The sequence below is a fragment of the Amycolatopsis sp. NPDC051371 genome (genome assembly GCF_040682155.1).
In the GTDB taxonomy this organism is placed as follows: domain Bacteria; phylum Actinomycetota; class Actinomycetes; order Mycobacteriales; family Pseudonocardiaceae; genus Amycolatopsis.
Map to the genome: position 1 here is coordinate 1 of NZ_JBFBAG010000004.1, position 56,174 is coordinate 56,174.

Genomic DNA, 56,174 nt, shown 5'->3' on the forward strand with positions numbered 1-56,174 from the left:
TGTTGGTTCTCGCGTGGGGCGCCCCCGCCCCCCCCCGCCCCCCCCGCCACATTGGGGCGCTTGGGTCAGGCCGCCCTGGCGACTAGCTCCGGGCGGGGCGACCGCACGTCCGGCGGTCGCCGCGGGTGGGTGAGCGACGGGTTCCGAACCCACGCCCCCATCGCCGCCGGCAGGCCGTCTTGAATGAGTCATTCAGGACCTCACACGCCCTGAATGACTCATTCAAGACACGCGAAGTCCGCTCAGGCCGCCGCGACCAGGGCCGGTTCCACCGCGCGGACCCGGGTCCGGCGGTCCCGCTGCCAGGCGATCACCCGGCAGACCACATAGATCAAGAATGAAATCGCCGTCACGAACGCGCTCACCGGCAGCCCCGGCGCCAGCGAAAGCACGATCCCGCCGATCGCCGACACCTCGGCGAAGACCACCGAAAGCACCGTCGCCTTCCACGGCGACGCCGTCACCCGAGCAGCGGCGGCCGCGGGCGTCACCATCAACGCCACCACCAGCAGCGACCCGACCACCTTCACGCTCAACGCGGTCGAAACACCCACCAGCAGCGCGAACACCACCGTCAGAGTCTTGACCGGTACCCCGCGCGCCACTGCCACGTTCCGGTCCACCGAAGCGAACAACAGCGGCCGATAGACCACCGCCAGCACCGCCAGCACCACCACCGACGACACGACGAACAACGTCAGGTTCGTCGAATCGATCGTGATGATCTGGCCGGTGAGAATGCCGAACTTGTTCCCGGACCGTCCTTTGTAGAACGACAGGAACAGCACGCCCATACCCAGCCCGAACGACAGGATCACGCCGATCACCGAGTCGCGGTCAGCGTCGCGCGCGCCGAGGATCCCCAGCAGCAGCGCCGCCACCACCGCGCCGATCAGCGCGCCGTACTCGACGCCGATGCCGAGCAGCAGGGCCGCCGCGCCGCCGGTGAACGCCAGCTCGGACGTCCCGTGCACCGCGAACGACATCCGGCGCATCACGATCAGCGGGCCCAGCACCCCCGCCACCAGGCCGAGGATCGCCGCCGCGAGCAAGGCCGTCCGGACGCCGTCCAGCTCGGTGATCAGCTCCCACGTCTTGCCGAAGTCGAACAGATCCAAGGTTCAGCCCACTTGCTCTTCGACGTCGTGTTCGTGGTGGTGCGGCTCCTCCTCGCACAACGCGCTCTGCGCGCCCGCGATGTGGATCTGCCCGCCCACCTTCAACACCTCGACACGGGTGCCGTACAGCTCGGTCAGCGTCTCGGTGGTCATGACCTCGTCCGGCTTGCCGATCCGGAACGAGCCGTTGACCAGGTACAGCACCCGGTCGACGAACGGCAGTACCGGGTTGATCTCGTGCGTCACGAACAGCACCGCGGTGCCCGACGCACGCCGCCGGGAGTCGATCAGCTCGCTGATCGCGCGCTGGTGCGCCAGGTCCAGGGACAGCAGCGGCTCGTCGCAGAGCAGCACCTCGGGGTCGCCGACCAGGGCCTGCGCCACCCGCAGCCGCTGCTGCTCGCCGCCGGACAGACGCCCGACGGGCTGCTTCGCGTACCGGGTCGCGCCCACCGCTTCGATCGCTTCGGCAACACGCCGACGTCGGGCCGCCATGCCGAACAGGCCCGGTCCCCAGCGGTGGCCGTCGAGGCCCAGCCCGACCAGGTCGACGCCGCGCAGCGTCAACGACTCGTCGATCGCACGTTGCTGGGGGATGTAGCCGACCTTGCGGTTCGCGCCGCCCGGGCGGCCGCCGGCGATCTCGACCGCGCCCGCCGACAGGCCCTGCATGCCGAGCAGCGCCTTGAGCAGGCTGCTCTTGCCGGAGCCGTTGGGGCCGAGCACGGCGAGGAACTCACCCGGCTCGACGACGAGGTCCAGCCCCGACCACAGGGTCCGGGGACCGAACGCGAGCCCCGCCCCGCGGACCCGGACCGCGGGGCGTACGTCGTCGGAGACGGAGACAGGAGGCATAGCTACTTCAACGCTCCTGCCAGCGCTTCGACTTCCCCGGTCATCCAGCCAATGTAGTCCGTCACACCCTGCGGCAGCGTCTCGGTCACGTCGACGACGCCGATCCCGGCGGCCTTCGCCTGGCCGACGACGTCCTGGGTGAGCGGCGTGACCGTCTGGGCGTTGTTGATCAGCGCCTTGACCTGCTTGGTGGCGATGAGCTGCTTGTACTCGTTGACGGCGCCGGCCGGGACGTCGGTGTCGTTCTCCACGGCGTCCGAGAAGGCCTTCGGCGTCGCGTCCGTCAGCTTCGCGCTCTCGAGCAGGTAGTGCGCCACCGGCTCGGTGACGACGACCTTCGTGCCCGGGTGGCTCGCGCCCAGCTCGCCGAGGCGCTTCTCCAGCGCGTCGACCTTCGCCTTGAACGCCGTCGCGTTGTCGGTGAACGCCTGCTTCGACGCGGGCTGCAGCTCGCTGAGCTGCGCCGCGACCTGGTCGGCGACCTTGTCGACGCCCGGCAGGTCGTACCAGACGTGCTCGTTCTCGTCGCCGGTCGCGGCGATGTCGTAGGCGACGAGCTTCTTGGCGTCGCCGGCCTGCGCGGTGAGCTTGTCGAAGAACTCGTCGTAGCCGCCGCCGTTGGACAGCAGCAGCTTCGCGTCCTTCGCCGCCAGCGCATCATCAGCCGTCGTCTCGTAGGAGTGCGGGTCGGCCGACGGGTCGTGGATGATCGACTTGACCTCGACCTTGTCGCCGCCGACGGCGCTCACGACGCTGCCCCAGACGTCCGTCGAGGCCACGACCTCGATCTTGTCGGACCCGCCGGACTGCCCGCCGCCGTCGGAGCCGGAGGTTCCGCCGGAGCACGCGGCCAGGGCGAGCACGGACAGGGCCGAAGCGGCGGCGAGCACGCTCCTGGTGCGGCGGGAACTCATCGAGAACTCTCCTGGGTCGAACGCTGAACGCTAATGGAAACCGTTGTCAGATTCACCTTACCCCATCCGGATGACTTCCTGGCCATCCGATCGAGTTTTGGTGTATGCGTCTTCGTGCATGCGGATCGAGACATCGACCACCCGGGGTGTCTCTTCATGAATTCGATCTGAACCGTTACGGTTTGCTGATGGGACGTCCTATTCGCACCCGGAGGCAGGCGACGCTGGCGTCGCTCGCGGCGGAGCTCGGTGTGTCCAGGACCACGGTGTCCAACGCCTACAACCGGCCGGACCAGCTGTCCCCCGAACTGCGCCGCCGCGTCCTCGAGACCGCGCGTCGCCTCGGCTACCCCGGCCCCGACCCGGTCGCCCGCTCCCTGCGCACCCGCAAGGCCGGCGCCGTCGGGCTGCTGCTCACCGAGAACCTCTCCTACGCCTTCCGCGACCCCGCCGCCGTCGGCGTCCTCGAAGGACTGGCCCTGGCCTGCGAAGACGCCAGCGTCGGCCTGCACCTGGTGCCGGCCAGCCCGGGCAGTGAAGACGTCGCCGCGGTGCACCGCGCGGGCGTCGACGGCTTCGTCGTCTACTCCGTGCCCGATGACGACCCGCACCTGGCCGCCGTGCTGGAACGCCCGGTGCCGACGGTGATCATCGACCAGCCGAGCATCGAGGGCATCGACCGCGTCGGCCCGGACGACGCGGCGGCGGTCGGCAAGATCGCCGAGCACCTCGTCTCGCTGGGCCACCGGCAGGTCGGTGTCATCTGCATGCGGCTGGCCCGGGAGCGCAACGACGACTTCGTGTCCCCGGCGCGCCAGAGCGGCGCGCACTTCCACGTCCAGCGCACCCGGCTCGAAGCCCTCGCCGTGGCGTTCTCGGCGGCCGGCGTCGACTGGGCCGGCGTCCCGGTGGTCGAGCGCTTCGACCACACGGTGGACGACGGCGCGTCCGCGGCCCGGCAACTGCTGGACGCGTACCCGCAGATCACGGCCGTGATCTGCACTTCGGACATCCTGGCGCTCGGCGCCATGGCCGAGGCCGAACGGCGGGGGCTGCGCGTGCCGCAGGACCTGACCGTCACCGGCTTCGACGGCATCGCCGAGGCCGAGCGGATCGGGCTCACCACGGTCCACCAGCCGGTGCTCGAAAAGGGCAAGGTCGCCGGCCGGCTGCTGCTCGGCTCGGCCGAGCGGAGCGCGCCGAAGGTGATCACGCTGCCGACCGAGCTGCGCGTCGGGCGCACGTCGGCGCCGCCGCGGACGGTCGAGGAGCCCTGGTTCGGCGGCTGATTCCAGGGGCCCGTGACATAGCTCGTAGTGCATTGCCCGAACGGGTACTCACCAGGTCAAATGGAGTGGTAAGCCCGCGCCGCGGGGCCACTGGCCGGAAGGTGACCGATGACCTCGATCGACGTTCTGCTCAAGCGCAACCAAGAACTCGGCGAAGTGACGCCGGGCGACCGCTCGTCGGCCAAGCCGTCGCTGCAGGTGGCCATCCTGACCTGCATGGACGCCCGGATCCGGGTGTTCGAGCTTTTCGGCCTGCTGCAGGGTGAGTCGCACGTCCTGCGCAACGCGGGCGGGGTGGTGACCGACGACATGATCCGCTCGCTGGCCCTTTCGCAGCGCAAGCTGGGCACCCGCGAGGTGCTGATCGTCCAGCACACCGAGTGCGGCCTCTCGACGGTCACCGAGGACGACTTCAAGGACGAGCTCGAAGAAGCCACCGGCCTGCGCCCGACCTGGGCGGTCGAGGCGTTCCGCAACGTCGAGAACAGCGTCCGGACGTCGGTGGAGCGGGTGCGGCGCAGCGCGTACCTGCCGCACACGGAGAACGTCCGCGGCTTCGTCTACGACGTGAAGACCGGGAAGCTCACCGAGGTCAAGTAGACCTTGCGCGTCCTTTTCGCCGGGCTCGCGTCGGCCGGCCACACGTACCCGATGGTCCCGCTCGCGATCGCGGCGCGGGACGCCGGACACGAGGTGCACTTCGCCGCCGGTGAGCACGTCAACGCGTCGCTGGACCGGCTCGGGCTCAACCCGTTCCGGCCCGCCGACTCGTTCTACGAGATCTACGCGGAGGACCTCGAGCCGGAGCTGGCTCGGCTTCGGCCCGACCTGGTCGTGCACGGGTGGGGCGTCCCGGAGGCCGCCGTCGCCGCGCGGCGCGCCGGGATCCCCGCCCTGTGGCACGGGGTCGGCCGGATGTTCCCCGACGGGATCGGGTTCGAACGCCCCACCGGCGGCGTGCACGTCGACATCTGCCCGCCATCGCTGCAGGACGAGGCCTTCCTGGCGACCGCGGAACGCATCGCCCTGCGTCCCGTGCCCTTCGCCGAGCCGGGGCCGCCCGCGCGGTTCGAGCGGCCTCTGGTCTACCTGACGCTCGGCACGGCGTTCGGCACCCCGGAGGTCCTCGGCACGGCGATCGAGGGGCTGGCCGCGCTCGGCTCGCACGTCGTCGTGGCCACTGGTCGCGTGGCCCCGGCGGACCTCGGCACGCTGCCGGGCAACGTCACCGCCGCGGCCTGGGTGCCGCAGGCCGCGGTGCTCCCGATCGCGGCCCTGGTCGTGCACCACGGCGGCAGCGGCACCACCCTCGGCGCGCTCGCCGCCGGTGTCCCGCAGCTGGTCCTGCCCCAAGGCGCCGACCAGTTCGCCAACGCAGACGCGCTGTGCGCCGCGGGTGCCGCGCTGCGCCTCCTGCCCGGCGAGCTGAGTGCGGACGCCGTCACCGAACAGGCCCGGAAAGCGCCCTCCCTCCGCGACGCGGCCCGCGTAGTCGCCGAGGAGATCGCCGCGATGCCGTCGCCGGCCGAGGTCGCCCGCGAGCTGCCGAAGTACGCGAAGTAGCCTCCCGGCGTGGCTGTGGACGCTGACGTACTGCTCGACTGGTTCTCCGCGCACGGCCGGGACCTGCCCTGGCGCGAGCCGGACTGCTCGGCCTGGGGCGTGCTGGTCAGCGAGATCATGCTGCAGCAGACGCCGGTCGCGCGGGTGCAGCCCATCTGGCACGAGTGGATGGCGCGCTGGCCGGTCCCGTCGGCGCTGGCCGCGTCGACGCAGGGCGAGGTCGTGCGGGCCTGGGGCAAGCTCGGCTACCCGCGGCGCGCGCTGCGCCTCCACGAAGCCGCCGGCGTGATCGCGCGGGAGCACGGTGACGTCGTTCCGTCCGATGTGGACACCCTGCTCGCACTGCCCGGGATCGGTGCGTACACCGCTCGCGCCGTCGCCGCGTTCGCCTACGGGCAGCGGGCACCCGTCGTCGACACGAACGTGCGGCGGGTCGTCGCGCGGGCCGTGCACGGGGCCGGGGACGCCGGTCCCGCGTCGAACACCCGGGATATGGCCGACGTCGAGGCACTGCTGCCGGCCGAGGAAGCGCCCGCCGCCCGGTTCTCCGCCGCGATCATGGAGCTCGGCGCCCTGATCTGCACGGCGCGTTCGCCGAGGTGCGCTGACTGCCCGGTTTACGACGAATGCGCGTGGCAACTGGCCGGACGCCCGGAGTACGCGGGCCCGGCCAAGCCCGTGCAGAAGTTCGCCGGCACCGACCGGCAGGTCCGCGGACTGCTGCTGGACGTCCTGCGCGGTTCCGAGGGCCCGGTGGAGAAGGCCCGCCTCGACCTGGTGTGGCACGACGGCGGCCAGCGCGACCGCTGCCTGGACTCCCTGCTCGCCGACGGCCTGCTCGAACAGACCCGTGACGGGCTCTTCGCACTGCCGGGCGAACACTAACGCGCTACAACAAAAGTTGGTCAATAGTTGTCATCGGCGCGATGCGGAGTTACCTTTCCCGCATGGTCACTGTTGACCGCCGGACCCTGCTCAAGGCGGGGGCGACCGCGACCGCGGCCGGCGCACTGGGGATGACGACCACGGGTACGGCCGCCGCGGGCGTACCGACGCCGACGATCCACTCCACCTCCGAGTGGGGCGCGCGGGCCGCGACGGGCCCGATCGTCGTCGAGAACCACAAGCCGACCTACATCGTCGTGCACCATGCCGTCGATCCGCCGATGAACAACGACTTCTCGCTGGCGCGCGCGTTCTACGTCGCGAAGTTCATCCAGAACCTGCACATGGACAAGAACGGCTGGATCGACAGCGGCCAGCAGTTCACGAACAGCCGCGGCGGGTTCGTCACCGAAGGCAGGCACCGCAGCCTGGAGATCCTGCGCGGCGGCACGCAGCACGTGCAGGGCGCGAACGTCGGCAACCACAACAGCGAGGTCATCGGCATCGAGAACGAGGGCCTGTACAGCACGGTCGACGTGCCGCAGGCGCTGTGGGACTCGCTGGTGGGCCTGGTCGCCTACATCGCGCACCAGTACGGCATCGCGCCCGAGTTCATCAAGGGCCACCGCGACTTCAACACCACCGAGTGCCCTGGCCAGGTGCTGTACAACCGGCTGCCGGAGCTGCGGACGGCCGTGGGCCGCGTCCTCGGCGTCTCGGTGGCGCGGTCCGAGGCCGAATGGCCGCTGCTGAAGCCGGGCGACACGGGTCGTCAGGTGCAGCTGGCGCAGCAGTTCTTGCGCAAGTCGGGGTTCGGCGTGCCGACCGACGGCGTGTTCGGTAAGTCCACAAAGGACGCCGTGGCCGCTTTGTCCGTTCAGGCCGGCCTGCCGCGCGACACGTGCACCGCGGCGAAGGCGACGGACGAGACCGGCTTCCTCGGCTCGGACGTCTGGCCGCTGATCGTCCCGGCCGACCGCTCGACGGCGGCCTGGCGAGCCGACCTGACCCGCGCTTGAACCGGCGGAGCTTTCACGTAAAAGCTCCGCTTCAGCGGGCCAGCACGGCGGAGAGAAACGCTTCCACCGCGCCTCGGTACGTCTCCGGGGCTTCATCGTGGGGCAGGTGGGCCGAACCTGGCACCACCAGGTGTTTCGCGCCCGGAACCCGTTCGGCGACGAGTGCCTGCTGACCGGCCGGCATCGCCGTGTGCTCGCCCTCGACCAGCAGCAGCGGGCAGCGGATCGCGGCCACGACGTCCCAGTAGTCGCGACGGCCCCACTCGGCGGCGATGACGTACAGGTCTTCAAGGTCGGCCACGAGGTGAAATCCATCGGAACGCTCCTCGACGCAGTCGGCGAAGTACTCGCCCGCGTCGCCGAAGAACTCGCGGACGTGGTCCCGCGACCTGAACGGCACCGGCCAGCTCTCGAAGTACCCGCGCCACGTCTCGACGGTCCGCCCGCGCTGGTCCGGCGCGAAGTCTTCGGAGACGACCGCGCGCACGAGCTCCGGGTACTTCGCGGCGGTCGTCCAGGCGTGCAGGCCGCCCATCGAATGCCCGATGAGCACGGCCGGACCGGCGTCGAGCGTCCGCAGCGCGTCGGCGACGTCGTCGGTGAACCGCTCGGTCGTCCAGGGTCCGACGCGCGGGGCGCTGCCGTGGCCGCGCGCGTCCAAGCCGTACACCGCGCCGTAGGGCCGAAGCCACTCCGCGACGCGCCACCACGTCCTCGCGCGGCCCATCAGTCCGTGGAGCAGAACGATCGGCACGCCGGTGCCGCCGAAACAGAGCACGCGGCCACCTAACCACAAAACCGCAGGTGCGGAACGTGATCAAGTGATCGCAATCCATCACCTATGGTGGTTCCCATGCGCCGCCGACTGACCGCCCTCGCCGTCTGCGCCGCGGTGATCGTCGCCGCGGCCTGCAGCGGTGACGCCGTCACGGCGGCGCCCCCGCCCGCGCCGATGCACCCAGCGCCGGGGACTTCCGGAGCCGGTGATCCGTATTACCCGGACGACGGCAACGGCGGTTACGACGCGCTGAACTACCACGTCGACGCGACCTACGACCCGCCGAGCGGCCACCTCGACGGCGACACGACGGTCACCGCGAAGGCCACCCAAGACCTCAGCCGGTTCGACCTCGACCTGCGCGGGCTCGACGTCCGCGGCGTCGAGGTCGACGGCCAGCCGGCCCGCTTCAGCCGCGAGAAGGCGTTCGAGCTGGTCATCACGCCGGCGGCGCCGATCCGCGCGGGGACGACGTTCCGCACCCGCGTCCGCTACGGAGGCGACCCGGCGAAGACCCCGCACGACGGCGGCAGCGAGAACGGCTGGCAGCACTCGGCCGACGGCGGCGCGTACATGGTCGGCGAGCCGCATTCGGCGGCGTTTTGGTACCCCGTGAACGAAACTCCGCGCGACAAGGCGTCCTTCACGCTCACCGCGCACGTCCCGGCCGGCTGGACAGTCATCTCGAACGGCCGGGAGGGCCCGCCGGGGACGTGGACCGAGCCGAACCCGGTGGCGAGCTACCTGACGACGATCGCGATCGGCAAGTTCAGCGTCGACAGGTCGACACTGAAGGACGGCACCCCGGTCGTCACCGCGTACGCGCCCGGCACGGAAGACCGCCGCGCGATCGGCGACCGCCTGCCGGAGGTGCTCGGCTTCCTGAGCGGCAAGTTCGGGCCGTACCCGCAGTCGGCGGCCGGCGGGATCTTCCTGAACGAGGACGTCCACTTCTCGCTGGAGACGCAGACCCGGCCGACGTACGCGAAGTGGGCCGACCTGCCAACGCTGGTGCACGAGAACGCCCACGAGTGGTTCGGCGACTCGGTGTCGTTGACCGACTGGTCCGACATCTGCCTGAACGAGTGCTTCGCGTCGTACGCGCAGTGGCTGTGGGCCGAGCGCGAGGGCCAGAGCCTCGACGACCGCTACCGCGCGGCGATCGAGATCACCCGCGGCAGCACGGACTTCTGGGCGCAGAAGCTGGTCGGTATGGGGCAGGGCCACGAGTTCGAGGGCGTCTACAACAAGGGCATCCTGGCGCTGCACGCGTTGCGCCGCCGGATCGGCGACCCGGCGTTCGACCGGCTCCTGCACGACTGGCCGTCCCGCTACCGCCACAGCAACGCGACCTGGGCCGATTTCGAGAAGATGGCCTCGCAGGTCAGCGGGCAGAACTTGCGGTCGTTCTTCGACGAGTGGTTCCGCGGCACGAAGCTCCCCGCGGATGCCGACCTCTTCCCCGGCTCACTGCGCAGCTGAGCTGCCCAGCAGCGACCGCGTCAGCGCACTCCGCGCGTCCTGCATCTCCCGCAGCGCCGTCGTCAGCTCCTCCTCGCCGACGACGACGTCCTCGTCCGGGCGCGTGCTCAGTGCCAGCAGCGACGCCCGCCGCAGCAGCTCCTTCGCGAACGACGCCGTCATCCCCTTCGTCGCCTCGACGATCGGGCCGAGGTCCGCCGTCAGGGTCAAACCCCGCGCGTACAGGCGTAGGAGTGCTTCGCGCCCGGCAGCGTCCGGGAGCGGGATCTCGACGGCGAGGTCGACGCGGCCCGGCCGGTCCGCGAGGGCCTTCTCCAGCTCGCCGGCCCGGTTGGTGGTGAGCAGGAACGTGACGTCGGCGTCGCCGCCCACGCCGTCCATCGCGTCGAGCAGGGTGAACAGCAGCGGCTGGACCATCGGCCCGTAGCTGCGGTCCTGCGCGATCAGGTCGACGTCCTCCAGCACGACCACGCTCGGCTGCAGCCGCCGCGCCAGCTCCGCGGCCTTGCCGATGAACTTCATCGCCGCCCCGGTCAGAATGATCACCGTGGTGTCCGGCAGACGGCCCATCAGGTAGCGGACCGTGTGCGTCTTGCCGGTGCCGGGCGGGCCGTGCAGCAGCAGCCCGCGCTTGAGGTGCTGCCCCGCGGCCAGCAACCGCTCGCCGTGTTCCGCGATGCCGATCGTGTGCCGCTCGATCGCGTCGAGCACGCCCTTCGGCAGCACGACCTCCTCGCCGGTCAACGCCGGCCGCGGAAGGAACGTGAGCAGTTCGTTGGCGCGGTGCTCACTGGTGCCGAAGGCCAGCACCTGTCCCCGCAGGAGATCGTGTTCGGTCATCAGCCGCTCGACGTGGTTGCGTACTTCGGTGGCGGTCGCCCGGGACGTCGCGAGGACCTCCAGCCGGCACTGCTCGAGCCCCCACTGCGGGTTCGCGCCGCGGATGGCGAGCAGCACCGGCTCACCGTCCGGTGCGCTCGTGCCGACCAGCCCCAGCTGGACGGCTTCGGTCGCGTCGTGCGGGCCGGTCGCCGTGGTGGTGTAGTCCACCGAGCCGAGCTCGTACATCCCCTTGCTGCGCGCGGTGGCGAGCATCCCGATGAGGTCCTCGTGCGTGCGCTGACCGCCCGCGATGCCGAACCAGCCCACGGCTGTGCCGTGCTCGGCGAGGTAGGCGTCGACGCCGCGCTGGATGTTGGCGTGCTCCCACATCGGCCAGTTGCGGGTCACGACCACCACTTCCGGCAGCGGTGCCCCCAGATGGCCGGTCACGCGCTCGATCAGCTCGCTGCCCCCGCCGCCCGCGACCTCGTCGGCGGTGGCGCGGACGATCCGGGCGATATCGGTGGCGAGGTCGCGCTCGGTACTCCCCATGGCCTCAACAGTGGCACGGGTCACACCGCGGAGCCAACTAGGGTGGGAGCCATGAGTGTCGTCAAGATCAACGCGATCGAGGTTCCCGAAGGCGCCGGCCCCGAGCTGGAGAAGCGGTTCGCGGCGCGGATGCACGCCGTCGACCAGCAGCCCGGGTTCCTCGGGTTCGAGCTGCTGCGCCCGGTTTCCGGCGAGACGCGCTACTTCGTCTACACGAAGTGGGAGACCGAGGAGGCGTACCAGGCGTGGGCGAAGGGCGGCCCGGCCGCGGCGGCGCACTCGGGCGAGCGCGCCAAGCCGGTGTCCACCGGGGCGAACCTGCTGGAGTTCGAGGTCGTCCTCGGTTCGCAGCCGGGTGAGTGACGCTCTCGAGCGAGCCGCGGAACTCCTCGAAGGCGCCGGCGCGCTGCTGATCTGCGCCGGCGCCGGGATGGGCGTCGACTCCGGGCTGCCGGACTTCCGCGGCGGCGAAGGGTTTTGGCGCGCGTACCCGCCGTACGCCCGGCTCGGCATGCGGTTCGAAGAGCTGGCCGATCCGCGGCACTTCGCCGACGACCCCGAGCTGGCCTGGGGGTTCTACGGACACCGGCTGTCGCTCTACCGGCGAACGGTGCCGCACGAGGGTTTCCGGCTGCTGCGCGGCTTCGCGCCAACCGTGCGCGTCTTCACATCCAATGTGGACGGACAGTTCCAGGAGGCAGGCTTCGAGCACGTCGCCGAGGCGCACGGCTCGATCCACCACCTGCAGTGCCTTTCCGGGTGCACAACGGCCATCTGGCCCGCCGACGTCGAAGTCGCCATCGACGAAGAGACGATGCGTGCGGTGCCACCGCTGCCGTCGTGCCCCCGGTGCGGTGGCCTGGCCCGGCCCAACATCCTCATGTTCGGCGACTTCGACTGGGTTCCGGACCGCAGCCAGGCCCAGCTCGACGAGCTGACGGCGTGGCGACGCACCGCGCGCGACCTCGTGGTGGTCGAGCTGGGCGCGGGACAGGCGGTCCCGACGGTCCGCCGCTACAGCGAACTGGCGAGCGCGGCGACCGGCGCGCTGATCCGCATCAACCCGCGTGAACCGGAGATCCGCCACGGCCGCGGGGTCTCCATCCCGGCCGGCGCGCTGGAAACGCTCACGGCGCTGGCCGCAGCCACAGGTCCCGGTTCCCCGCGAGCATGACCCGGCCGTCGGCCAGCGTCGTGGCCACCCGCACCGGGGACTCCGCGCAGCCCAGCTCGCCGCGCTGCCAGCCCTGACCGTCGCGCACCAGCACGGCCGAGCAGGAGCGCGGGCGCTGGTTGCCCCGGTTCGGTTCGATGGTCCGGCCGGCCAGCACGAGGTTTCCGCGCCCGTCCAGCGTGCCCGCCACGATCCCCCCGGGCCCAGGGGTGTCCACTGTGGACCAGGCGCCCGGCTTCCCGGTGATCACGAAAGGCTTCTGCGCGTAGCCGTTCGTAGTCTCACCGTAGAGCAGCCACTGCCCGGCGACCGGCAGGATCCCGTACACCAGTGTCTCGTCCGACGGCGTCGAAAGCTCCGACACCGTCCAGCTGCCGCCGCCGTCGTGCGAGACCCAGAGCTGCAGCCGCGGGTTCGAATACCCGGCCGCGAGCAGTTCCTGCCCGGCGGCCGCCACCGACCACGGCCCGTTCGCCCCGGTCACTCCCTCGAGGAGCGGCATCACGACCGTGCGTTCCGTCTTGCCTCCGTCGTCCGACACCCAGGCCACCGGCCGGGTCGTCTGCCCGTCGAGGAACGCCGTCCCGACCGCCACCAGGTTGCCACCCGAACGCGCCAGAGACCGCACTTCACGCCGGCCGCGCAGCTCGCCGAGCTCGGTGACGGTGCCGCCGGCGTCCCGCTGCGAGAACTTCGCGCCCGCCCCGGACACCGTGCCGTCCGGGCCCGGCACCGCGTGCGCGGCGAAGCCGAGCGCGCTCTTGGGCCCGCCTTCCGGCGCGGCGGCGGACTGCCCGCACGCGGCGACCAGCAGGACCACGGCGAGCGGCACGAGTCTTCGCATGGCGGTCAGGCTGCCAGAAACGGCTTCACGGCAGGCGGACTTCGGCGAACACCGCCCGGTGGTCGCTGCCCGCGACGTCGAACACGCGGTAGTCCTGGACCGCCGCCCGGTTGTCGACCACCACGTGGTCGATCGTCACCACCGGCGACGACGACGGCCACGTGGGCGTCAACCCCGAGCCGTGCTCCTCCGCCGCGTCGTTGTAGCCGCGGGAGAGCACCGTGCGGAACGCCGCGTGGTCCAGCGTCGCGTTGAAGTCGCCCGCCAGGATGCGCAGGCCGTGCTCGCCGGCCGCGCGGGAGAGGTCCTTGATCTCCCGCTCCCACTGCGGGGTGTCGACGTCCGGGGAGATCGGGTGGACGGCGACGATCTCGGCCACCACGCCGTCGCCGAGGTCGGCCTGCGCGCCCGGCTGCTTGGCCGCCGAATCACCCGTCAGGTTGACCTCCTTCAGCGGGAAGCGCGACACGATCCCCGAGCCGAACGCCCCGGGCGCCGGGTGCAGCACCCGGTACGGCAGGGCCTGGAACAGCCCGGCCGCGGTCAGGCCGTCGACCGCGCGGGGCGTCAGCTCGACCAGGTTGAGCACGTCGATCCGCTGCTCGCGCACCAGGTCGACGACGGCCTTCGGGTCCGCCTGGCCGTAGAGCAGGTTCGAAGCGAGCACGCGCAGTGTCTTGCCGTGCACTTCGCGTTGGTCGCTCGCCGACAGCCGCGGCAGCACGAGCACGGCCAGCGCGATGGCCAGCACCAGCGCGACCCCGCCGACCCACCAGCGCCGCAGGGCCAGCGCGAGTCCGCCCAGCAGCACGCCCCCGGCCGCCACGAACGGCGTCAGCGACAACGCGACGAGGGTGTACCAGTCGCCGTCGTAGCCGATCAGGCGCAGCGCGACCAAGACCACCAGCAGCACCAGCGGCACCACCAGCAGGGCCGTGACCAGCGGGTTCTTCCGCCGGACGCGCGTCTCTTCCGCAACCGTCATGTGCCGAGTATGCCGATGCGCCCGCCGCCCGGCCCGGGCGCCGACAACACCTCCACAAGATCTCCACCAGCGGCTGCCAGCGCCTGCCAGCGCGCTGTGCGCGGCCTGCCAGCGCCGTCGTCCAAAGTCATCCTCAGAACGCGACGGTGAAGGAGGAACGCCCATGTCGCACGCGATCCAGGCCGAGGGCCTGGTCAAACACTTCGGGGACACCAAGGCGCTCGACGGGGTGGACCTCGAGGTCCCCTACGGCCAGGTGGTGGGGGTGCTCGGGCCGAACGGCGCGGGCAAGACGACCGCGATCCGCATCCTGGCGACGTTGATGAAACCGGACTCCGGGAGAGCCACCGTCGGGGGCTTCGACGTCGTCACCGACCCGGTCCGGGTCCGCAGCCTGATCGGCCTGACCGGGCAGTACGCGTCGGTCGACGAGGACCTCAACGGCATCGAGAACCTGATGCTCATCGGCCGGCTCTACGGCCTGTCCCGCGCCCACGCCAAGGCGCGGGCCACCGAGCTGATCGAGCGGTTCGAGCTGACGCCCGCGGCCAAGCGGCCGATCCGGACGTACTCGGGCGGCATGCGGCGGCGGATCGACCTGGCCGCCAGCCTCGTCGGCCGGCCCGAGGTGCTCTACCTCGACGAGCCGACCACCGGGCTCGACCCGCACGCCCGCAACGAAGTCTGGGAGGTCGTCCGCAACCTCGTCGCGGAGGGCGCGACGGTGCTGCTGACCACGCAGTACCTCGAAGAGGCCGACCAGCTGGCCGACAAGATCACCGTGTTCGACCACGGCCGGGTCGTCGCCGACGGCCGGGCGGACGAACTGAAGCGCCGGGTCGGCGGGCAGACGCTGCAGGTCCGCCCGACCCAGCTGACCGACATGGACGCCGTCCACCGGATCCTCGGCGACCTCACCGGCGTGCGGCCGACGCGGGACAACGCGTCCGGGCTGCTCACCGCGCCGGTCAGCGACCCGGTGCTGCTGTCCACGTTGGTCCGCAAGCTGGACGAAGCCGGGATCACCGCGGACGAGCTGGCGCTGCGGCTGCCCAGCCTCGACGAGGTGTTCCTCGCCCTGACCGGGCACACCGCCGAAGAGTCCAAGAAGGACACCCGAGACCTCGAAGGGAGCCTGGCATGACGACGCTGGCGCTCGACCGCCCGGCCCCGCCGCGGCACATCAGCCCCGCCAAGGGCTTCCAGCACGCGCTTTCACTGGCCTGGCGCGGCATCCTGAAGATCCGCAAGAACCCGGAGCAGCTGGCCGACGTCACGCTGATGCCGATCATCTTCCTGGTCATCTTCGTCTACCTGTTCGGTGGCGCGCTGTCCGGGTCGACCGACGCGTACCTGCAGATGGTCGTGCCGGGCGTGATCGTGATGAACATCCTGCAGGCGTGCCTCACGGTCGGCACGAACCTCAACACCGACATCACCAAGGGCGTCTTCGACCGGTTCCGCAGCATGCCGATCGCCCGATCGGCACCGCTGATCGGCGCGGTGCTCGCCGACGTCGTCCGGTACGTCGTCTGCCTGGTCGTGCTGATGGTGGTGGCGACGATCATGGGCTACCGGATCGCGACCAGCCCCGGCGAGTTCGCCGTGGCGATCCTGCTGGCGCTGGCGTTCGGCCTGTGCTTCTGCTGGGGCTCGGTGTTCGTCGGCATGGTGATGAAGTCGCCGGGCTCGGCGCAGGCACTGATGTTCGTCTTCATCATGCCGCTGACGTTCGGCAGCAACGTGTTCGTCAGCACCAGCACCATGCCGGGCTGGCTGAAGGCGTGGGCGGACATCAGCCCGGTGAGCCTGATGGCCAACGCCCTGCGCGGCCTGATGAACGGCGGCGCCGTCGCCGGTCCGCTGGCCGGGGCGCTGGCCTGGATGGCCGGCGCGGTGATCGTGTTCTTCCCGCTGGCCACCTGGGCCTACCGCCGGCGGGTCTGAACGGCGCGGACGCACGGGGGTGAGTCGCGCCAGGGGGAACTGAAGGGGACGTCCGCGAGGGCGTCCCCTTCAGCTTATCGCGGCGCACACCTCGGCGATGGCGTCCTCTTTGGACATTGCGCGCACCGCCGCGATCAGCTCTTCGTACCGCGCGTCGGAAAGTTCCGCGCGCAGCTGGGCGATCAGCTCGCGCACCTCCGGGCTGCCGAGGTCGAACCGGCCCCGGATCAGCGCCGACGTCCCCAGCAGGCGGGCCGCCTCGACCGGCCGGCCCTGCTCCCCGCGCACCAGCGCCAGCAGCTCCACCGCGCCGGCGAGATCCGGCATGTCACCGCGGTCCCGGGTCGCCAGGATGGCCTTGACGAAGTGCGCCTCGGCCTCGTCGGGCCGGTGCTCGGCCAGCGCGAGCCGCCCTTCGAACGCGCTGATCCACTCCTCGCCCATGCCCTCGGGGAACGCGGTCTCCCACGTCAGCGTCCGGAGCTGGGCGAGCGCCGCGCGGGCTTCGGCCGGCCGGCCGCCGCGCAGGCACAGCTCGATCCGGCCGAACGTCAGGACCGCCCGCTGCTGCGCGTTCTCGATCCCCCGCCCGTAGCGCTCGGCGGCCTCCTGGTCGCGCCACGCGCCTTCGATGTCCCCCAGCCGGGCGCGTTCGACGGCCAGGCGCCACCAGTGCTGGACGACGTCCTCGTGCGAGCGCAGCTCCATCGACAGCGCCAGCCCCTGCTGGTACACCTCGATCGCGCTCTCGCCTTCGCCGTCCTGTGACAACGCGTTCGCCTTGAAGCTCAACGTCATCGCCGTGCCCCAGCGGTCGCCGACCTGGCGGAAGCCCGCGTACGCCAGGTCCCGGGCGCGATCCGCCCCCTCGATGTCGCCGGCGTCGTCGAGCAGGAAGCTCTCGACCCAGAACCCGCCCGCGCGGATCCAGGGGTCGCCGTCGGCCTGCGCGCGGTGCACCTCCCGCATCGCCAGCTCGCGGTCGCCGCCGAGGAACGCCAGCATCGGCAGCGCGACGGCCAGCCCGGGGTACTTCGCCACCGCACCGGTGCGGACGCATTCGTCGACCAGCTCGCGGATGCCTTCGGGCGGGATCCGGGACGGCACCTGGCGGAACAACCGCATGATCGCGCGGTAGGCCGCCCGGGCGTCCGGGGGCAGCCGGTCGCCGAAGCCCAGCACGGCGTTGATGAACTCTTCGGCCCGTTCGCCCTGCCCGAGGATGGTGAAGTACCAGAACATCCCGTTGAGCAACCGCACCGAAGTGTCCACATCGGACCTTTGGATGGCCGTGCGCAGGGCGCCGGTCAGGTTGGCCGACTCCGCCTCGTAGAGGTCGATCGCGGACAGCTGCTCACCGGTGCGCAGCAGCGGTTCCGCCCATTCGGCAAGGCCGACGTAGTAGCCGGCCATCGCGCGCTGGAACGTGTCCTGCTCACCGGACTCCGCGAGTCGTTCACCGGCGTAGGCCCGCAGGGTCTCCAGCATCCGGTACCGCGGCTCACCACCGCGGTTCACGGTGTCCACGATGGACTTCTCGACGAGCGTGCCGAGCACGTACGGGACGTCGGCGGCGGGCAGCAGCTCGTCCGCGCAGACCCGCTCGACGGCGTCCGTCGGCGCACCGCTGGGGAACACCGCGAGCCGCCGCGCGAGCACCAGCTCCGGCTCGGTGAGCAGGTCCCAGCTCCACTCGACGACCGCGCGCAGCGTCCGCTGCCGCGGCAGCGCCGTGCGGCTGCCCGAGGTCAGCAGCCGGAACCGGTCGTCGAGCCGGGCGGCGATCTGGGCCGGTGTCATCGACCGCAGCCGCGCCGCGGCCAGCTCCAGCGCGAGCGGCATCCCGTCGAGCCGGCGGCAGATCTGGCCGACGTCGTCCACAGTGGACTCGTCGAGCACGAAGTCCGGGCGGACCGCGCTCGCCCGGTCGAGGAACAGCCGTGTCGAGTCCAGCTCGGCGGCTTCGGCGGGCGCCGCGCGTTCGGCGGGCACGGGCAGCGGCCCGAGCGGGCAGAGCGCCTCGCCGGTGATGGCCAGCGGCTCCCGGCTGGTCGCGAGGATCCGCAGCCCGGGCACCCGGCCCAGCAGGTCGTCGGCCAGCGTCGCGGCCGCGTCGATGAGGTGCTCGCAGTTGTCCAGCACCAGCAGCGCTTCCCCGCCGGCCAGCACCTCGGCGGCCTGGCCGAGCAGGTCCGGCCGCCGCCGCACCTCGGTGTCGGTGCTGCGGATGTCGCGCACCTCCAGCGCGCCGGCCACCGCGCCGACGACGTCGCCGGGGTCGCGGACGCCGGCGAGCGGCACGAACCACACGCGCCCGCGCGCGTGCGCCGGATGCCGCGACGCCGCCTCGGTGGCCAGCCGCGTCTTGCCCGCCCCGCCCGGGCCGATCAGGGTGACCAGGCGGGCACCGCCGAGCAGTTCGGCCAGCAGCTTGAGCTCGTCGTCACGGCCGACGAACGTGGTCAGCCGGGTCGGCAGCCGGTCGGTGATCGGCGACGGCGGCGCGAACTCGCCGCGCAGCGCGGCGAGGTGGATCTCCTGCAGCTCGGCCGACGGGTCGACGCCGAGCTGGTCGGCCAGGGTGCGGCGGATCCCGGTGTAGACGCCCAGTGCTTCCGACTGCCGCCCGGCCACGCAGAGCGCGCGGATCCGCAGGCCGGCCAGCCGCTCGCGCAGCGGGTCGGCGTCGGCCGCGGCGGCCAGGTCGGCGAGGACGCCGGCGTGTTCGCCCAGCCGGATCAGGGCTTCGAAGCGGTCTTCGGCCGCTTCGGCCCGAAGGTCGGTCAGCCGGCGAGCGGGCGCCGGAGCGAACGGTGCCTCGATGACGTCGGCGAGCGCGCCGCCCTGCCAGAGCCCGAGGGCTTCGGTGAGCAGCTCGGCCGCGCGGGCGTCCCGGCCCGCGGCGAGCTCCCGGCGGCCGTCGGCGGCGAGCCGTTCGAACCGCTCGGCGTCGACGTCTTCGCGGGTCACGGCGAGCCGGTAGCCACCGGGGCCCGACTCGACGGCCACCGGCAGCGCCTTCCGCAGCCGCGAGACCAGCGACTGCAGAGCGTTGGCGGCGTCGGCGGGCGGTTCGGCACCCCAGAGCCCGTCGACGAGCGCGTCCGCCGGGACAGCGCGCCCGGCGTCCAGCGCGAGCCTGGCCAGGAGCATGCGGAGGCGGGCCCCGCCGATGTCGATCGGCGTGCCTTCGTCGTCGGTCGCCCGCAGCGGGCCCAGCAGCGCAACGCGCATGCGTCCAGCTTTCCAGACCGCGCCCGGGCGCCGGGGGCGGATGGCCGGAGCGGCACCGACGGAAGTGTTGATTTTCCGGACAAATGCGACGTCAGACCGCCGGGCGGGACGTTCGTGGCGATACGTTGCGGTTCCACGTCCACCCCAGACAGGAGCGTTCATGAGGGGACAGAAACCGGTCGTGCTCGCCGCCGCACTGCTCACCGGCATCTGCTTGAGCAGCGGGGTCGCGGCCGCCGGGAACGACTGGGGCGCCGCGAAGCCGGGCAGCGACGGCGCGGGCGACAGCTACTACCCCCAGGACGGAAACGGCGGCTACGACGTCTCCGACTACAACCTGAAGGTCAGCTACGACCCCGCGTCCCACCAGCTCAAGGGCGCGCAGGACATCTCCGCGCGCGCCACGCAGTCGCTCAGCTCGTTCAACCTCGACCTGCGCGGCCTGACCGTCGACTCGGTGAAGGTCGACGGCCGCGGCGCGAAGTTCAGCCGGACCGGCGACCACGAGCTGGTCATCACGCCGTCGCGGTCGCTGCGGCGCGGCGAGCACTTCGAGGTCGAGATCGACTACCACGGGGTCCCCGCGCCGATCGACGACCCGTCGCTCGGCAACAACGGCTGGCAGTACGCCCAGGCGGGCGGCGCGTTCGCCGCCGGCGAGCCGAAGTCGGCCACCACCTGGTACCCGGTCAACGACACCCCGCTCGACAAGGCCACGTTCCACCTCGCGATCACCGTGCCCGACGAGTGGGGCGTGATCGCCAACGGCCGCGAGAAGCCGTCCTTCAAGGCGCCGGGCGGCACCACGCACGTCTGGGCCGAGGAAACGCCGATCGTGCCCTACATGACGACGGTCGCGATCGACAAGTGGACCTTCGACAAGCAGAAGCGCAAGGACGGCACCCCGGTCGTCAGCGCGTTCGCCCCGGGCGTCCCCGACTCGACGAAGCAAGCCGAGGCGCGCCTGCCGGAGATCCTCGACTTCCTCGAGACGAAGTTCGGCAAGTACCCGATCGACGCGGCGGGCGGCATCTTCCTCAACGAGCAGATCGGCTTCTCGCTGGAGACGATGAGCCGGCCGATCTACTCCGCGGGCTGGGCCGGCACGGTCCCGACGATCGTCCACGAGAACGCCCACCAGTGGTACGGCGACTCGGTGGCGGTGTCGCACTGGCGCGACGTCTGCCTGAACGAGTGCTTCGCGTCCTACGCGACGTGGCTCTGGGACGAGGCGAAGGAGGGCGTCGACCTGAACAAGCAGTACGCGGACGACGTCAAGAAGGCGTCGGCGAACTTCTGGAACGGCAAGCTCTACGACATGGGCCCCGGCAAGGAGTTCACGTCGGTGTACTCCAAGGGCCCGATGATGCTGCACGCGCTGCGCAACTACGTCGGGCAGCCCGCGTTCGACCGGGTCCTCAAGACCTGGCCGGCGCTGCACCGGAACGGGAACGCGAGCATGCAGGAGTTCCAGCAGTACACCGAAAAGGTCGCGCACAAGAACCTCCAGGGGTTCTTCGACGCGTGGGTGTACGGCGCCGGCAAGCCCGCGGACCAGTACCTCTTCCCGGGTGGCCTGAAGCCCGCCGCCTGAATCTGCAGTGCCGTCAAGGCCACCTTGCGGGCGTCTGACGCCCGTAAGGTGGCCTTGACGGCTTTGGGAGGTGGGACATGGCCAACGTGCTGATGACCGGGTTCGCGCCGTTCGGCGGGGAGGCGGTGAACCCGTCTTGGCAGGCGGTTTCGCTGCTCGGCGCGCGCCGGGACGACGTCGCGGCGGTGGAGCTGCCGTGCGAGTTCGACGCGTCGCTGCCCACGCTGCGGCGCGCGGTGGCGGAGCACCGGCCGTCGCTGGTGGTGTGCGTCGGCCAGGCGGGCGGCCGCCTCGACGTGACGCCGGAGCGCGTCGCGGTCAACCTGATCGACGCGCGCATCCCCGACAACGCGGGCGCGCAGCCGGTGGACGTCCCGGTGGTCCCGGACGGCCCGGCGGCGTACTTCACGACGTTGCCGGTGAAGGCGTGCGTGGCGGCGATCCGCGCGGCGGGCGTGCCGGTGTCGGTGTCCCACACCGCCGGGACGTACGTGTGCAACCAGGTCTTCTACGGGTTGATGCACCTGCTGTCGACCCTGCCGGACGTGCGCGGCGGGTTCGTGCACGTCCCGTTCAGCCCCGAGCAGGTGGCGGCGTCCGGCAAGGCCGCGCCGTCGCTGGGGGTGGACCGCATCGCCGACGCGCTGGAAGTGCTGGTGGACACGGCGTTGCGGACAAGGGAGGACCTCGCCGTCAGCGCGGGCGCGGAGCATTGACGGATCCGGTTCGTCCGGAGTTAACCGCCGCGGCCGGTGAGCTCCACGAACGCCGCCGGGCCCGGGACGTTGTGGTGCACCGTCAAGTCCGCCACCCGGTCGCCGCTCCACTCCGGCGTGAAGCTCACGACGAGCGTGCACCTCCTGCCCGGCGCCACCTCGAGGCCGACGCACGCGCCCGCGTCCACCGCGAACTCCTTGCTGTCCAGCTCGGTCCCGCTGATCCGCAGCGGGACGGCGCCGACGCTGCGGACCGCCACCGTGCAGGTCGTCGTCGTGTGCACCGGCGTCGTGCCGCAGGCCACCGATTCCGGGACCAGCACTGCCGCCGGGTCGGTGGCCGGCACCACCGGGAACGTCGCCGGGCCGCCGCGCACCACGTCGAGCACCGTCACCCCGGTCACCGTCAGGACCAGCGCGCCCGCGGCCAGCAGCACGATGGCGATCGCCTTGATCCCGCGCGCGGCGCTGCCGTCCTTGGCGGTGAACCCGCCGGCCGCCAGCACCGTGACCACCAACGTCGAGATCAGCGTCGCGTTCGGGCCGGCGCCGATCGCCGCCGGAACGAGCGTGCCGAGCAGCGACGCCGCGACCGTGACGCCGAACCCGGTCCAGGAAAAGCGTTTCGCCTCGCGCAACTGCCGCCGCACGGTCGGAGCGCGAGGCTTCGTGACTGTGCTCATGCAGGTAAGAGCGCCGGCCGCCCCGGACAGGTACGAGTTTCCCCCGTTCGGCGGTACGGAGCTGCTCTCGTGATCTGACGCACACCCTCCGCGAATCACCCTGGCGGGCGACTGAACGGTGTTTACATGACGAGACGCCCGGAACAAGAGGTGACCATGATCGGGTTCGAAACCGACCCGCAGGATCTCCGCGACTCCGCCGGCGCGCTGCTGGAGGACCAGTACCGGAAGAGGCAGGACGAGATCGCCGGTTTCCACCGCGCGACGCCCGTGGGAGCGTTGAATGGCTGAGCAGGCGAAACCGGACCGTGACGCCCTTCTGGGCGAGCTGTCCGCGCTGACGGCGACGGCGACGTCCGCTGACGGCGCCGTCTCGCTGTCGGTCAACACCGACGGCGTGCTGACCCGGCTGCGGCTCACCGACGCCGTCTCGCGGATGTCCCCGGACGAGATCGCCGACGCCGTGCTGCGGACCTACGTCGAAGCGCAGCGGGACTCGGCGAAGCGGACCGGGCAGCTGCTGGCGCCTTTGGGCAGCGGCGGCTACCTGATGGACCGGCTGCGCTGGCGGGTGCAGTTCGAGCCGCCGACGCCTTCGCCGGCGCCGGCCGCCCCTCGGCGCGAGGAGCGGACCGACGCGGTGCTGCAGGACCGGTCGGCCGAGGCTCCCGCCGTCGCACCGCCACCCGGACCGGTGGCGGACGACGACTTCTACCGCCAGGGCCCGCGGATGGACCAGGCCTGGTGAGCCGTCAGGCGGGTTTGAGCTCGCCGGTGAAGTAGGCGACGAGGTCCGGGGTGCGGCGCCCACGGTCGATCGAGACGTAGAGCCCGGCCGCCCGGCGGTCGTCCGCGCCGAAGAGCACGATCCCCGTGACGCTGCCGACCCCGGCGACGTACCGGCCGTGCAGCCCGCCGCCGTCCCAGGTGCCGCGTTCGACGGTGCCCTCGCCCAGCTGCAGCTTCGCGCCCGCCTCGATCTCCTGGACGGTCACGCCCTGGTAGTAGCTGACGGCGCTGCCCTTGCCGAACCCGCAGGTGACGGCCACCTGGGCGTGCACCAGCTGAGCCACCGAGTCGGCGGGCCGGCAGGTGGCGCGGTCCGGGACCGTGCCGGCCAGCGAGCGCAGGCACGGGGTGAACCCGGCTTGGTCGCGCTGGGCCGTCGTCGTGCAGTCCACTGTGGATTCCGCTGCGGAGCCGCCCTGGGTGACGAGGACGATCACGGTCACCACGATCGCGACGACGACGAGCACCGCGAGCGCGATGAGCCACGGCTTGGTGTTCTTCTCCGGCTTCGGCGGCGGCGCGTACTGAGGCGGCCGGACCGGCGGTTGCTGGTGCTGCCAGGGTTGCGGCCGCGGCGGCGTCACGGGCGGGCGGACCGGCGCGAAGGCGGGCACGGTGAGGTCGGCGGTGTTCCCCAGCGGAACGTGGTGGAGGCCGAACGCCACGGCGGTCTCGGGCTGGTCCTGCGTGGTCGGCGCGACGCCGAGCTGGCGCCCGAGAAGCCTGGCCAGCAGTGGCATCCGGCTCGGCCCGCCGACGAGGTAGACACCGGCGAGCTGCGCGGGAGTCAGGCCGGCGCGGTGGATCGTCGCGGCGAGCAGCTCGGCGCTGCGCAACAGGCTGGGCCGCACGAGCGCTTCGAGCTCGTCGCGGCTGACCAGGACGTCGCCGAACGGCTCGGGCATCGGCACGTGGGTCTGCGTGTGGCGGGAGAGGCTTTCCTTGGCGTCGCGGACATCCTGCAGCAGCGCGCGCCGCGTGCGCCGGTCGGCGGTGGACTGCGGGCGGAGAAGCCGTTGCCACTGCGCCGGATCGGCGTGCGAGACCGAGCGTCCGATGTGGACGAGCAGGGCCTGGTCGATGTCGAGGCTGCCGAGGTCGGGCAGGCCCCCTTCGGCGAGCACGGCAAAGCCTTGCTGGGACACGCCGACGACGGCGCAGTCGAAGGTGCCGGCGCCGAGGTCGTAGATGCCGATGGGGCCGGTGTTGCGGTGCCCGATGCTCGCGTAGTGCGCGGCCGCGGCGACCGGCTCGGGAATCAGCCGGACATCGGTGAACCCGGCCTTGGCGGCGGCGGTGCGAATGGCCTCCTGCCGGGTGTCGCCCCAGCCGGCGGGATGCGAGATCCGCGTCTGCCCGGGCGCGCGGCCGAGCTGCCGTTCGGCTTCCTCACCGATCCTGCGCAGGACGGCGGCGAAGGCGTCGGTGACCGGGACGGCGGTTTCGCCGAGCCGCAGGGTGCCTTCGTCGATGCACCGCTTGGGGTTGGGCTCGAACCGGCTGGGATCGAGCCGCGCCCGCCGTTCGGCATCCTGCCCGACGACGAGCTGGCCGTCATCGCCGACGAAGACGGCGGAGGACATGGTGACGGACCCATCGACCTCGATGGCCCGCGGCCCGCGCCCGAAGGCGGAGAGGACACCGACGGTGCTGGAAGTCCCGAAGTCGATCGACAGCACGTCCACGCGGATTCCCCTCCCAAGGCCCGCGGGCATCGTCTCACGCGCCCCAAGGCGGCCTTGGGGCGCTGGGGCCGGACGCGAGAAGGGCGGCTCCCCTTCCGGGGAACCGCCCTTCCTCCGTGCTGCTCAGCCGATCACTCGCTCTCGGCTTCGCCGCCCTGCTCCTCGTGACCCGCGCCGATGCTGACCGGCGGGGCGTCCGGGATCGAGGACGGCCGGCGCTCACCGCGGAAGGTGAACTTGGCCGTGTCGTCCTTGTCCTCGGGGTTGCCGCTCCAGCCTTCGACGTCGACCAGGATGATCTGGCCGGGCTCGACCTCGCCGAAGAGGATCTTCTCCGACAGCTGGTCCTCGATCTCGCGCTGGATCGTGCGGCGCAACGGCCGGGCACCCAGCACCGGGTCGAAACCGCGCTTCGCGAGGAGGGCCTTGGCCTTCTCGGTCAGCTCCAGCTCCATGTCCTTGGCCTTGAGCTGCTTCTCCACCCGGTTGATCATCAGGTCGACCATCATGATGATCTGGTCCTTGGTCAACTGGTGGAACACGATGATGTCATCGATCCGGTTCAGGAACTCCGGGCGGAAATGCTTCTTCATTTCCTCGTTGACCTTTTGCTTCATCTTCTCGTACTTCGTGCTGGAGTCGTTGCCTCCGGCGAAGCCGAGCGAGACGGACTTCGAGATGTCCGACGTGCCCAGGTTGGACGTGAAGATGAGGACCGTGTTCTTGAAGTCGACCGTGCGGCCCTGACCGTCTGTCAGGCGGCCGTCTTCCAGCACCTGCAGGAGCGTGTTGTAGATCTCCTGGTGCGCCTTCTCGATCTCGTCGAACAGGACCACCGAGAACGGCTTGCGACGCACCTTCTCCGTCAGCTGGCCGCCCTCTTCGTAGCCGACGTAGCCCGGAGGGGCACCGAAGAGACGCGAAGCGGTGTAGCGGTCGTGGAACTCGCCCATGTCGATCTGGATGAGCGCGTCGTCCTCGCCGAACAGGAACGCCGCCAGCGCCTTGGAGAGCTCGGTCTTACCGACACCGGACGGGCCGGCGAAGATGAACGAGCCCGACGGACGCTTCGGGTCCTTCAGACCGGCACGCGTACGGCGGATCGCCTGCGAGACGGCCTTGACCGCGTCCTCCTGGCCGATGATGCGCTTGTGGAGCTCGTCCTCCATGCGCAGCAGCCGGGTGGTCTCCTCCTCGGTCAGCTTGAACACCGGGATGCCGGTCCAGTTGGCCAGCACCTCCGCGATCTGCTCGTCGTCGACCTCGGCGACGACGTCGAGGTCGCCGTCCTTCCACTGCTTCTCCCGCTCGCCCTTCTGGCCGAGGAGGGTCTTCTCCTCGTCACGCAGGCGGGCGGCCCGCTCGAAGTCCTGCGCGTCGATCGCGGACTCCTTGTCGCGGCGGACGTTCGCGATCTTCTCGTCGAACTCGCGCAGGTCCGGCGGCGCGGTCATCCGGCGGATGCGCATCCGGGCGCCGGCCTCGTCGATCAGGTCGATCGCCTTGTCCGGGAGGAACCGGTCGTTGATGTACCGGTCCGCCAGGGTCGCGGCGGCGACCAGCGCCGAGTCGGTGATCGAGACGCGGTGGTGCGCCTCGTACCGGTCGCGCAGGCCCTTGAGGATCTCGATCGTGTGCTCCAGCGAGGGCTCGCCGACCTGGATCGGCTGGAACCGGCGCTCGAGGGCGGCGTCCTTCTCGATGTACTTGCGGTACTCCTCGAGCGTGGTCGCGCCGATCGTCTGCAGCTCACCGCGGGCGAGCATCGGCTTCAGGATCGAAGCCGCGTCGATCGCGCCCTCGGCGGCACCCGCCCCGACCAGCGTGTGCAGCTCGTCGATGAACAGGATGATGTCGCCGCGGGTCTTGATCTCCTTGAGCACCTTCTTCAGGCGCTCTTCGAAGTCACCGCGGTAGCGGGAGCCGGCGACCAGGGAGCCCAGGTCCAGCGTGTAGAGCTGCTTGTCCTTGAGCGTCTCGGGCACCTCGCCCTTGACGATGCTCTGCGCGAGGCCCTCGACGACGGCGGTCTTGCCGACGCCGGGCTCGCCGATGAGCACCGGGTTGTTCTTGGTCCGGCGGGACAGCACCTGCATGACCCGCTCGATTTCCTTGCCGCGCCCGATGACCGGGTCGAGCTTGCCCTCGCGGGCGAGCACGGTCATGTTGCGGCCGAACTGGTCCAGCACCAGCGACGACGACGGGGTGCCCTCACCACGGCCGCCGGAACCGGTTTCGGTGGATTCCTTGCCCTGGTAGCCCGAGAGCAGCTGGAGCACCTGCTGGCGGACGCGGTTCAGGTCCGCACCCAGCTTGACCAGCACCTGCGCGGCGACGCCCTCGCCCTCGCGGATCAGGCCCAGCAGGATGTGCTCGGTACCGATGTAGTTGTGGCCGAGCTGCAGCGCTTCGCGCAGCGACAGCTCCAGCACCTTCTTCGCCCGCGGCGTGAACGGGATGTGCCCGCTCGGCGCCTGCTGGCCCTGGCCGATGATCTCTTCGACCTGCTGGCGCACGCCCTCCAGGGCGATGCCCAGCGACTCGAGCGCCTTGGCGGCGACACCCTCACCCTCGTGGATCAGACCCAGGAGGATGTGCTCGGTGCCGATGTAGTTGTGGTTGAGCATCCTGGCTTCTTCTTGAGCCAGCACAACCACCCGCCTCGCGCGGTCGGTGAACCTCTCAAACATGTGCACTCCCTCGACTGCTGCGCCGGCGGCCCGTTGTCCATCGTGCTTTCACCGCGATGGATTCAGCACCGTGAGACCACTCTAGTAGCCAACTGGTCGCGCTGGCGTACCACTACGGCTCTTCGCGGTCTTTTCCGCACCCGGACGTGGGGACTTCCGAGTGCTTCCATCTTCAGGTTGCCCTGCACCTTTACGTCAACCCCAACGTGCGAGTGGCCACCCGGATTCCGCCATCCGCGCGGTGTCCGCTCACCGCGAACAGGTCCGCACCCTGGGAGTGACCGGGGCGACAGCCACCCGATCGGCGGAGTCCTGTTAGGTTAGGCAGACCTAAGGAGGACACCGTTGACGCAGCCGAGCACCCGTGAGACAGCGGACCTCACGCTATCCCTGCGGCGGCTCGACCTGCGGCGGGACGTCCCGGCGGACTGGATCCGCTGCTCGACGGCCCTGGCCGGCCCGGGGTTCTTCGACGAGTGGCGCACGCGCCTGACCGGCTGGCTCGGGCGCGAGTACGGCGAGGCGCCGCCCCGGACCGCCGACGCGTACCTGGTCGCGTGGTACCTGCACGTCCCGGCCCAGGTCGGCGCGCTGCTGCTGCACCACGAGCGGCGGGTGCCCTCGCTCCGGCCCGCGGACCTGGCCTTCCGCATCGGCACCGGTCAGCCGTACCCGGACGCCCTGGCGGTGCTCGGCGCCGACTTCTGCTGCCTGCCGACCGACCCGGCCTCGGCCACCCCGGGCGCGACGGCGGTCCGCGACGAGCGAGCCCTGGCGGCGGTCCTCCGGACCCGCTACACGGCCCACGCGGCCCAGTTCGTCCAGGCGTACGGGCCGCACAGCCGCTTCGGCCGCCGCGCGCTCTGGGCCGCGGCGACCGACGCCCTGGAGAACGCCCTGTGGGGAGCGGGCCGGGCGGGCGGAACACCGGAGGCGGAGGGCGCGGGCGTCGCCGACGCGGCCCTGGTCCTCGACGCGCGGTACCCGCCGCTGACCTCGGCCTCGACGTTGCGCCTGGCGGACCGCGAGTGGACGCGGCGCAGGGAGAGCTGCTGCTTCTCGTACCTGCTCCGCGCGGAGCCGGAGTGCGACGGCTGCCCGCGCAGCTGTTCCCGCTGAGCCGGCCCGCGGTCGTCCAGCGTCAACTCCCCACGCGCTGAAGCGACGGTGCCTGGCGGCCGCTGCCGAACTTCGGCGTTCGGCCTTAGGTCAGTTGTCGCGAATGACCCATTGGGGACACCAGAGGTCCCGTATGAGTCATTCGCGACACTCGACTTGCAGCCAGCGCAGGCAGACGGGGACTTTTCGTGGCTTCGGCGGATGCCGGCCACCCGGCCTTGCCGGGCCCCCGCCCGTCCCCAGGCAGGGCTCCGGCAAAGTCCCGGTCGCACGCTGGCCGCCAGCCCCACCAAACGTCTTGAATGAGTCATTCAGGTCTTCGGATGTCCTGAATGACTCATTCAAGACACGCCAGCGCTCCGAGCAAGCCCCGATCCGCCTGGCACCCGACCTCGCCGGGCCCCCGCCCGTCCCAGGGGGGCGACCCCGAGTCCAGTTTATCGGCGGACGGCGACAAAACCGGCGGATCGGCGTTCCAGCGGGGAAGTTGTCCACATTCGAGCCGGGCTGTGGACAGCGGTCAGCGCGTCCAGCCCGGGTCGCGGCCCGAGGCCCCCAGCGCACGCTCCAGCGCCGAAGCGTCCGAAGGCACCGGAACAGCCGATCCGTAGACCCCCATCGACCGCGCCTGCTCGCCCATGGCCACCGCGGACTCGTGCACCGCCGTCGCCGCCTCCGGGGCGCAGCGGAGCTCCTGGCCGCTCGCCCGGGCCAGGTCCCAGCCGTGCAGGACGAACTCGCCCAGCACCATGTCGCCGACCACCGACGCCGGCATCCGCGCCGTCCCCAGCGCCGTCGTGCCGGTCCACGCCGGCGGCGTCCCGAAGACGTCCACGAGCGTCTCCGTCTGCTTCTCCAGCGCCGCCCGCCAGTCGTCGGTGACGAGCGCCGCTTCCACCTCTCCCGCACCCGGTGACGGCGGGTCCTCGCGGCGTCCCGCCGCGACGAGCCACGGGCCCCAATAGAGAAGGTGGTTGAGCAGCCCGCGGACGTCGTAACGGGCGCACGGCGTCGGGGCGGACAGGTCGGCCACGGCGTGGGCGACCCTGAGGAATTCGGCCGCGGCGGGCCGGATGAGCTCGGCAGTCATCCGACAATCCCATCCTCCGACCCAAGAGGCCGTCTTGAAGGAACGCGACAGCTACCGTGGACGGCGTGGGCGAGCACCGGATCCCGCGCGGCATCGTGGCCGAGGCCACCGCGCGCACGATGTTCACGCTGACCAGGCACGCGCCCGCGCCCGAACTGGCCGAGTTCGTCGAATACCACTGGGTACTGCGCTGGGACCTGCGCGGCAAACCGCCGCACGAACAGCGCGTTCTGCCTAATCTCGCGGTGCACGCGACGTTCTTCCCCGGCGCGTCCGGTGTGTACGGCCCGGCCCGCGACGTCTTTTCCCACCACCTCGAAGGCCGCGTCCAGGGCTTGGGCGTGCGTTTCCGGCCCGGGTGCTTCCGCGCGTTCCTCGGTGGCCCGGTAGGTGACATCGCCGACCGCGCTGTCCCGCTCGCGGACGTTTTCGGGCCGAAGGCGATCGAAGCCGCGGAATCGGCGCGGACCGCCGCCGATGACGCACGAATGGTCCACGCGATCGACAACTTGCTGATCGCAAATCCCGCCGAGCTGTCGACGGCCGCGCGACGGGCCGCCGAGGCCGTGGAAACAATCGCACGGGATCCCGGAATTACCCGCGTGGCGCAACTGTGCGCGCATACTGGACTAACCACCCGGTCCGTGCAGCGGTTGTTCGCCGAACACGTCGGCTGCCCACCCAAGTGGGCGATCCGGATATACCGCCTCAACGACGCCGCACAGCGGATCGCCGCGGAAGGAGAGCCGGATTACGCCGGACTGGCGGTTCGACTGGGCTATAGCGACCAGTCGCACTTCATCCGCGATTTCCACGCGGTGACGGGTCAGCCGCCCGCCGAGTACGCCCGGACGGCGCGAGTGGACATCGAACGGACACCGGACAGCGACCGGACATGAGAAAGCCGCCGGGCGAATTCACCCGGCGGCTTCGACCGCGACCCCGCTTCGAGGAGTTTCCCAGTCGTCCCGGTGACCTGCGGACACCCGGACAGCTGAAGAATCCTCAGTTCTTCTTGTGGTAAGCCTCGACGACCTCGGACGGGATCCGGCCCCGGTCCGAAACGGCGTACCCGTTCTTGCGCGCCCACGACCGAATGGCCTGGTTCTGTTCGCGGTCGACGGCGGCGGGCCGGGCCGAGCCCTTGCCCGCGACCGGGCGCACCGAAGCGCGCTTGCGGCCACCCGCGCGACGCGCGTGCTCGACATACTGGGCCAGGGCGTCCCGCAGCTCCTCGGCGTTGTCCGAGGAGAGGTCGATCTGGTAGCTGACGCCGTCCAAACCGAACTCGACGGTCTCTTCCGCCTCACTGCCGTCGAGGTCGTCGACCAGTGAGACGAGCACCTTCTGTGCCATCCGATTCCTCCTGCGGGGACTTGCTCAATGATCTGGTTACGGGGCGAGCCCCGGGACAGAAGTCTTTGTCTAGAACATTAGTACCCGCTTCGGGAGGACAGTGCAAATCTCATTGCGGTAAACGACACAGGCGGGTTATTCAGGACGCACGAGCGGGAAGAGGATCGTCTCCCGGATACCGAGACCGGTCAGCGCCATGAGGAGCCGGTCGACTCCCATTCCGACGCCACCGCTCGGCGGCATTCCGTACTCCAGGGCCCGCAGGAAATCCTCGTCGAGCCGCATGGCTTCGCTATCGCCCTGCGCGGCCAGCAGCGACTGTTCGGTGAGCCGTTCCCGTTCGACGACCGGATCGACCAGCTCGGAGTATCCGGTGGCGAGTTCGAATCCGCGCACGTAGAGGTCCCACTTCTCGGCCACACCGGCCCGCGAGCGGTGCTGCCTCGTCAATGGCGACGTCTCCAGCGGAAAATCACGGACAAACGTGGGGGCGTGCAGGTGGTCCCCGACGAGGTGTTCCCACAGTTCCTCGACCAGCTTCCCGTGACCGAGCTTCGGATCCACTTCCAGGCCCCTGGCCTGCGCGAATCCGTGCAGTTTGGCGGCGGGTGTCTCCGGCGTCACCTCTTCGCCGAGGGAATCGGACAACGACTCGTACATTCCGAGTGTGGTCCATTCGCCGGAGAGGTCGTACTCCGAACCGTCGGGCAGGGTGACGACCTGGGTGTCCAGCACCGCCTGCGCGGCCTCCTGGATCAGCTCGCGCGTCATCACCGCATTCGTGTCGTACGTGGCGTAGGCCTCGTAGTACTCGAGCATCGCGAACTCCGGCGAGTGCGAGGAGTCGCTGCCCTCGTTCCGGAAGTTGCGGTTGATCTCGAAAACCTTCTCGATGCCGCCGACGACGCAGCGCTTGAGGTAGAGCTCCGGCGCGATCCGCAGGAACAGCTCCATGTCGAACGCGTTCGAGCGCGTGACGAACGGGCGGGCCGCGGCGCCGCCGTGCAGCGTCTGCAGCATCGGCGTCTCGACCTCGGTGAACCCGCGGCGGTGGAACGACTCGCGCAGCGACCGGACCACGCCGGCGCGCGTGCGCACGACGTCCCGCGCGCGCGGGCGCAGGATGAGGTCGACGTAGCGCTGCCGGATCCGCGTCTCCTCGGCGAGGTCCTTGTAGGCGTTCGGCAGCGGGCGCAGCGCCTTCGACGTGATGCGCCAGGCGTCGGCCATCACGGACAGCTCGCCGCGCTTGGACGTGATGACCTCGCCCTGCACGAACACGTGGTCGCCGAGGTCGACGTCCGACTTCCACGCCGCCAGGGCGTCCTCGCCGACCTTCGCCAGGCTGATCATGGCCTGCAGCTCGGTGCCGTCGCCCTCGCGGAGGCTGGCGAAGCACAGCTTGCCCGTGTTGCGCAGGAACATCACCCGGCCGGTGACGCCGACCGTCTCGCCGGTGGCGGTGTCGACGGGCAGTCCCTCGTGCGCCGCCCGCACCTCGGCGAGCGAGTGCGTCCGGGGGACCTCGACCGGGTAGGGATCGATACCCTCCGCGAGGATCCGGTCGCGCTTCTCCCGGCGCACCCGCATCTGCTCGGGCAGTTCGTCTTCGGCGGGCTCGCTGGTGGGAGGGGGCTTTTCGGTCATGGCCATAGGGTACGAACCCGGCCGCGCGCTACGCCAACCGGATTACCTTTCCTTTCCGTCCATACTGCGTCGTTCGTGACCGATCCGGCTACAGTCACGGCCGATGGCTTTCGCGGCAACGGTTGCTCGCCGCTCGAAGGTCGGCCTGCTTCCGGCCGGATCGGTAACCTGGGCCGGTGAGTGATCCCACCCGCGCCCGGCGGGCTTCTTCCTTTGGCAGCCGTGCGGCCGCGTACGCCGAGCACCGGCCCGACTACCCGCGGGAAGCGCTCGAATGGGGTCTTTCGGGCGCGACCGGGACGCCGCGGCGGGTGCTCGACCTGGGCGCCGGAACGGGCAAGCTCACCCTCGGCCTGGCCGAGCTCGGGCTCGACGTCACCGCGGTCGAACCCGACCCGGAAATGCGCGCCGAACTGAGCCGCGTGGTGCCGTCCGCGACGTCTCTCGAGGGTCAGGCGGAACGGATCCCGTTGCCCGACGCCGACGTCGACGCGGTTTTCGTCGGCCAGGCGTTCCATTGGTTCGACGTGCCGGCGGCGATGACGGAGATCGGGCGCGTAGTGCGCCCGGGCGGTGTGCTGGTGCCGATGTGGAACTACGAAGACGATTCGGTGCCGTGGGTCGCGGAGTTCGCGAAGCTGGGCCGGACCGGCGTGAGCCGGGCGTGGACCGAAGGCGACCGGGAACCGGCCACGCACCCCGCCTTCGATTCCTTCGAAAGCTCGACGTTTCGCCATGTGCAACGGCGCACGGCGGAAAGCCTCGTCGAAACGATCGCCACGCATTCGCACATGATCGTCGCGGATCCGGCGGCGGCGGCCGCGGGCCTTACGGAGATCCGGCGGTTCCTCGCCGCGAATCCGCACACCGCGTCGGGCGAGTTCGACCTGCCGTTGCGCACCTGGGCGTTCCGCGCCCGCCGCCGGTGATTGACCTCGATCGAGGTAGAGGTTCGATACTGGCGTGATGAGCAGGAAATCACTGGGGCGAACCCTGATCTCGCTGGTGTCGGTGGTGACGGCCGTCGGCCCGTACCGCGCCGACTGGAACGAAACGCACGTCAAGAACCCCGCCTGGCCACCGCACGCGAAGTTCCACAACGGCCAGACGATGAGCCTCGGCCTCGCGCTCGGGACCACCAGCCTCTGGCAGCTGTGGCGACGGCCGAGCCGGGCCGGTCTCGACGCCGGGGCGGTCCTGGCGTCGCTGTACTGGCTGACGCAGATCTCGGCGCTGGCCTATCCGGGGTCGAAGGCGGTGGACCCACCCGGAACGGCCAAGTTCCCCCAGGCCGTGGTGGCCTTCCCGGCGTTGGCGGTCACCGCGCTGGGCTACGTGCTGGAGCGGCGCCGGCTGGCCCGCGGCTAGCCGTCAGGGGCGGATGTTCCGCTCGAACACCAGCCGGAGCCCGAGCAGCGTCAAATCCGGCACGTGCTCGGTGATCGTCTCCGACTCGCTGATCACCAGCGGCGCCAAACCGCCCGTCGCCAGCACCGCCACCGGTTCCGTCCCGCCCGGCGACAGCTCGCGCACGATCCGCTTGACCAACCCGTCGACCTGCCCGGCGAAACCGTAGAGGATCCCCGACTGCAGACACTCCACAGTGTTCTTCCCGATCACCGACCGCGGCGGCACCAGCTCGACCTTCCGCAAAGCCGCCGCCCGCAACGCCAAGGCGTCCACCGAGATCTCGATCCCCGGCGCGAAAGCCCCGCCCAGGAACTCGCCCCGGGCGGAAATGGCGTCCACATTGGTGGACGTCCCGAAGTCGACCACCACACAAGCCGTGTCGTGGAGGTGGTGCGCGGCCAGCGTGTTCACCAGCCGGTCCGCGCCCACCTCCTTCGGGTTGTCCACCAGCAGGGCCACGCCCGTGCGGACCCCCGGCTCCACCACGATCTTCGGCACCCGGTCGTAGTACCGCGCCAGCATCACCCGCAGCTCACGCAGCACCGCCGGCACCGTCGACAAAGCACTGATCCCGGAAACCGAGTCCGCGTGCGGGCCCAGCAGGCCGCGCACCGTCAACGCCAGCTCGTCGGCCGTCATGCGCGCGTCCGTGCGCATGCGCCAGTCCCCGACCAGTTCGGTGCCGGAGTACAGCCCCAGCACGATGTTCGTGTTGCCGACGTCGACGGTGAGCAGCAAGCGGGTCAGCTTTCCGCGTGCAGCAGCGCGTCGAGGCGGCGGGCGTCCGCCGTCTCCGCGACCGGGAACACCGCCGTCTCCTCCTCCGGCGGCAGGGTCACCGTGCCGGACAGCAGCCCCGACCCCTCGGGCGCGTAGCCCGGGTCGGCGTGCCGGTGGACGATCCGGTTGTCCGCGTCGACGAACACCACGCGCGGCTCGTACGTCGCGGCTTCGGCGTCGTCCATCTGGCCGTACGAAATGAGGATGACCAGGTCGCCCGGGTGCACCAGGTGCGCCGCGGCGCCGTTGATGCCGAGCACCCCGCTGCCGCGTTCGCCCTTGATGACGTAGGTCTCCAGCCGGGCGCCGTTGGTGATGTCCACAATGGACACCTGTTCTCCCGGCAGCAGGTCCGCGGCCTCCATCAGGTCCTGGTCGACGGTGACCGAGCCGACGTAGTGCAGGTCGGCCTGGGTCACGGTGACGCGGTGGATCTTCGACTTGAGCATGGTGCGGTACATCGTGGACTCCTATTCCCCTGCGTCCCGCTCCGGATGCGCCGGGTGATCTACCGAAGCACCGAGCAACACCGGGACGTTGTCGATCAGCCGGGTACTCCCCACCCGGGCCGCGATCAACAGTCGTGCTTCACCATCGACGGGCGCGGGCCCGAGGTCGGTTCCCCTCAACTCCAGGTAATCCACCTCGACCGCCGGCCGCGCGGCGAGGGTCTTCCACGCGGTCTCGAGGACCGCCTCGGCACCGTCGCGCCCGACGAACGCCCCCGCGGTGAGGGCGGCCGACAGGACGACGGCGTCTTCACGCTGCTCCGGCGTCAGGTAGACGTTGCGCGACGACAGCGCCAGCCCGTCGCGTTCCCGCACGGTCGGCACGCCGATGACGTGCGTGTCGATGTTCAGGTCCCGCACCATCCGCTTGATCAGGACCAGTTGCTGGTAGTCCTTCTCCCCGAAGAGCGCGTAATCCGGGCGAAGCAGGTTGAACAGCTTCGCCACGACGGTGAGCACGCCGGCGAAGTGGCCGGGCCGGACAGCGCCCTCCAGCTCCTCGCCGAGCGGGCCCGGGTGCACGGTCACCGCGGCGCCTTCGCCGTAGAGCGCGTCGGCGCTGGGCGTGAACGCGATTTCGACGCCGTCCTCGCCCAGCACGGCGAGATCGGCCTCCAGCGGCCGCGGGTACGCCTCGAAGTCCTCGCCCTCGCCGAACTGCAGCGGGTTGACGAAGATCGAGGTCGCCACGACGTTGTTCGGCAGCCGCTTCGCGCGGCGGATCAGCTCGCGGTGCCCGGCGTGCAGCGCGCCCATGGTCGGCACGAGCGCCAGCTTGCGGCCGACGCCGTGCAGAGCCCGGCTGACCTGGCTCATCTGCTCGGGCGACGCGAACGTGTTCAGCGTGCCGCGGCTGAATTTCGGTGTGGTCACTGGTCTTGGTGCCCTTCGGCGGGATCGTCGAGGAGTTCGGTGAGGTCTTTGGCGGCCGCGGTGTCCAGCAGCCCGGCAGCCGACGAACGCGCCACCGTGCGCCTGGCCAGCGCGCGGTAGGCCGGCGCCACGTCCGGCGCCCGGTCCGCCAGCACCTCGAGGTGCTTGCGGACGGTGCCGGCGTCGCCACGCGCGACCGGGCCGGTGAGCGCGCGGTCGCCGTGTCGGAGCACATTATCCAACGCCGCCGAAAGCAGTGGCGCCACCAGGCGTTCGGAGTGCGCGATTCCCGCTTCCCGCAAGACTTCCGCGCAGTCGGCGACCAGCGTCATCAGGTGGTTCGCGCCGTGGGTCAACGCTGCGTGGTAGAGCGCTCGCGCGGAGTCGGGGATGCGCACCGGCTCGGCACCCATCTCGACGGCGAGGGCCTCGCCGACGCTCCATGCGGCGTCGTCGTCGGCCGCCGCGGTGACGCCGATGCTGCACGCCGCCAGCCGCTCGAGGTCCTCCTCGCGGCCGGTGAACGTCATCACCGGGTGCAGCGCGAGCGGCAGCGCCCCGGCCTCGGCCGCGGGCGCCAGCACGTCGATGCCCTGCGCGCCGGAGGTGTGCACGACGATCTGCCCGGGCCGCAGCGACCCCGTCGCGACGAGCCCGCGGACCATCCCCGCCAGCGCGTCGTCGGGGAGGGCGAGCAGCACCAGGTCCGCCCGGCGGACGGTCTCGTCGGGCGGCAGCAGCGGCACGTCGGGCAGGAGGCGTTCGGCACGGGCCAGCGACGCCGCGGACAGCCCCGACGCGGCGACCACGGTGTGCCCCGCCCGGGCCAGTGCGGCGCCGAGCACGCTGCCCACCCGGCCGGCGGAAACGACGCCGACCGCGAGGCGAGCGGGCCTGTTCATGGCGTGCGCCTGTGGACGCTCATGGTTCGCAGACTCCCTCTGCTCTCGTTCCAGTCCCGTTCCGGGGTACCGGACGAACGGCGCGAGACTAACTCGATTGAGCGCGAAGCGTTGAACTCGGGTGACCAGCTTCACCCGGACCGGGTCACCCTCGGTCGGCCTCGTCGGCGAGGCGCGTCGCCTCCGCCCGAGCGGCCTTCAACGTGCGCAGCAGCTCCTGCTGGCGTTGCCGGTCGGAGTCGGCGGTGAGCTCCCGGCGGTCCAGGAACGCGAGCTCCGTCACGCTCGCCTGGTAGACGGCGACGGCTTTGGCCGCCCGTTTGCCGGACTGGCGCTTCGCCTGCCGCCGCCAGGCCCGGCGGCCGGGCAGGCTGGCCAGCAGGTCGACCTCCGACGGCGCGATCCAGCGCGCCGCGGCCATGTGCGGCAGGGCGGTGGCGATGATCCGCTGCTCCCGCCGTCGCTGGAGGACGACCAGGTAGACCACGCCGAGGAACAGCGGCAGCATGATCAGGAAGTAGACGGTCAGGAACTTCGATCCGCCGAGCAGCGCGGCGCTGTTCCACAGCGCGTGCAGGCAGACGGCGGCCAGGTAGCCGGCGAGCGGCGCCAGGACCTTGAGGAACTTCGTGGTGGTCCGCGCGGCGATGCCGATCCCGATGCCGGTGAGCACGGCGAACAGCGGGTGCGTGAACGGCGCGAGGACACCGCGGAGGAAGAACGCCGTGATGACGCCCTGGCTGTGGCCGTCGCCGAAGCCGTAGTCGTTGAAGGCGCGGCCGAAGTAGTAGATGTTCTCGGTGAACGCGAAGCCGGCGGCGCTGAACCCGGCGTAGACGACACCGTCCACGACGCCGTCGAACTCGCTGGACCGGCGCCAGAGGATGAGGACGACGAAGAGCGCCTTCGCGGCCTCCTCGACGACGGGCGCGGACACCAGCGCGGCGACGGTGTTGCCGCTGCCCTTGCCGAGCAGCTCGTCCCCGACCGCCTCGGCGGTGGTGTTGATGAGCAGCGCGGTGATCGTCGCGATGCAGGCGCCCCAGGCGAAGGCGAGCAGCAGGAACTTCGCCGGTTCGGGCTCCCAGCGGTCGACCCAGAGGAACCCGGCGACGACGCCCACGACCGGCACGAGCGCGGCGAGGACCCCGATGGTGACGGCGAGGGGGCCGACCCGCGCCGTGGCCAGGCCGAACAGGAACAGGCCGCACAGGGCGACGACGATCAGCCCGAGCACCGGCAGCAGCACGGTGATCCGGCGAGGCCGCCGTCCGCGATCGAGTCCCGTCGCGGGCGAGAGGGTTCCGCTCACAGCGGGTCACCCTACGCAGACCGGACAGGAAGAGAAACGCCACCTGGCACACACGGCACGCCTCCGAGTGTGAGCTGGGCCATGCACCCAATGTGGCGTTGGGTGCGCCCCACGCACCCAATGTGGCATTGGGTGCGTCTGACGCACCCAACGCCACATTGGGGCGCTCGGGTCTCTGCCTGCGGTCGGAGCGGCCGGGCCTCAGTCCTCCGCGCGACGGCGGCGGCGGGGCGTCGAGCCCGTGCCGCCGTTCGCCGCCAGCAGCTCGCTCACCGAACGGCCCGCCGTGTGCGAACCGCTGCCCGGCGGCGCCTCGGGCGTCCGGTGGCCGTTGCGGGCGTGGCCGTTGCTCGCGCCGTTGTGCCCGTTGCCGTTGTGACCGTTGGTCGCGCCGTTGTGGCCGTTGCCGTTCTGCTCCACGTCGGCCGGGTCGACCGGGGCCATGTTGCGGCGCGACATCGACGCCCGCTCGGCGACCATGCCTTCCCACGCCGGGGGCTCGCCGTCCGGACGGCGGCGCCGGCCGCCGCCCGTGGGCTCCGGGGCGGGCACCGGCGGCATCTGCTGCGACTCGTCCGGCTTGCGGCGACGGCCGCCCGAGCGGCCCTGGAAGTTGCGGACCGACTCGGGGAGCGTCGGGTTCACCATCGGCGCCTCGGCGTTCGCGGCCTCGGCGGGCGCGCGGTGCGAACCGCCGTGCCGGGAGGCCGGCTCGTCGAGGATCGGCGACATGTCCGCCCGCGAGAACTGTTCCAGCCGCGACGGACGGCGGCCGTCGGCGGCCGGGACCGGCGTGGTCGGCGGCACCACCGGCGGCAGGTCCGTGCGCGACGGCTGCCGCGGCGCCGGGCTCTTGCTCGGCACCGGCGTCGTCGGCGGGACGACCGGGGGGAGGTCACGACGCGAGGCCGAGGCGTCCCTCGGCATCGGCGGCGCCTGCGGTTCGGGCGGCATCGGCCGGTTCGGCCGCTGCCGCTCGGCGAAGTCGTCGCGGTTCTGGAAGGCCGCGCTCAGGTCGGTCACCGGCCGCAGGTCCGACCGGGACATCTCCGACGGCCTCACCGGCGGGGCCGGGCGGGGCGGGGCCGGCCGCGGCGGCTCGGGTGCCTTGCGCGGCTCGGGACGCCCGCCGTTCGGCTGGCCGCCGACGCGGGGCAGGTCCGACCGCGACATTTCGACGCGGGGGATGTCGGGGCGCGACATCTCGACGCGCGGGATGTCCGGGCGCGACATCTCCACCCGGGGAATGGCGGGCATCGACCGCTCGACCCGCGGGATGTCGGGCATGGACCGCTCCACCCGCGGGATGTCGGGGCGCGACATCTCCACGCGCGGAATGGCGGGCATGGACCGCTCGACCCGGGGGATGTCCGACCGCGAGACCTCGCCCGGCCGCACAGCCGGGCGTGCCGGGTCGACCCGCGGCAGGTCCGAGCGCGACACCTCGGCGGGCCGCATGGCCGGCCGCGACAGCTCCGCCCGGCGCGCGGGCGGCGGCTCGGGACGGCGGATCTCCGTCTTCGGCTCCGGGGCGCGGCGGATCTCGGTCTTGGGGTCGTGCCGCGGCACCTGGCGCGTCGGCTCGGCGGCGGCCTCGGGACGGCGCTCGGGCTGCTTCGCGACCTCTTCCGCGTTCGGCAGCCGCATCGGCTGCGACTCGGCCTGGCGGCGGGCCGCCTCGGCGCGCAGCTCGGCGGCCTTCAGCTCGCGCTGCGCGGCGTTCAGGGCCGGGTCGACGGCCGGCACCGGCGGACGACGATCGCTCAGCGGCTTCGGCCGGGCCATCTGCTGGGTGCTCTGCGCGTTGACGTTAGCCGGGGCCTTCGGACCCGGCTTGCCGCCGAAGCCCTTGCCCTTGCCGAGGCCCTTGCCGTTCGCGGGCTTGCCGTTCGACGCCTTGCGGCGGCGCTCGTCGAGGACCCGGTCGATCAGCTCTGTCGGCCGCTCGCCCGCTTCGGCGGGCTTCTTCCCGGCCATCAGCTGCGCCGGCTTCTTCTTCGGCGCGGCGTCGGGGATCATCCGGTTCTCGTCGGAGACCTTGCGCATGCGGGTCGCCTGCGCGGTCAGCGCGACGCGTTCGAGCAGCACCTCGCCGCCGAACAGCGACTGAAGACTGTCGCGGAGCGCGGACACCTCGGCGCGCAGCGCCTGCAGTTCCTCGCGGCCGCGGGAGTCGGACTCACTGCGGTTCTCCGCCTCCACCTCCAGCTCGAATTCTCGCCGGGCCGCGATCTCGCGTTCCAGCTCCAGTTCGTACACAGCCTGCGCCTCGGAGACCGCGTCCTCGCTCTGTGCCGCGTGCTTGCGGTACTTCACGGCGAGAAAAGCGCCGATCAGGGCAGCCCAGAGGGCGGCGACGATCCCGAGCCGGAGATAGCGGAGATCGTCGCTGAGCACCAGTGCGAGGGTGGCTCCGATGGCGAGGACGAATCCGACGACGAGCCACGGCCTGCCCAGTAGGCGGCCGCGCGAGTCGTCACCCACGCCGGTCATGCCTGACACCGTACCTGCTCGTAATCCGAACGAGACCTACTCGGTCCCGCGAGCGGTGGGATTCCAGCGCTAACCGGTCGTCCCGCGAGTGTGCTCCCGGTCTTGGTCACGGGGGGTCCGGCAGCAGTGCTCCAGCCACAAACCCGCTGCTACCAGCGCCGCCGAGGACGCCACGCCGACCACGCCGGCGCGGGTGTCGAGCACCGCCGCGACGAGTTCGTCACGACGCGGGAAAACGTAGGCGAGCGCGGCCAGCCAGGCGCCGCCCATGAACGCTCCGGCGAGTGACGAAGCCTTCGCGAGCGCCACCGATCGGGCGATCCCGATAGCGGCAACGACGCGGCCGTTCTTGATCCGGGAGCGGATGGAGAGCGCGATCCCGGCCTCGACCACGGCCAGCACGGCGAAGGTGACGCCAGCGAGCGTCGGCAACTGCGGCAGCGAGCCGTACGCCACCAGGAACAGGAGGTAGCCGAGGACCAGGCCGAGCAGCCCGGCCACCACCAGGTCGCGAGGCCGGGTGAAGTGCATGGATCAACCGTACCGTGCGAGGGTTGACTCTCCCCCGACTGGAGAGTTCACCATGCGTCTTGTGGGCACCACCGCGACCTTCACCATCGGCGAGCTGGCCCGGCGGACCGGCCTGCCGGTCAAGACCATCCGCTTCTATTCGGACGAGGGCCTGCTGCCGCCGACCGACCGGACGGACGCCGGCTACCGGCTCTACGACGCGGCGGCGATGGCCCGGCTCGAGCTGGTCCGCACGCTGCGGGAGCTGGGCCTGGGCCTCGCCGACGTCTCCGCGGCCTTGACGCAGTCGGCGACCGTCGGCGAGCTGGCGACCCGGCACGTCGAGGCGCTGGACGAGCAGATCCGGCGGCTGCGGCTGCGCCGGGCGGTGCTGCGCGCGGTGGCCAAGCGTGATTCCGAGCTGGAGGAAGTGAACCTGATGAACCGTCTCGCGTCGATGTCCGACGAAGAGCGCAAACGGCTGGTCGACGAGTTCTGGGACGAGATGGTCTCGGGGCTGGAGATCGACCGGCAGTTCTACGAGCGGATGCGCGCCGGGAAGCCGGAACTGCCCGACGACCCGTCGCCCGAGCAGCTCGAAGCCTGGATCGAGTTCGCCGAGCTGGTGCAGGACCCGGAGTTCCGGGCGCTGATCCGCGGCATGAGCGAAACGCAGGCGCGGCAGATCCGCGAAGGCGAGTTCCAGCAGCCTGCGGAGGCGTGGCGCGAGAACTGGGACGCCTGGGTGACGCGGGCGACATCGGCGCTCTCGGCGGGCGAAGCTCCCACGTCGGAGGTGGGGCAAACGCTTGCGGCGGACATCGCGGCGACCTCGGCCCGGCCGGACCAGGACCCGTCGTCGCCGGAGTTCCGCCGTGAGCTGGCCGACCGCTTCGCCACCAGCGGCGACGCCCGCGCCGAGCGCTACTGGCTGCTGCTGGGGATCATCAACGGCTGGCCCCCGTTCCCGACGACGCGGCCGGCGGTGGGCTTCATGATCGACGCGCTGCGCGGCTGACCGCACAAGAACACCAACTCGGCGACGGGTCGGGGGCGACGGGTAACGGACACCCCCGGCTCACCGATGCGTCACGTTCAACTCAGCTCGAGGTCCGTCCGGCGGACCGACGCCAAGTCGTCCGCGGGGCGCGCGGCCAGCAGCGTCGCGATCGGGCCGTGCCCCGGCAGCACCGCGGCGGGCTCGATCTCCACCCACGGCACCAGCACGCTCGCGCGGTCCGGCGTCCCCGGGTGCGGCAGCAGCAGCTCCGGGTCGTCGGACGTGACGCCGTCCACCGTGACCACGTCGACGTCCAGCGTCCGCGGACCCCAGCGCAGCTCGCGGACCCGGCCGGCGGCTCGCTCGGCGGCCTGGCCCGTGCGCAGCCACGCCCAGTGGTCGCGCGCCGGGTCGTCGACGACGCAGACCGCGTTCAGGAAGTCCGGCTGGTCCTCGACGCCCCACGCCTTGGTCTCGTACACGCTCGAAACCGCGACCAGCGCGGGCCGGACGGCGTCCAGCGCCAGCTCCAGGAAGCGGAGCCGGTCGCCGAGGTTCGAGCCCAGCGACAGCACCGCGCGGCTCACCGGTCCCGCCGCACCGTCACCGCGACGTCGTCGAAGGTCAGCGGGATCGGCGCGGACGGCTTGTGCACCGTCACCTCGACCGCGGCCGGCCGTTCGTCGCGCATGACCTCGTCGGCGATCTTGCCCGCGACGCTCTCGATGAGGTCGTACGGCTCGCCCGCGACGATCCCCGCCGCCAGCTCGGCCAGCTCGCCGTAGTGCAGGGTCTTGGTCAGGTCGTCCGACGCGGCGGCCGGCCCGAGGTCCAGCCACACCGTGATGTCGACGACGAACTCCTGCCCGTCGCGCTTCTCGTGCTCGAACACGCCGTGGCGGCCGAACACCCGCAAGCCCGTCAGCGTGATCCGGTCAGACATCCGGCGAACCCTTCCACCAAGCGGCGGCCACGGCGACCGCGTCCAGCGACGCCCCGACCTCGTGCACCCGCACCCCCCAAGCCCCCGCGGCCGCGGCGAGCGCGGAAATGGCGGCGGTGGCGTCCTCACGGCCGTCCGGCGGACGCGGCGTGCCGTCCTTTTCGGACAGCAGGCGGCCGAGGAACCGTTTGCGCGAAGCGCCGACGAGCACCGGGAAACCCAGGGACAACAGCGAATCCAGACCCCGCAGCAACGCCCAGTCGTGCTCGGCGTTCTTCGCGAAGCCCAGCCCGGGATCCAGCACGATCGCGCTCTCGGCGACGCCCGCCGCGAGCGCTTCGTCCACTCTGGACAGCAGTTCGGCGCGAACGTCGGCCACGACGTCTTCGTACTCGGCCAGGGCCTGCATGGTGCTGCTGTGCCCCCGCCAGTGCATCAGCACCCACGGCGCCCCGGACTCCGCGGCGACGCGCGCCATACCCGGATCGGCCAGCCCGCCCGAGACGTCGTTGATCACCTTCGCCCCGGCTTCAAGAGCCGCGTCGGCGACAGAGGCGCGTGTCGTGTCGACCGAGAGATGGATGCCTTCGCCGGCGAGAGTGCGGATCACGGGGATGATGCGCTTCATCTCGGTGCCGGCGTCCACCCGGGCCGCGCCGGGCCGGGTGGACTCACCGCCGACGTCGATCAGGTCGGCCCCGCGTGCCCACATCTCACGGGCGTGCTCCAGCGCCTGGTCGAGCCCGAGGTACCGGCCACCGTCCGAAAAGGAATCCGGCGTCACGTTCAGCACGCCCATCACGACGCACCGGCCGGGAGCGGGAAGCCCCACGCTCACCGGCGTGCCCTGATCAGGGCGAGCGCCTCCGCCCGCGACGACGGGGAGTTCTTCAGCTGCCCGCGCACGGCGGAGGTGGTCGTGCGGGCGCCGGGCTTCCGGATGCCGCGCATGGCCATGCAGAGGTGTTCGGCCTCGATCACCACGATGACCCCGCGCGGTTCCAGCTTCCGCACGATGGCGTCGGCGACCTGGGACGTCAGGCGCTCCTGGACCTGGGGGCGCTTGGCGTAGAGGTCGACGAGCCGGGCGAGCTTAGAGAGGCCGGTGACTTTTCCGTGGGCGTTCGGGATGTACCCGACGTGCGCGACGCCGTGGAAGGGCACCAAATGGTGTTCACAGCTGCTGTACATCGGAATGTCCGTGACCAGCACCAGTTCTTCGTGGGACTCGTCGAAGGTCCGGTCCAGCACCGCATCGGGCTCGGTGTAGAGACCCGCGAACATCTCCTGGTACGCGCGGGCGACCCGGGCGGGGGTGTCCTTCAGACCGTCCCGCTCCGGGTCTTCGCCGCATGCCAGAAGGAGCTCGCGGATCGCCTTTTCCGCCCGGTCTTGGTCGAAGACCGGGCGGTCGGCGTCACTGAGACTTCTCTGGTCCGTCCCCGTCACGACGCTCCCCTTCGCTCTGCTGGTTGCCGGCTTGGTCGGCGAACCAGCCGTGCTCGCGAGAGCGATCGTCACCACCGGGCCGCCACGACTGGCCCGGCTGACCGCCCGGCGAGGTCGCGGGCGTCCAGCCCGGAGGGGCACCGTAGTTCGGGGGGCCGCTCTGGCCCACCGGACCACCCTGGTAGCCACCCGCCTGCGGACCACCGGCTTGCGGCCAGTGCGCCGTGCCGTTGGCGCCACCGTTCGGGCCGCTGTAGGGACGGCCGCCGTTCGGGTAGGCGCCCGGCGGCGGCGGGGCGTACGGGTTGGCGTTGGGGTCGACCGGCGCCGGGTACGGCGGGCCGCCGGGCAGGTCGCCCGCGCCCTGGGCGGTGCCGACCGGGGTCGGCTCCGGCTTCAGGACCGGCTTCTCCTTCTCCGGCGGCGGCCACGGCTCGCCGCGCTCCATCGCCAGCTCGCCCGGGGTCTTGATCGGCGGCTTGTCCGACGGCGTCCGCTCACCGAACTCGTTGAACACGGTGATGTGCGGGCGCTTCTCGACCGTCGCGAAGATCCGCTCCAGGTCCTTGCGAGTCAGCGTCTCCTTCTCCAGGAGCTCGATGACCAGCTCGTCGAGCACGTCGCGATAGGTGTTGAGCACGTGCCACGCCTCGGTGTGCGCCGTCTCGATGAGCTTGCGCACCTCCTCGTCGATCTCGTGCGCCACCTCGAGCGAGTAGTCCGCCTGACGGCCGGCCGAGCGGCCCAGGAACGGGTCGCCCTGCTCCTGGCCGTACTTGACCGCGCCCAGGCGGGCGCTCATGCCGTACTCGGTGACCATCGCGCGGGCGATCTTCGTCGCCTGCTCGATGTCCGAGGACGCGCCGGTGGTGGGCTCGTGGAAGACGAGCTCCTCCGCCGTGCGGCCACCCATTGCGAAGACCAGCCGCCCGATCATCTCGGAGCGGGTCATCAGGTCCTTGTCGTCCTCCGGGACGAGCAGGGCGTGCCCGCCCGTGCGGCCGCGGGGCAGGATCGTCAGCTTGTAGACCGGTTCGATGTCCGGCATCGCCCACGCGGCGAGCGCGTGCCCGCCCTCGTGGTAGGCCGTGATCTTCTTCTCCTTCTCGGAGATGATCCGGCTCTTGCGGGCGGGGCCGCCGACCACGCGGTCGACGGACTCCTCCAGCTCGACGTCGCTGATCACGTGCCCGTTCTTGCGGGCAGTGAGCAGCGCGGCCTCGTTCAGGACGTTGGCCAGGTCGGCGCCGGACATGCCGACGGTCCGCTTGGCCAGGCTGCCCAGGTCGGTGCCCTGGGCGATCGGCTTGCCCTTCGAGTGCACCTCGAGGATCGCGCGACGGCCACGCATGTCGGGCGCGGACACCGGGATCTGCCGGTCGAACCGGCCGGGGCGCAGCAACGCCGGGTCGAGGATGTCGGGCCGGTTGGTGGCCGCGATCAGGATGATCCCGCCGCGGGCGTCGAAGCCGTCCATCTCGACGAGCAGTTGGTTCAGCGTCTGCTCGCGCTCGTCGTGCCCGCCGCCGAGGCCGGCGCCGCGCTGGCGGCCGACCGCGTCGATCTCGTCGACGAAGATGATGCAGGGCGCGTTCTGCTTGGCCTGTTCGAACAGGTCACGGACACGCGACGCACCGACACCGACGAACATCTCGACGAAGTCCGAGCCGGAGATCGTGTAGAACGGCACGCCCGCCTCACCGGCGACGGCTCGCGCGAGCAGCGTCTTGCCGGTACCGGGCGGCCCGTAGAGCAGCACGCCCTTCGGGATCTTCGCGCCGAGCGCCTGATATCGCGCCGGGTTCTGCAGGAAGTCTTTGATCTCGTACAGCTCTTCGACGGCCTCGTCGGCACCCGCGACGTCCCCGAAGGTCGTCTTGGGCATGTCCTTGTTCAGCTGCTTGGCCTTGGACTTGCCGAAGTTGAGGACGCGGTTGCCGCCGCCCTGCGAGTTGTTCATCATCCACATCAGCAGGCCCAGCACGAGGGCGAGCGGGATGGCGAAGATGAGGATCTGCGTCAGCACACCCTGCTGGGTCACCTTGGTGGTGAACTTGATCGGCTGGCCGCCGGTCTTGGCCGCGGTCAGCGAGTCGTAGATCGGGCGGGTGGCATCCGCCGGATACTGCGAAATGATCTGGGTGACCTGCTGGCCGTCCACATCGACGGGCTTGACCAGCAGTAGCTTGAGCTGCTGTTCCTTGTCTTCGAGGCTCGCTTCCTTGACGTTGTTCGAGGAGATCTGGGAGTTCGCCACCGAGATGGGTGCCTGGGTGTACCCACGATCACTGTCGAAGATCGTGTTGTACGCGAACAACGCCAGCAACCCCGCGACGATCCACAGCAGTGGGTTCCTGAGCACGCTCTTCCGGTTCATACGACTCGGCCCTGGTGGCCTCGACCCTCCCTGGTTGGGCGGCTCCTGTGATACCCGCCAGCACGATCTTGACAACCCGTGGTGCCTGGACACCCGTTCTCATCAGGGTACCGTCCGCTGCCGCGTTCATCCCCTGTGAGCCTCTCGCAGGTCAACGGGCGATACCGCGCCCGGGTTCCCGCTCGGCGTCCACACCGGTCACGCTATCGCGTGCCGTCCGACACACTGTTCACCATCTCGCCCAGCCGGGTCCGCAGCGTCGCCGGGTCCGCGGGGGCCACCGTGACCCACTCGCGGCCGTCCGTACCTGCGCGGGAGAGGCTGAGGTAGCGGCCGGTCGCGGTGTCGAACCAGGCCAGCACCCGGGAGCGCTGCTTGGCTCCGACCTGCGAACGGCTGTTCGCTGCCAGCTGACCGCCGCGCTGCCGCGGCTGCCCGGAGATGCGGCCGTAGGCCTCCCGCGGGTCGGCCGTGACGCGTTCGCTCAGCGGTGTCCGGCGCGCCCGTCCCCGCTCCTCGGCCGGGTTCGACGGCAGGGACACGGGCACCCGGATCGGCGCGGTGCGCAGGGCGTCGTCCAGCGGAAGTGTGACCGACGCCTCGCTCCCGCGCGCCCCGGCCGGGAGCACCCCGACGACGGCGGAGACCAGGCCGTCCGGTGGGACGTCCCGCAGCCAGATGCCGTCGGCGTCCTGGACCGCGAGGACACCCTGGGTGTCGTCGGCCGCCGCGAGGACGCCGATGGTGGGCGCCTCGAACTGCGGGATGTGCAGGGCGTCGATGGTCAGCGGGGCGAAGGCCAGCAGCTGCAGCGCGTCCTCGATCGGCGGCGCGAGCCTGCCGCGGGGTTCGCGGATACCGCGAGCCTTCAGCTCGGCGTCGACGCGGTGGCGCAGCGAGACGCGCTCGTCTTCGGTCGCGCCGTGCGATCTGACCAGCAGCGGGTACGGCAGCTCGCCGACCTGCGCCGACTCCCACAGGAAGTCGAACGCCAGCGGCGAGAAGAACTCTTGCATCACTACTCTCCCGGGTCGGACTCTTGCTCAGCGTAGCCCGCACCACCGACAAGAAGTGCTCATCGGCCGGGCACGCTCGGAGAAACCGGAGCCCGATCTTGGCAGAGACCGGCCGACGCGGCCCGCGAGGCCGGGGCAGGCGCCGCCGATCCGCTCGCCGCCGGCCCACCAAACGTCTTGAATGACTCATTCAGGTCTTCGGAGGTCCTGAATGACTCATTCAAGACATCACCCGCGCCGAGCTACAAGGTGCCCCTCGTGGACCGTCCCGGCAGAGGGCGTCAGACCGTGCTGGTCGTCGCCGCTCCCGCGAGCATCTCGCCGAGCCGGTGGCGCAGGGTCGCCGCGTCGGCCGGGGCGATCGTGATCCAGTCGCGGCCGTCGCGGCCGGTGGTCGCCTGGGTGAAGTAGCGGCCCGTCTCCGTGTCGAACCAGCTCAGCACCGGTGTCCGCGTGCGGCCGCCCATGCGGGACCGCGCGTTGGCCGCGATCTGGCCCCCGCGCAGCCGCGGCTGGGCGTGCAGCTTCGCCAGCGCCTTGCGGTCTTCGTCGGCCGAAGCACGCTCGTCGCCGTTGCCGCGGCGCGACAGGAAGTCGACGCCGTGGGCGCCGACCAGCTGCTCCAGCGGGACCGTGACCGACTTCTCCGAACCGCGCGGGGCACCGGGGAGCAGCGAGATGATCGCGCTCGCCAGGCCGTCCACCGGGCACGGCTGCAGGTGCAGGCCCCGCGTGTCCTGCACGGCCAGCAGCCCCTGCCCGCCCAGCACGCCGGCGATCGCCAGCAGCGGTTCGGCGTCCGGGGCGATCAGCTGGATCGCGTCCAGGCTCAGCTCGGACTGCGCCAGCACGCCGAAGTAGTCCTCGACGTGCGGTTCCGGCCGGCCGCGGCCGTCGGCCAGCCCGCGCGCGGCTAGCCCTTCCAACGTGCGCTGACGCAGCATCGACCGCTCGTCCACGGTCTCGCCGTGCGAGCGGATGCGCAGCGGGTACGGCAGCTCGCCCAGCCCGGCGGACTCCCACAGGAAGTCCACCTCGACCGGGGTGAGCAGCTCAGCGTTCGGCATCGAGCCACCCCCAAGTGAAACCGGCCGGGCACGCCGTCGGCGTGCCCGGCCGAAAGGATCAGCGGTCTTCGTCGTCCTCGGACCACGCGCCGATGACCGGCGGCGGGGTCGCCTGGTTCGCGCCGAAGGCCGCGTCCGGGTCGGCCTCGATGAGGAACGACGCGTGCGTGTGCTCCTCGTCCTGCTCGCCCTGAGCACCCTGCGGGGCCATGCCGCCCATGCCGCCCGGGTTCATCGGCGGCGGGGTCTGCCCGCCGATCGTGCCCGCCGACGAGACGAGGCCCTGCTGCGGCGCATGGGCCGACGCGGCGCTCTGGCCCTGGCCGTCGGCCGAGGCGAGTGACGTCTCGTTCTCCGCCTTCGCGCCGGACCGGTTGCCCTTGCCCAGCGCGCGGGAGGCCAGCGCACCGAGGCCGCCGGCGGCACCGCCGAGGCCGAGACCCATGCCAATCTTGCTCAGCGGGTTGCTGCCACCCGGCTGCCCGGCGCCCGAGCCGACGTGGCCCGCGCCGGTGCTCGTGCCCGCACCCGGGCCCGCGACGGAGCCGCCGGAGCCGTCGCCGCCGAGTGCCGCCGCGTCCTGGCCGAAACCGCCGGCGCCGACACCGGCACCGTGGACGCCGTTCGGGCCGACTGCCGCGTGCTGCGCGTCGAACGCGCCGCCGTGGCCGCCGAAGCCCGAGCCGCTGGAGGCGAACACCGCGCCGCCCGCGCCCGACAGGCCCTGCACCGGGCCCGTGCTGCCGACGGTGTTGATCCCGGAGAACGACACGGAGTTGTGCGAGCCCGTCGGCTTCATGCCGAGCGACTCCGGGCCGAAGCTCGGGGTCGAGCCGTCGACCTCGCTCATCGACTTGGTGTAGGCGTTGAAGAACGCGACCTGCTGCGCCTTGACGTCGTTGGCCGCGTCCGCCTGCGCTTTCTGGTCGGCGATCAGCGCCGCCGGGCCGCCGGCCAGCGCGGCCGCCATGGACTGCTTGGGGTCGTAGTCCTTGGGGGCCGGCATCTTCTTGACCTCGGCGGCCGCCGAGGCCTGCCGGGCGAGCCGGTCGGACATCGTGTGCGCGGCCTCGGACGCCTGCGAGCCCGAGTTGGCGATGGCCACCAGCGCGCCCTGCGCGCCCGCGGCACCGCGGCCGACCCACGCGTTGCCCAGCTCGGAGATCGCGTTGTACAGGTGGTCGGACGCCTGCTTCAGCTCGGTGCCGTGGTGCGACCAGGCGTGCCCGGTCGCCTCGGCCGTGCCGGGGTCGTTGTTGTTGACCGCGCCGTCGTACAGCTGCTGGCTGGCCTGCGCGTTCCAGTTCGGCGGGTTCGCGATCGCGCGGTCGCTGCCCATGTCGAAGCCGTCGGAACGGCCGCGGGCGTCCGCGACGATGTTCTGCGCCGACGAGTTGTCGCCGAGCGGGACCAGCGAGCCCGGGTCGGTGGTCGACGGCTGGTCGCTGTGGTTCGGAGCCATGACTTCGAGTCCCCCTCTGGGCTCAGGCGTTGCGGAACGGGTCGGCCGCGGCCTGGTCGATCTCGTGGTACCGGGACATCGCCGTGACGATGCCCTCCTCGGCGGCGGTGTACTGGTCGAGCAGGTTCTGCAGCGCGGAGGCGTAGGAGTCGTTCCCGCCGTCGGCGCGCTGGACGAACTTGGCGGCCATCGCGTTGCCGACCGGGTTGTCCCCGAGCTTCGGCGGCTGCGCGAGGGTGCCCGCTCCGCTGAGCAGGGTCTCGACCGCATCCTTGCCGGTGCGGATCTTGTTCAGCACGGTCTGCGCGGCGTCGGGGTCGATTCCGACCTGACCCGCCGCGGCCGCGGCCTTGAAGGCGTTCGCGTCGGCAGCGCTGCTGTTCCCCATTTGAGCTCTCTCCCGTTCCCCCGACCCGGTCACCGCGGGCACGAATGGTCTTCGCATAGGTTAACGCACGTGATCAGAGCCTATGACGCAATCCGCGATGCCGGGGTTCCGCAGATCCGGTAGTTGCGGTGAACGGTCGGTGAACTCCGCCGGTGCACTCCGCCGGGCTCTACGCGGTGTAGACCTTCGGGTCCAGCGTCCCGATGTAGGGCAGGTCCCGGTACCGCTCGGCGTAGTCCAGGCCGTAGCCCACGACGAACTCGTTGGGGATGTCGAAGCCGATGTACTTCACCGGGACGTCGACCTTGACCGCCTCCGGCTTGCGCAGCAGCGAAACGACCTCGAGCGACGCGGGGTTGCGGCTGGCGAGGTTCTTCAGCAGCCACGACAGCGTCAGGCCGGAGTCGACGATGTCCTCGACGATCAGTACGTCCCGGCCCGCGATGTCGCGGTCGAGGTCCTTGAGGATCCGCACGACGCCCGACGACGACGTCGACGAGCCGTAGGAGGAGACGGCCATGAATTCCAGCTGCGTCGGCAGCGGCAGCGCGCGGGCGAAGTCGGTCATGAACATGACCGCGCCCTTCAGGACACCCACCAGCAGGAGTTCACCCTGCCCGTTGGCCGGATAGTCGGCGGCGATCTGCGCCGACAGCTCCGTGATCTTGTCCTTGATCTGCTGCTCGGTGACGAGCACGGAGGCGATTTCGCCCTCGTACACGGGTCATTCTCCTCAGGTGGTGGGTTGGGAGGTGACGCAGAGCCTGCCATGCGCCCGGCGCGCCTCCAAGTTGCCCGGCAACCAGACGCCGCCCTGACCACGCCACCGGGCGACCAGCTCGTCGACGGCACGGAGGTGCGCGTCGGTGAGTTCGCGCACACCCGATTGCAGCAGCCACCTGCGGATTACCCGTCGCCGGATCGCCGCGGGTTCGGCCTCGAGGACGCCGACTTCCAGACCTTCGGAGCCGCCCGCGCGGGTGAAGATCATGTCCGCCATTGTGTCCAGCGCCTCACTGTCCTCGCGCAGCTGCGCGGCCGTGCGGGCGAGTGCGCCGGCGACCCCGCCGTTGAGGACGTCTTCCAGCAACGGCAGGACTTCGGTGCGCAGCCGGACCCGGGTGAAGCGCGCCTCGGCGTTGTGCGGGTCGTACCAGGGCTCGACGCCGAGCTCGGCGCAGGCGGCCCGGGTGGTGGCCCGCGCGACGGCGAGCAGCGGACGGCCCCACGGCGGGTCGTGCGGCCGCATCCCGGCGACGCTGCGCGGGCCGGAGCCGCGGCCGAGCCCGAGCAGGACCGTTTCGGCCTGGTCGTCGAGGGTGTGGCCGAGCAGGACGAGGTCGTGACCGGCCAGCGCGCGATAGCGGGCCTTGCGCGCGGCGGCTTCCGGGCCGCCCGGGCCGGTGACGTCGGTCCGGCGCACTTCGGCTTCGTCGACGCCGAGGGACTTCGCGGCCTCGGCGGCGTCGCACGCGATCTTCGCCGAGCCCTCCTGCAGGCCGTGATCGACGACCAGCGCGCGGACGCGGTGGCCGCGGTGGTGCCCGACGTACGCCGTGGCCTCCACGAGGGCGAGGGAGTCGGCGCCGCCGGACACCGCGACGCACAGTTCGGCCGGGGCGTCGACAGCGTCCAGGAAGGCGCGCACGGCCCGGCGGACGGCCGCGACCGCCTTGTCCGTCATCCGTGCAGGCGCCGGACCCACGCGGCCGGGTCGGCGATCTCGGCGCGCGAGGGCAGGGTGTTCGGCGACCGCCAGACGGCGTTGAACCCTTCCATGCCGACGGCGTCCACGACGTGCTTGGTGAACTTCGCGCCTTCTTCGTACTGACGGATCTTCGCGTCGACGCCGAGCAGCGCGCGCAGCAGCCGGTCGAAGACGCCGCCGCCCTTGCGCCGGGCGGTGAACCGCGCGCGGATCGTGTCGACGCTCGGGACGACCTGCGGGCCGACGGCGTCCATGACGAAGTCGGCATGGCCCTCCAGGAGCGTCGAAAGCGCCAGCAGCCGGTCGAATACCGCGCGCTCCTTCGGCGACTGGAGCAGCTCGGCGAGGTTCAGCTTCGGCCCTTGCTTGATCGCCTCGGGCAGCCGGCCGACCAGGTCGGCGAGGCTGTCGGAGCCGCCGCCGGCGAGCCCGGCGACGAGCCGTTCGACCTCGTCGGCGAAGTAGTCGCGCAGCCAGGTGACGGCGGTGAACTGGAGCCGGTGGGTGCATTCGTGCAGGCAGACCCAGAGCCGGAAGTCGTGGCCGGGGACGTCCATCGCGCGCTCGGCGGCGACGACGTTGGGCGCGACCAGCAGCAGCCGGCCTTCCCGGTCGGGGCCGCCGAAGGGGTCGTACTGGCCGAGCACGCGGCTGGCCAGGAAGGCGAGCACCAGCCCGGTCTGCACGCCGGCGCCACCGGCCAGGATCGGCCCGAACGGGCCGCCCTGCTGCGGCAGCGCGCGCCCGGTGAGCGCGTCGAGCCCGGCCGCGGCCGAGCGCACCCAGCCGGGGCGATCGACGACTTCTCCGGGCAGCAACGGCAGGTCGAGGCCCAGGTTCGTCAGCTGCCGGACGTGCCCTTCGGCCTCCATGGTCAGCTCACGCAGGTCGGTGACGGCCGCCTCGGCATCTTCGCGCGGAACCTGCGGGCCTCCGCGCACGAGCAGCGCGCCGGTCTGCGCGGCGAGCGCCCAGTCGACCATGGGCCGGGTCTCGGTTTCCTGACTCACCCTTCCGACGCTACCTGCCCCGGACGGGTTTCCGGCCACGATCTCCGCACGGTTCGGCGTCCGCCGCTACGAGCACCCGCACTTTCGCAGGCTCGTGGCGAGAGCATCGATCGCGTCGCGGCCCGGCTGCTGGTCCGAGCCGTTGGACATGAACGCGAACACCAGCACCCGGCCGTCCTGGTCGAGGACCAGCCCCGCGAGCGTGTTCACGCCGGTCAGCGTGCCCGTCTTCGCCCGCACCCAGCCGCGGCCGGCCTGCGACGCCGGCGTCTCGAACCGTTTGTCCGCGAGGGTGCCGGACCCGCCGGCCACCGGGAGGCCGGCCAGCATCGCGCGCAGCCTGGCGGTGTTCGGGTTCTTGCCCTCCGGCGCCGCCGCGGCCGCCATGAGCTGGGTCAGCAGCTTCGGCGGGATCTTGTTCTCGCTCGAGATGCCGCTGCCGTCGGAGAGCTTGACGCCGGTGGTGTCGAAGCCGTGCTCCTTGAGCACCTTGATCGTCGCCGCGGCGCCGCCGGCGAAGGTCGCCTCCTGGCCGGTCGCCAGCGCCACCTGGCGGGCGAGGGCCTCGGCGAGGACGTCGTCGGACAGCTCCATCGTGTCGGAGACCAGCTCGGTCAGCGGCGCCGACTTCACCTCGGCGAGGACCTTCGCGTCCTTCGGCGCGGCCGCCTGGCCGCCGCCCGAGGCGCTGAGCTTCGACGCGATCGTCGACGCCAGCGCGCTGCCCGCGTTGGGCACGCGCATGGAGTTGTTGTTCTTCGCGTCCTGGCGCCCGGCGTCGGCCATCACCGACCCGATCTGCGTCGCGAACGTCGAGGGCGCGTCGCCCGCGGCCCAGCCCGGCGCCGTCGTCGCGCCCTTGAACAGGCTCAGGTCGACCTGCACCTTCTTGACGTTCGGGTTGGCCTTCTTCACCTGCGCGACGAGGTCGTCGACGTGCGCGGCACCCGGGTACAGCGGCGACTCCGTACCGAGCGGCAGCGCGGTGAGGGTGACGTCGCCGCCGCCGACCAGGATCACCGTGCCCGGGTCGGCACCCTGGACGATCTTCGTCGACAGCCGCGTGTTCGGGTCCATCGCGAGCAGCGCGGCGGCGGTGGTCAGCACCTTCGTCGTCGACGCGGGGGTCACCGCCGACGACGAGCCGTGGTCCCAGAGCGTGGTGCCGCTGACCGGGTCGACGACGCTGCCGTTGAGCTGGCCGAGCGCGCTGTTCCCGGCCGGGCCGGCCAGCACGGACTTGACGCCGTTCGCGGTCGGCGCCTGCCCGGACGTGTCCGGCCCCTGCAGCTTGCGCGTGGCCGCGGCGGGATCCGGGCTGTCGCCCTTCGGCGCGTTCGGCGCCCACGGCAGGCCGAGGCGGTTCGACACCTTCGGCATCGCGGCGGCGATCCCGCCACCGGCCAGCACCAGCAGGACGACCACGACGAGCGCGATGATCTTGCCCTTGCGCCGCTTCTTCTTCGGCGGCTCCTCGGCGGACGCGGGCTCGGCCGGCGGCGGGGGCTCCGCGGGCGGCTCGTTCCGCGGTTGCGGCTGCTGCTGGAAGGCCCCGGGGAACTGGGTGGGCCGCTCGATCCCGACGGTCGCCTCGGCGTCGAACCGCTGCCCGTCCGGCTCGATCCGCATCGGCCGGGCCAATGACCCGGCGGACGCCGGCGGGACGACCCCGCGCGGCGGCTCCGGCGGCAGCCCCGTCCGCCGGCCGTCCGGTTCGGCGACACGGTCGTCCGGGACATCCAGGCGCTGCGCCCAGGGCGCGTCGGCGCGCTGCTGCTGGGGCTCGTCACGACGCTGCGGCTCCGAGCGCTTCAGCTGCTCTTCGCGGCGCTGCTGCTCCTCGCGCCACTGCTGCAGCTCTTCCCGCCACGGCTGCCCTTCGGGCTTCTCGGGCTGGGGCTCGTCGTGACGATCCCGCTGCTCACCTGGCCAGACGCCGCGCTCCACGGGCACCCACGGCGCCTTCGGCGACTCCATCTGCTGGGTGCTCTGGGCGTCCGGCTTCGGCTTCGCCTCGATGTACTGAGTGCTTTCCGCGCCCGGCGCCTCGGACTTCTCCACCTCGATGTACTGGGTGCTCTCCGCGACCGGCGCCGGTTCGGAGACGGGCTCCGGCTGGGGCTCGGCCTCGGCCG

General features: G+C 71.4%; 53 protein-coding genes (1 of these 53 running past the window's edge). 19 read left to right on the plus strand and 34 right to left on the minus strand.

Annotation, left to right across the window (positions count from 1 at the left end; all coding sequences use genetic code 11):
- Positions 1-242: 242 nt before the first annotated feature.
- Genes AB0M59_RS06440 through AB0M59_RS06450 form a run of 3 tightly spaced genes read right to left on the minus strand, consistent with a single transcriptional unit; the run spans position 243 to position 2,887 of the window.
- The gene (locus tag AB0M59_RS06440; RefSeq protein WP_364609723.1) at positions 243-1,118 is read right to left on the minus strand and encodes a metal ABC transporter permease; all 876 of its coding nucleotides are present in this window, start codon (positions 1,116-1,118) and stop codon (positions 243-245) included.
- A gap of 3 nt (positions 1,119-1,121) precedes the next feature.
- On the minus strand, positions 1,122-1,973 hold the full coding sequence (locus tag AB0M59_RS06445; protein WP_364609726.1) for a metal ABC transporter ATP-binding protein: 852 nt from the start codon (positions 1,971-1,973) through the stop codon (positions 1,122-1,124).
- 2 nt (positions 1,974-1,975) lie between these two features.
- Positions 1,976-2,887 (minus strand): zinc ABC transporter substrate-binding protein, encoded by a 912-nt coding sequence (locus AB0M59_RS06450; RefSeq protein WP_364609728.1) that lies wholly within the window; start codon positions 2,885-2,887, stop codon positions 1,976-1,978.
- A gap of 188 nt (positions 2,888-3,075) precedes the next feature.
- Here AB0M59_RS06450 and AB0M59_RS06455 point away from each other — a divergent pair, with 188 nt between their 5' ends.
- The 5 genes from AB0M59_RS06455 to AB0M59_RS06475 all read left to right on the plus strand — a co-directional run bounded on the left by AB0M59_RS06455 (position 3,076) and on the right by AB0M59_RS06475 (position 7,643).
- Positions 3,076-4,176 carry a LacI family DNA-binding transcriptional regulator gene (locus AB0M59_RS06455; protein ID WP_364609731.1) on the plus strand — a complete coding sequence of 367 codons (1,101 nt, stop codon included), beginning with the start codon at positions 3,076-3,078 and terminating at the stop codon, positions 4,174-4,176.
- Between the two features lie 108 nt (positions 4,177-4,284).
- Entirely contained in the window at positions 4,285-4,776 is a 492-nt protein-coding gene (locus AB0M59_RS06460) for a carbonic anhydrase (protein WP_364609734.1), read from the plus strand.
- 3 nt (positions 4,777-4,779) lie between these two features.
- Positions 4,780-5,739, plus strand: coding sequence for a glycosyltransferase (locus AB0M59_RS06465; RefSeq protein WP_364609737.1), 960 nt, complete (start codon positions 4,780-4,782; stop codon positions 5,737-5,739).
- 9 nt (positions 5,740-5,748) lie between these two features.
- A complete protein-coding gene (locus AB0M59_RS06470) occupies positions 5,749-6,624 on the plus strand; it encodes an A/G-specific adenine glycosylase (protein ID WP_364609740.1) in 876 nt (291 codons plus the stop codon).
- 62 nt (positions 6,625-6,686) lie between these two features.
- A complete protein-coding gene (locus AB0M59_RS06475; protein ID WP_364609743.1) occupies positions 6,687-7,643 on the plus strand; it encodes an N-acetylmuramoyl-L-alanine amidase in 957 nt (318 codons plus the stop codon).
- Positions 7,644-7,674: 31 nt separating this feature from the next.
- Here AB0M59_RS06475 and AB0M59_RS06480 read toward each other — a convergent pair whose 3' ends face one another.
- A complete protein-coding gene (locus tag AB0M59_RS06480) occupies positions 7,675-8,421 on the minus strand; it encodes an alpha/beta hydrolase (RefSeq protein ID WP_364609746.1) in 747 nt (248 codons plus the stop codon).
- 75 nt (positions 8,422-8,496) lie between these two features.
- On the opposite strand from AB0M59_RS06480, the gene AB0M59_RS06485 reads away from it, so the two are divergent.
- Positions 8,497-9,903 carry a M1 family metallopeptidase gene (locus tag AB0M59_RS06485; RefSeq protein WP_364609749.1) on the plus strand — a complete coding sequence of 469 codons (1,407 nt, stop codon included), beginning with the start codon at positions 8,497-8,499 and terminating at the stop codon, positions 9,901-9,903.
- Here AB0M59_RS06485 and AB0M59_RS06490 read toward each other — a convergent pair.
- Positions 9,889-11,277 carry an ATP-binding protein gene (locus tag AB0M59_RS06490; protein ID WP_364609752.1) on the minus strand — a complete coding sequence of 463 codons (1,389 nt, stop codon included), beginning with the start codon at positions 11,275-11,277 and terminating at the stop codon, positions 9,889-9,891. The genes AB0M59_RS06485 and AB0M59_RS06490 overlap by 15 nt on opposite strands.
- 51 nt (positions 11,278-11,328) lie before the next feature.
- On the opposite strand from AB0M59_RS06490, the gene AB0M59_RS06495 reads away from it, so the two are divergent.
- A complete protein-coding gene (locus tag AB0M59_RS06495; protein ID WP_086862154.1) occupies positions 11,329-11,640 on the plus strand; it encodes an antibiotic biosynthesis monooxygenase in 312 nt (103 codons plus the stop codon).
- Positions 11,633-12,451: a Sir2 family NAD-dependent protein deacetylase gene (locus AB0M59_RS06500; RefSeq protein WP_364609755.1), complete on the plus strand. Its 819-nt coding sequence runs from the start codon at positions 11,633-11,635 to the stop codon at positions 12,449-12,451. The genes AB0M59_RS06495 and AB0M59_RS06500 overlap by 8 nt, the downstream gene beginning before the upstream one ends.
- Here AB0M59_RS06500 and AB0M59_RS06505 read toward each other — a convergent pair.
- The gene (locus tag AB0M59_RS06505) at positions 12,405-13,295 is read right to left on the minus strand and encodes a hypothetical protein (protein ID WP_364609758.1); all 891 of its coding nucleotides are present in this window, start codon (positions 13,293-13,295) and stop codon (positions 12,405-12,407) included. The two genes, AB0M59_RS06500 and AB0M59_RS06505, sit on opposite strands and share 47 nt — an antisense overlap.
- A 25-nt stretch (positions 13,296-13,320) precedes the next feature.
- A complete protein-coding gene (locus tag AB0M59_RS06510; protein ID WP_364609760.1) occupies positions 13,321-14,280 on the minus strand; it encodes an endonuclease/exonuclease/phosphatase family protein in 960 nt (319 codons plus the stop codon).
- Positions 14,281-14,443: 163 nt separating this feature from the next.
- Between AB0M59_RS06510 and AB0M59_RS06515 the strand changes: the two genes are divergently transcribed.
- Entirely contained in the window at positions 14,444-15,424 is a 981-nt protein-coding gene (locus AB0M59_RS06515; protein WP_364609763.1) for an ATP-binding cassette domain-containing protein, read from the plus strand.
- A complete protein-coding gene (locus AB0M59_RS06520; RefSeq protein WP_364609766.1) occupies positions 15,421-16,227 on the plus strand; it encodes an ABC transporter permease in 807 nt (268 codons plus the stop codon). Before AB0M59_RS06515 ends, AB0M59_RS06520 begins: the two co-directional genes overlap by 4 nt.
- A gap of 69 nt (positions 16,228-16,296) precedes the next feature.
- On the opposite strand, the gene AB0M59_RS06525 is transcribed toward AB0M59_RS06520, so the two are convergent.
- Positions 16,297-19,461: a BTAD domain-containing putative transcriptional regulator gene (locus AB0M59_RS06525; protein WP_364609769.1), complete on the minus strand. Its 3,165-nt coding sequence runs from the start codon at positions 19,459-19,461 to the stop codon at positions 16,297-16,299.
- A 160-nt stretch (positions 19,462-19,621) separates the two neighbouring features.
- On the opposite strand from AB0M59_RS06525, the gene AB0M59_RS06530 reads away from it, so the two are divergent.
- Together AB0M59_RS06530 and pcp are read left to right on the plus strand one after the other, a co-directional pair.
- Positions 19,622-21,055, plus strand: a complete 1,434-nt coding sequence (locus AB0M59_RS06530) for a M1 family metallopeptidase (RefSeq protein ID WP_364609772.1) — start codon at positions 19,622-19,624, stop codon at positions 21,053-21,055.
- 77 nt (positions 21,056-21,132) lie between these two features.
- On the plus strand, positions 21,133-21,771 hold the full coding sequence (gene pcp / locus AB0M59_RS06535; RefSeq protein WP_364609775.1) for a pyroglutamyl-peptidase I: 639 nt from the start codon (positions 21,133-21,135) through the stop codon (positions 21,769-21,771).
- 20 nt (positions 21,772-21,791) lie between these two features.
- Here the strand turns inward: pcp and AB0M59_RS06540 are convergent, their stop codons facing one another.
- Positions 21,792-22,454 (minus strand): hypothetical protein, encoded by a 663-nt coding sequence (locus AB0M59_RS06540; RefSeq protein WP_364609778.1) that lies wholly within the window; start codon positions 22,452-22,454, stop codon positions 21,792-21,794.
- A gap of 126 nt (positions 22,455-22,580) precedes the next feature.
- Here AB0M59_RS06540 and AB0M59_RS06545 point away from each other — a divergent pair, with 126 nt between their 5' ends.
- A complete protein-coding gene (locus AB0M59_RS06545) occupies positions 22,581-22,745 on the plus strand; it encodes a hypothetical protein (RefSeq protein ID WP_364609781.1) in 165 nt (54 codons plus the stop codon).
- Positions 22,738-23,202, plus strand: a complete 465-nt coding sequence (locus AB0M59_RS06550) for a YbaB/EbfC family nucleoid-associated protein (RefSeq protein WP_364609784.1) — start codon at positions 22,738-22,740, stop codon at positions 23,200-23,202. The genes AB0M59_RS06545 and AB0M59_RS06550 overlap by 8 nt, the downstream gene beginning before the upstream one ends.
- A 4-nt stretch (positions 23,203-23,206) precedes the next feature.
- On the opposite strand, the gene AB0M59_RS06555 is transcribed toward AB0M59_RS06550, so the two are convergent.
- A complete protein-coding gene (locus AB0M59_RS06555; RefSeq protein ID WP_364609787.1) occupies positions 23,207-24,928 on the minus strand; it encodes an Hsp70 family protein in 1,722 nt (573 codons plus the stop codon).
- 131 nt (positions 24,929-25,059) lie between these two features.
- Entirely contained in the window at positions 25,060-27,618 is a 2,559-nt protein-coding gene (locus AB0M59_RS06560; RefSeq protein ID WP_364609790.1) for an ATP-dependent Clp protease ATP-binding subunit, read from the minus strand.
- A 345-nt stretch (positions 27,619-27,963) separates the two neighbouring features.
- Here AB0M59_RS06560 and AB0M59_RS06565 point away from each other — a divergent pair, with 345 nt between their 5' ends.
- Complete coding sequence (locus AB0M59_RS06565; RefSeq protein WP_364609793.1) at positions 27,964-28,737, plus strand: iron-sulfur protein; 774 nt, start codon at positions 27,964-27,966, stop codon at positions 28,735-28,737.
- Between the two features lie 520 nt (positions 28,738-29,257).
- Here the strand turns inward: AB0M59_RS06565 and AB0M59_RS06570 are convergent.
- Positions 29,258-29,827, minus strand: a complete 570-nt coding sequence (locus AB0M59_RS06570; protein ID WP_364609795.1) for a TIGR03086 family metal-binding protein — start codon at positions 29,825-29,827, stop codon at positions 29,258-29,260.
- Between the two features lie 65 nt (positions 29,828-29,892).
- Between AB0M59_RS06570 and AB0M59_RS06575 the strand changes: the two genes are divergently transcribed.
- A complete protein-coding gene (locus AB0M59_RS06575; RefSeq protein ID WP_364609797.1) occupies positions 29,893-30,726 on the plus strand; it encodes a helix-turn-helix domain-containing protein in 834 nt (277 codons plus the stop codon).
- 106 nt (positions 30,727-30,832) lie between these two features.
- Here the strand turns inward: AB0M59_RS06575 and AB0M59_RS06580 are convergent, their stop codons facing one another.
- A complete protein-coding gene (locus AB0M59_RS06580) occupies positions 30,833-31,183 on the minus strand; it encodes an Lsr2 family protein (protein ID WP_155547769.1) in 351 nt (116 codons plus the stop codon).
- Positions 31,184-31,318: 135 nt separating this feature from the next.
- Positions 31,319-32,830, minus strand: coding sequence for a lysine--tRNA ligase (lysS, locus tag AB0M59_RS06585; protein ID WP_364609800.1), 1,512 nt, complete (start codon positions 32,828-32,830; stop codon positions 31,319-31,321).
- Positions 32,831-33,006: 176 nt separating this feature from the next.
- Here lysS and AB0M59_RS06590 point away from each other — a divergent pair, with 176 nt between their 5' ends.
- The gene (locus AB0M59_RS06590; protein WP_364609802.1) at positions 33,007-33,759 is read left to right on the plus strand and encodes a class I SAM-dependent methyltransferase; all 753 of its coding nucleotides are present in this window, start codon (positions 33,007-33,009) and stop codon (positions 33,757-33,759) included.
- A 37-nt stretch (positions 33,760-33,796) separates the two neighbouring features.
- Complete coding sequence (locus AB0M59_RS06595; RefSeq protein WP_364609804.1) at positions 33,797-34,198, plus strand: DUF6640 family protein; 402 nt, start codon at positions 33,797-33,799, stop codon at positions 34,196-34,198.
- Between the two features lie 3 nt (positions 34,199-34,201).
- Here the strand turns inward: AB0M59_RS06595 and AB0M59_RS06600 are convergent, their stop codons facing one another.
- The 7 genes from AB0M59_RS06600 to AB0M59_RS06630 form a co-directional block, all read right to left on the minus strand.
- A complete protein-coding gene (locus AB0M59_RS06600) occupies positions 34,202-34,978 on the minus strand; it encodes a type III pantothenate kinase (RefSeq protein ID WP_364609806.1) in 777 nt (258 codons plus the stop codon).
- Positions 34,979-34,983: 5 nt separating this feature from the next.
- The gene (gene panD / locus AB0M59_RS06605) at positions 34,984-35,481 is read right to left on the minus strand and encodes an aspartate 1-decarboxylase (protein WP_364609808.1); all 498 of its coding nucleotides are present in this window, start codon (positions 35,479-35,481) and stop codon (positions 34,984-34,986) included.
- A 9-nt stretch (positions 35,482-35,490) separates the two neighbouring features.
- Positions 35,491-36,402, minus strand: coding sequence for a pantoate--beta-alanine ligase (gene panC, locus AB0M59_RS06610; protein ID WP_364609810.1), 912 nt, complete (start codon positions 36,400-36,402; stop codon positions 35,491-35,493).
- On the minus strand, positions 36,399-37,304 hold the full coding sequence (locus AB0M59_RS06615; RefSeq protein ID WP_364609812.1) for a DUF2520 domain-containing protein: 906 nt from the start codon (positions 37,302-37,304) through the stop codon (positions 36,399-36,401). The genes panC and AB0M59_RS06615 overlap by 4 nt, the downstream gene beginning before the upstream one ends.
- A 145-nt stretch (positions 37,305-37,449) precedes the next feature.
- On the minus strand, positions 37,450-38,553 hold the full coding sequence (locus AB0M59_RS06620; RefSeq protein WP_364610679.1) for a PrsW family intramembrane metalloprotease: 1,104 nt from the start codon (positions 38,551-38,553) through the stop codon (positions 37,450-37,452).
- A 264-nt stretch (positions 38,554-38,817) separates the two neighbouring features.
- Entirely contained in the window at positions 38,818-41,109 is a 2,292-nt protein-coding gene (locus AB0M59_RS06625; protein WP_364609814.1) for a DUF6779 domain-containing protein, read from the minus strand.
- Between the two features lie 69 nt (positions 41,110-41,178).
- Positions 41,179-41,640 carry a DUF3180 domain-containing protein gene (locus tag AB0M59_RS06630; protein ID WP_364609817.1) on the minus strand — a complete coding sequence of 154 codons (462 nt, stop codon included), beginning with the start codon at positions 41,638-41,640 and terminating at the stop codon, positions 41,179-41,181.
- Between the two features lie 61 nt (positions 41,641-41,701).
- On the opposite strand from AB0M59_RS06630, the gene AB0M59_RS06635 reads away from it, so the two are divergent.
- Positions 41,702-42,637, plus strand: a complete 936-nt coding sequence (locus tag AB0M59_RS06635) for a MerR family transcriptional regulator (protein WP_364609820.1) — start codon at positions 41,702-41,704, stop codon at positions 42,635-42,637.
- Positions 42,638-42,714: 77 nt separating this feature from the next.
- Here AB0M59_RS06635 and folK read toward each other — a convergent pair whose 3' ends face one another.
- From folK to dacB, 13 genes are all read right to left on the minus strand, one after another.
- Positions 42,715-43,206, minus strand: coding sequence for a 2-amino-4-hydroxy-6-hydroxymethyldihydropteridine diphosphokinase (folK, locus tag AB0M59_RS06640; protein WP_364609823.1), 492 nt, complete (start codon positions 43,204-43,206; stop codon positions 42,715-42,717).
- The gene (gene folB / locus AB0M59_RS06645; RefSeq protein WP_364609826.1) at positions 43,203-43,562 is read right to left on the minus strand and encodes a dihydroneopterin aldolase; all 360 of its coding nucleotides are present in this window, start codon (positions 43,560-43,562) and stop codon (positions 43,203-43,205) included. The genes folK and folB overlap by 4 nt, the downstream gene beginning before the upstream one ends.
- A complete protein-coding gene (gene folP / locus AB0M59_RS06650) occupies positions 43,555-44,361 on the minus strand; it encodes a dihydropteroate synthase (protein WP_364610682.1) in 807 nt (268 codons plus the stop codon). The genes folB and folP overlap by 8 nt, the downstream gene beginning before the upstream one ends.
- Positions 44,362-44,396: 35 nt before the next feature.
- Positions 44,397-45,011 carry a GTP cyclohydrolase I FolE gene (folE, locus tag AB0M59_RS06655; protein ID WP_364609829.1) on the minus strand — a complete coding sequence of 205 codons (615 nt, stop codon included), beginning with the start codon at positions 45,009-45,011 and terminating at the stop codon, positions 44,397-44,399.
- Positions 44,980-47,388, minus strand: a complete 2,409-nt coding sequence (gene ftsH, locus AB0M59_RS06660) for an ATP-dependent zinc metalloprotease FtsH (RefSeq protein WP_364609832.1) — start codon at positions 47,386-47,388, stop codon at positions 44,980-44,982. The genes folE and ftsH overlap by 32 nt, the downstream gene beginning before the upstream one ends.
- Before the next feature lie 203 nt (positions 47,389-47,591).
- Entirely contained in the window at positions 47,592-48,407 is an 816-nt protein-coding gene (locus AB0M59_RS06665) for an ESX secretion-associated protein EspG (RefSeq protein WP_364609835.1), read from the minus strand.
- Between the two features lie 278 nt (positions 48,408-48,685).
- Positions 48,686-49,471 (minus strand): ESX secretion-associated protein EspG, encoded by a 786-nt coding sequence (locus AB0M59_RS06670; RefSeq protein WP_364609838.1) that lies wholly within the window; start codon positions 49,469-49,471, stop codon positions 48,686-48,688.
- Positions 49,472-49,529: 58 nt separating this feature from the next.
- Positions 49,530-50,933, minus strand: coding sequence for a hypothetical protein (locus AB0M59_RS06675; protein ID WP_364609841.1), 1,404 nt, complete (start codon positions 50,931-50,933; stop codon positions 49,530-49,532).
- 22 nt (positions 50,934-50,955) lie between these two features.
- Positions 50,956-51,321: a hypothetical protein gene (locus tag AB0M59_RS06680; protein WP_364609844.1), complete on the minus strand. Its 366-nt coding sequence runs from the start codon at positions 51,319-51,321 to the stop codon at positions 50,956-50,958.
- Positions 51,322-51,490: 169 nt separating this feature from the next.
- On the minus strand, positions 51,491-52,042 hold the full coding sequence (gene hpt / locus AB0M59_RS06685) for a hypoxanthine phosphoribosyltransferase (protein ID WP_364609847.1): 552 nt from the start codon (positions 52,040-52,042) through the stop codon (positions 51,491-51,493).
- 12 nt (positions 52,043-52,054) lie between these two features.
- Positions 52,055-53,005, minus strand: a complete 951-nt coding sequence (gene tilS / locus AB0M59_RS06690) for a tRNA lysidine(34) synthetase TilS (protein WP_364609850.1) — start codon at positions 53,003-53,005, stop codon at positions 52,055-52,057.
- Entirely contained in the window at positions 53,002-54,012 is a 1,011-nt protein-coding gene (locus tag AB0M59_RS06695) for a zinc-dependent metalloprotease (protein WP_364610685.1), read from the minus strand. Before AB0M59_RS06695 ends, tilS begins: the two co-directional genes overlap by 4 nt.
- Positions 54,013-54,105: 93 nt before the next feature.
- Positions 54,106-56,174, minus strand: partial view of a D-alanyl-D-alanine carboxypeptidase/D-alanyl-D-alanine-endopeptidase gene (dacB, locus tag AB0M59_RS06700; RefSeq protein ID WP_364609853.1) — the 3' portion only. It continues 295 nt past the right edge of the window; only the last 2,069 of its 2,364 coding nucleotides appear in the window; its start codon lies beyond the right edge, outside the window; its stop codon occupies positions 54,106-54,108.

Bases quoted from the DNA above. Each gene is read 5' to 3' on its own strand.
- AB0M59_RS06445 (WP_364609726.1), bottom strand. From the start codon at position 1,973: ATGCCTCCTGTCTCCGTCTCCGACGACGTACGCCCCGCGGTCCGGGTC.
- AB0M59_RS06450 (WP_364609728.1), bottom strand. From the start codon at position 2,887: ATGAGTTCCCGCCGCACCAGGAGCGTGCTCGCCGCCGCTTCGGCCCTG.
- AB0M59_RS06455 (WP_364609731.1), top strand. From the start codon at position 3,076: ATGGGACGTCCTATTCGCACCCGGAGGCAGGCGACGCTGGCGTCGCTC.
- AB0M59_RS06460 (WP_364609734.1), top strand. From the start codon at position 4,285: ATGACCTCGATCGACGTTCTGCTCAAGCGCAACCAAGAACTCGGCGAA.
- AB0M59_RS06475 (WP_364609743.1), top strand. From the start codon at position 6,687: ATGGTCACTGTTGACCGCCGGACCCTGCTCAAGGCGGGGGCGACCGCG.
- AB0M59_RS06485 (WP_364609749.1), top strand. From the start codon at position 8,497: ATGCGCCGCCGACTGACCGCCCTCGCCGTCTGCGCCGCGGTGATCGTC.
- AB0M59_RS06490 (WP_364609752.1), bottom strand. From the start codon at position 11,277: ATGGGGAGTACCGAGCGCGACCTCGCCACCGATATCGCCCGGATCGTC.
- AB0M59_RS06495 (WP_086862154.1), top strand. From the start codon at position 11,329: ATGAGTGTCGTCAAGATCAACGCGATCGAGGTTCCCGAAGGCGCCGGC.
- AB0M59_RS06505 (WP_364609758.1), bottom strand. From the start codon at position 13,295: ATGCGAAGACTCGTGCCGCTCGCCGTGGTCCTGCTGGTCGCCGCGTGC.
- AB0M59_RS06510 (WP_364609760.1), bottom strand. From the start codon at position 14,280: ATGACGGTTGCGGAAGAGACGCGCGTCCGGCGGAAGAACCCGCTGGTC.
- AB0M59_RS06515 (WP_364609763.1), top strand. From the start codon at position 14,444: ATGTCGCACGCGATCCAGGCCGAGGGCCTGGTCAAACACTTCGGGGAC.
- AB0M59_RS06520 (WP_364609766.1), top strand. From the start codon at position 15,421: ATGACGACGCTGGCGCTCGACCGCCCGGCCCCGCCGCGGCACATCAGC.
- AB0M59_RS06525 (WP_364609769.1), bottom strand. From the start codon at position 19,461: ATGCGCGTTGCGCTGCTGGGCCCGCTGCGGGCGACCGACGACGAAGGC.
- AB0M59_RS06530 (WP_364609772.1), top strand. From the start codon at position 19,622: ATGAGGGGACAGAAACCGGTCGTGCTCGCCGCCGCACTGCTCACCGGC.
- pcp (WP_364609775.1), top strand. From the start codon at position 21,133: ATGGCCAACGTGCTGATGACCGGGTTCGCGCCGTTCGGCGGGGAGGCG.
- AB0M59_RS06540 (WP_364609778.1), bottom strand. From the start codon at position 22,454: ATGAGCACAGTCACGAAGCCTCGCGCTCCGACCGTGCGGCGGCAGTTG.
- AB0M59_RS06545 (WP_364609781.1), top strand. From the start codon at position 22,581: ATGACGAGACGCCCGGAACAAGAGGTGACCATGATCGGGTTCGAAACC.
- AB0M59_RS06550 (WP_364609784.1), top strand. From the start codon at position 22,738: ATGGCTGAGCAGGCGAAACCGGACCGTGACGCCCTTCTGGGCGAGCTG.
- AB0M59_RS06560 (WP_364609790.1), bottom strand. From the start codon at position 27,618: ATGTTTGAGAGGTTCACCGACCGCGCGAGGCGGGTGGTTGTGCTGGCT.
- AB0M59_RS06570 (WP_364609795.1), bottom strand. From the start codon at position 29,827: ATGACTGCCGAGCTCATCCGGCCCGCCGCGGCCGAATTCCTCAGGGTC.
- AB0M59_RS06580 (WP_155547769.1), bottom strand. From the start codon at position 31,183: ATGGCACAGAAGGTGCTCGTCTCACTGGTCGACGACCTCGACGGCAGT.
- lysS (WP_364609800.1), bottom strand. From the start codon at position 32,830: ATGACCGAAAAGCCCCCTCCCACCAGCGAGCCCGCCGAAGACGAACTG.
- AB0M59_RS06595 (WP_364609804.1), top strand. From the start codon at position 33,797: ATGAGCAGGAAATCACTGGGGCGAACCCTGATCTCGCTGGTGTCGGTG.
- panD (WP_364609808.1), bottom strand. From the start codon at position 35,481: ATGTACCGCACCATGCTCAAGTCGAAGATCCACCGCGTCACCGTGACC.
- AB0M59_RS06615 (WP_364609812.1), bottom strand. From the start codon at position 37,304: ATGAACAGGCCCGCTCGCCTCGCGGTCGGCGTCGTTTCCGCCGGCCGG.
- AB0M59_RS06625 (WP_364609814.1), bottom strand. From the start codon at position 41,109: ATGACCGGCGTGGGTGACGACTCGCGCGGCCGCCTACTGGGCAGGCCG.
- AB0M59_RS06630 (WP_364609817.1), bottom strand. From the start codon at position 41,640: ATGCACTTCACCCGGCCTCGCGACCTGGTGGTGGCCGGGCTGCTCGGC.
- folB (WP_364609826.1), bottom strand. From the start codon at position 43,562: ATGTCTGACCGGATCACGCTGACGGGCTTGCGGGTGTTCGGCCGCCAC.
- folP (WP_364610682.1), bottom strand. From the start codon at position 44,361: ATGGGCGTGCTGAACGTGACGCCGGATTCCTTTTCGGACGGTGGCCGG.
- ftsH (WP_364609832.1), bottom strand. From the start codon at position 47,388: ATGAACCGGAAGAGCGTGCTCAGGAACCCACTGCTGTGGATCGTCGCG.
- AB0M59_RS06670 (WP_364609838.1), bottom strand. From the start codon at position 49,471: ATGCCGAACGCTGAGCTGCTCACCCCGGTCGAGGTGGACTTCCTGTGG.
- AB0M59_RS06675 (WP_364609841.1), bottom strand. From the start codon at position 50,933: ATGGCTCCGAACCACAGCGACCAGCCGTCGACCACCGACCCGGGCTCG.
- AB0M59_RS06680 (WP_364609844.1), bottom strand. From the start codon at position 51,321: ATGGGGAACAGCAGCGCTGCCGACGCGAACGCCTTCAAGGCCGCGGCC.
- tilS (WP_364609850.1), bottom strand. From the start codon at position 53,005: ATGACGGACAAGGCGGTCGCGGCCGTCCGCCGGGCCGTGCGCGCCTTC.
- AB0M59_RS06695 (WP_364610685.1), bottom strand. From the start codon at position 54,012: ATGGTCGACTGGGCGCTCGCCGCGCAGACCGGCGCGCTGCTCGTGCGC.